Source organism: Streptomyces sp. NPDC017676, from assembly GCF_044329325.1.
Lineage (GTDB): Bacteria > Actinomycetota > Actinomycetes > Streptomycetales > Streptomycetaceae > Streptomyces.
Genome location: NZ_JBIRJA010000016.1, coordinates 56,608 through 111,795, shown reverse-complemented (window position 1 = coordinate 111,795; position 55,188 = coordinate 56,608). Strand labels below are relative to the sequence as shown.

Below are 55,188 nucleotides of genomic sequence, written 5' to 3'. Positions count from 1 at the left end.
ACCCGCTTCAGGACCCGGCAGGCTGCGAGTGGCTGCCGTAGGGGCGGGTGATGATCTCCATGCCGTGTCCGGCCGGATCCAGGAAGTACACGCCCCGGCCGCCGTGGTGGTGGTTGATCTCGCCCGGCTGCCTTCCGTGCGGATCGGCGTAGTAGGCGATCCCGGCCTGCCGGATGCGGGCGAAGGCCGCGTCGAACTCCTCGTCGGAGACGAGGAAGGCGTAGTGCTGCATGACGATCGACTCCGCCGGGATGGTGGCGAAGTCCAGGGTCACCCCGTTGCTCGTGGCGACCGGAATGAACGGGCCCCACTCGGGCCCGGCCTCCAGCCCCAGGACGTGGGCCAGGAACGCGGCGGACTCCCGGTTGTCCCGGGCGTGGACGATGGTGTGGTTCAACTCGACTGACATGAGTGGAATGCCTCCGAGGGCAATCTCACGGGCACCTCCATGCCTCACCCGGCCGGTGACCGACACGCGATGCCGTACGACGATCTTACCGACCCGGCGCCGACGGGCCCCGGTCCACCACCTGGCCACCCGCCACGGTCGGCACCACCGGCATGTCGACGGCCCGTGTCGGTGGTCCGACGGCTCGCGCACGGCACGCCGGGCTGGGCGTGGCCGTGCTGCCCGCCGGGATGAAAGACCGCGAGTTTCCCAGTACCGCCAGTAACATGATCACCTGGTTCCGGGTGTACCAGTCAGTCAACTCGGCGTCGTCCCGGCGACGCGCCCTGCCCGGAGAAGTCCATGTCTTCTGTCAACGACGCGTTGGACAACGCGCGCTTCACCTACGAGCAGCACATGCGGACGTGCCGCCAGTGCCACGCCGACGCCGCCCCCTGCGCCGTGGCGAAGCACCTCCTGCGGATCTACAACCTCGCCCGCAGGGACCGGATGCGGACCGGCGGCCCGGACACGTCCACCGCCTGACCTGCGCGGCGCTTTTCACCCGTCGCGAGGAGGGAACCCGGTGGTCTGTCCCGTTCCCCCAGACACAGGAGGCCACCGTGACGGACCAGCAGGGTGATCGTCCGAACCCGGTCACACAGCACGCCCGCCCCGACTTCCCCTCCCAGGACCAGCCGCACCCGGGCTGGACCGGTCCGATGGACCCGCCGCCCGATCACGGCGAGGAGTCCTACCGCGGCACCGGCCGTCTCGACGGCCGCAAGACCGTGATCACGGGAGGGGACTCCGGCATCGGCCGGGCGGTCGCGATCGCCTTCGCCCGCGAGGGCGCCGACGTGCTGTTCACGTATCTCGCCGGTGAGGAGGAGGACGCCCGCGAGACGTCCCGGCTGGTGGAGGACGCGGGACGCAAGGCGGTGGCCGTGAGCTGCGACATCCGCGACGAGGACAACTGCCGGTCGCTGATCGACCGGGCGGTCGCCGAGTTCGGCCGTATCGACGTCCTCGTGAACAACGCCGCCTACCAGATGTCCCAGCCGGAGGGCATCGAGTCGATCAGCACCGAGCAGTTCGACCGGGTGATGCGGACCAACCTCTACGGGATGTTCTGGCTGACCAAGTTCGCCCTGCCGCACATCCCGGCGGGCGGCTGCGTCATCAACTCCACCTCGGTACAGGCGTACAAGCCCAGCCCGCACCTGCTGGACTACGCGATGACCAAGGGCGCGATCGTCACCTTCACCCAGGGGCTGGCCCAGATGCTCGCCGAACGCGGCATCCGCGTCAACGCCGTCGCGCCGGGACCCGTCTGGACCCCGCTCATCCCGTCGACCATGCCCGACACGGCGGAGTTCGGCAAGCAGAGCCCGCTCGGCCGGCCGGCCCAGCCCGCCGAACTTGCCCCCGCCTACGTGTACCTCGCCTCGCCCCAGGCGAGCTTCATCACCGCCGAGATCCTCAACGCGACCGGCGGCACCCCGCTGCCCTGACCCCCGCCCGTCGCGGGGAGCGGTCAGCCGGCCCGGAACGGCGGCTCGGCCAGGAGTTCCAGCAGCCACGCGGCGCTCTCCGCGGCCCCCGGCCGGGGACCGCCGGCGGTGCCGGGGAACATCCGGCCCCAGGAGGCGGCCCGGCCCAGCGCGCTCAGCCGCCAGGCGAGTTCCGCCGCCCGCCGCAGCTCCGCCGTCGTGCGGCCGCCGTCCGTCCACGGCTCCAGATAGGCGTCGAGCAGCCGGGGCAGCACCTGCGGCCCGTACCGGTCGCAGGCCCGCTCGACGGGGACGCGCAGGCTGCAGAACGGGTGGGAGACGGCGGCGTCGCCCCAGTCGAAGAAGGTGAACCGGCCCGGTGCCGGCCGGAACAGCTGGCCGTCGTGCAGGTCGGCGTGGTCGAGCGTGTCCGCGACACCGGCGGAGGCGAGTTCGGCACACCAGTCCGCGACCCGGGGCCGCAGGCGCTCCAGCCGGGCCCGCTCGTCCGGAGCCAGCGCGGAGTTCCCGGCCAGCAGTCCGTCGAACACCTCGGGCAGGTCGGGGGTCCGGGCGGCGGGCACGCCGAGCCGCTCGATCGCGGGCGCGTACGGGACCAGATCGTGCTGCATGCGCGCGTACTGGCCGAGCAGGGCTTCCCAGTCGCGCGCCCCGACCGGCTCCCGGTCCAGCACGGTCCGGAACAGCTCGCCGCCGTCGGGGAGCAGCGCCCAGCCGCGCTCGGGGTCGACGGCCAGCGGGCGCAGCACATGCTCCGGCACCCAGCGGGCCAGCGCGGCGGCCAGCGGCCCCTCGAACGCGCTGGCCGGCGGGTTCGCCTTGAACCAGACGGCAGCCTGCCCGGTGAGGGTCGCCGGCTCCCCGATGTCCCCCGGCCGACCGATCGGCACCCGGATCAGCACCGACCACGGACGCAGCCGTACTCCCAGGGCGCCCTCCTCCGCGCGCAGGCCGTGCGCGGCGAGATGACCGGCCACCCAGTCGAGGGCCGCCGCCCGCCAGGACCGGCGCTCCCACGGCGTCACCGCGTCCGGGTAGCGCCCCCGGTCAACCACCGTAGTGTCGTCCACTCGCATCGCCCCATCCCAGCACCGAGCCGGACGGCCCGGCCAGCGGTTTTCCCCGCCCCGCCCGGCCGGCGTGGTCCGCGAGGGTCCGACCCGCCACCTGTGCCGGCCGTATGCTGACGTGCTCACGAACACGCGTGCGGGACGTCGTACGGCGACGCAGGAGAGCCGCCGCCGTCACCACCGGCTTTCCGCCGCCACCCCACACGTAGCCGCAGGCCGGGCCCGCGAGGCGTGTCCGCGTGGTACCGCCTTCAGCACGAGCGACCACGACAACCGGGCCGGCGCCTCAGTACTCCCGCGTCCGGTGCACCTCGCCCGTCCCCAGCGTGATCACGGCCCGGGGGCGCATGGGGCCGTCGTCGCGCCGGGAGAGCAGGACCACCTCCCCGACCACCACCGACACCGTGCCGAGTCGCGCGGCACACTCGGCGGCAAGGCGGTTCGGGTCCCGGGTGCGGCCGAGGGACAGATGCGGGGTGAAACCCTCACCGCGTCCCTGACACAGCGGGAACCGCAGCCGCAGCTCCCGGTGCAGACGGGCCCAGGGTGCCGGGTCGACCGCGGCCGGGTCGAGCCACACCGTGGCGTAGTGCCGGTGCCGGAAGGAGCGCACCCCGGCCAGGCGCGCCCTGAACGCAGCGCTCCGAGCCGCCCCGGCGGAGAGCAGCGGTACGGCCCGCTCGAACTCCTCCTCCGGTACGAAGCCGAACAGCAGGTTCACGTGCGGCGGCCACCGGCGCACCTGCGGATCGTGCTCCCAGCGGATCTCCTGGATCGCCGGCCAGAGCTCCGGCGGCGGCAGCCACGCCACCGCGGTCCGCGGCGTCGGCGCCACCCTGAGCGCGTCCGCCGGCTCGGCCCCGCCGGAAGCCGCGTACCCGTTCACCCGGCCGTGGTCCCGGACAGGGCGGTGCCGCAGTGACGCGGGCGCCCGAGGGCGAGGAGGGCCGTGTCGTCGTCGAGTCCGTCGCCGAAGCTGACCAGCAGGCGGATGAGGGCGTCGATCACGGTGCGGGGGTCCGCGGGGGCGAGCTCGCCGGCGAACGACAGCAGCGCGTCGTAGCCGTACAGGTCGCTCTTCTCTCCGGTGCGGGCCTCGGTGAGGCCGTCGGTGTAGAACAACAGCGTGTCGCCGTGGTGGAGAGCGGTGCGGATCGTCGTGAAGGAGGCGTCGGGGAAGGCGCCGACCAGCAGTCCGCCGGGCGTCGGCAGGTACTCGGCCCGGCCGTCCGCCCGCAGCAGCAGCGCGGGCGGGTGGCCGCCGGAGGCCAGGAGGACGCGGACGCTCTGCCCTTCGGATTCCAGGGTGCCGAAGACGGTGGTGCAGTAACGGGGGTCCCCGCCGCCGTAGCGTTCGAGGAGTGCCGAGTTGAGGGCGGACAGGACGGCCTCGGGGCCGAGCCCGTGCAAGGCCGCGCTGCGCAGGGTGTAGCGGACGAGGGAGGTCGCCGCCGCGGCCTTCGGGCCCTTTCCGCAGATGTCCCCGAGGAAGAACGCGAAGCGGTCGTCGCCGAGGGGGAACAGGTCGTAGAAGTCGCCGCCCAGCTGTATCGGGGAGGCCGTGTGGTAGTAGGCGGCGGTCTGCACGCCGGGCACCGCCGGAAGACCGGCCGGGAGCAGGCTCTGCTGCAGTACGGTCAGTGCCTCGCGCAGCTGCTCGCGGTCGGCCTCCGCCTGGCGGCGGGCCTCCTCGGCCGCGCGGCGGGCGCGCAGCAGCTCGGTCTCGTAGGCACGCCGGTCGGTGGCGTCGAAGACGGTCGTGCGGATCAGCAGGGGACGTCCGTCGGCGCCGCGCTTCACGGCCGAGGTGATCAGCACCGGAAGCCGGGACCCGTCCGCGACCTTCATGTCGAGCGCTATGCCACCCACATGCCCCTGCATGCGCAGCAGCGGCGCGTAGTGGGTCTCGTGGTACAGCTTGCCGCCCACGGTCAGCAGGTCGGCGAAGTGCCGGCGGTGCACGACCTCTTCCCGGGAGAGGCCGAGCCAGCCCAGCAGCGTGTTGTTGACCTTGACGATGGTCCCGTCCATCAGGGTGGACAGGTAACCGCAGGGGGCGGACTCGTACAGCTCCTCCGTACTGTCCTCCAGCAGGGCGGTCACGTCCGTACCGATGCGTGGCCGCGCCTCCCCGGGGGGCCTGGGAGCCGGGGAGGAGCCGGACATCAGCCCAGCTCTTCCACGAACGTGGTGATCGCCCGGGCGGTGGCCTCGGGAGCGCTCAGCTGCGGGCAGTGGCCGGTGGCGGCCAAGGTGATCAGGCGGCTGCCGGGGACGGCGGCGTGGACGTACGCCCCGACCTCCCGGGGCGCGATGACGTCGTGCGCGCATTCGAGGACCAGGGTGGGCACGGTCACCGTCTTCAGGTCCTGACGGCTGTCGGACAGGAACGTGGTGCGCGCGAAGACGCGCGCGATGTCCGGGTCGGTGGCGCAGAAGCTGTTGGTCAGCTCCGCGCCCAGTTCCGGCCGGTGGGGGTTGCCGATGATGACCCGGGCCATGGTCGCGGACCATCCGAGGTAATTGGCCTCCAGCGAGTCCAGCAGCTCGTGGATGTCCGCCGCGGTGAAGCCGCCGCGATAGTCCTCGTCGTCGGTGTAGGAGGGTGAGGGGCACACCATGACCATGGAGCCGATCCCGCCCGGTACCGCCGCGGCGGCCAGGACGCCGACCATGGCGCTGACCGAGTGGCCCACGAACACGGCGTCCCGCAGGTCCAGCTCCTCGCACACGTCCACCACGTCCTGGGCGTAGCCGTCCAGGGTCGCGTAGCGCTTCTCCCGCCACGCCGCCAGGTCGGAGCGGCCGGAGCCGACGTAGTCGAACAGCACCACGCGGAAGCGCCGCGCCAGGCCGGGAGTCACGAGGCGCCACAGGTTCTGGTCACAGCCGAAGCCGTGCGCGAGGATCAAGGTCCGGCCGGACTCCTGCCCGATGACCCGGACGTTGTTCCTGCGGAGGATGCCCATCTCCCCATCGTCCCACGTCAGGGTCGGACCCGACGGTTTCGTCGCGCCGGCGGTCCCGGCCGTCGAGTGATCGCACGGGGACAGCGCCGCCCGCTGTGGCGGCGCTGTCGTCGACGCGTTCAGCCGGCCTTCTGCCGTTCGCGGAGCTCGTGCACGTTGCTCGCGGTGAGGGTGCCGTCCTGCTGCTCGTAGTGGGACAGGGCGAGACCCAGGCCGAAGAAGGTGGGGGCCCATTCGCCGACGAAGATGCCCCAGCGGTCGGCGCGGTCCAGGCCGGTGCCGGGTTCCATCTTCAGGGAGCCTATCCACGCGGCCACCGTGAGGCCGATGGAAGCCATGCCGGCCAGGTAGGCGTGCTCGCTGCGGATGCCCATCTCGTGCATTTTCTTGATGATCATGGTGTGCTCCAGGTCCATGCCGGTGGTCCGGATGGTTGCGGTCGCTTCGACACCAACCCGGTTGCCCGATTTGCCGAGAGGCATGTCTATTTCGTGATGGTTTGTGGCGTTTCTTGATTGCCGTTTCAACATGCCATCGAGGAAGGGCCCGGAGCAGGTCAGTCCTTCACCGCTCCGCCCAGCCCGGAGACCAGCCGTCGCTGCACGAGGACGAAGAACACCAGCACCGGAACGGTCATCACCGTGGACGCCGCCATGACCCCGCCCCAGTCCGGCTCGTCGGGCTTGTAGAAGACCAGCAGGGCCATCGGCAGGGTCGACTGCGAGGTGTCGCTGATGATGAACGACTTGGCGAACAGGAAGTCGTTCCAGGCGGAGATGAAGGAGAACACGCTCGTGGCCACCAGCCCCGGCAGGACCAGCGGGAGGAGGATCCGCCACAGGAAGCGCGCGCGGCTCGCCCCGTCCAGGTACGCGGCCTCCTCCAGGGACTCCGGAACGGCCCGCACGAACCCGCGCAGCATCCAGATCGCGAACGGCAGCGAGAAGGCGATGTGCGGCAGGATCAGGGAGCCCAGCGTGTTCAGTTGACCGAGGTCCCGCATGAGGAAGAACAGGGGGATGGTGAGCGCCTCCACCGGCACCATCTGGGCCACCAGGAACATGATGAGCAGGGTGGTCCGGAACCGGAACCGGAAGCGCGTCACCGCGGTCGCGGCGAGGAAGGCGATCAGCGCGGAGGCGATCACGACACTCACCGCGACGGCAAGGCTGTTGACGAAGTACCGGCCGAACTCCTGCTGTCCGAACACGCGTCGGAAGGAGTCCAGCGAAGGCGAAGCCGTCCAGGGTCTCGGCTCGGTGGACTCGATCTCCCCGGCCGGTCTGAACGCGCCGAGCAGCATCCAGTACAGGGGGAAGGCGACGACCGCGGCGACCAGCAGCGCGGTCGCCTCGGCGGCGAGCCGCCAGGGCCGCCGTACCGCCCGACCGTGTACGAGGCTCACAGCTCCTCCCCCTGGCGGCGCAGCAGCCGCAGGTATCCCAGCGTGATCGCGAGCAGGATCAGCAGCGTGACGACGCCGATCGCGGACCCGAGGCTGTACTGCGAGGAGGCGAAGGCCTTCTGGTAGGCGTAGACGTTCAGGACCAGGTTCTGCCCGGCGATGCCGCCGCCGCCCGTCATCACGTAGATCTGGGTGAAGACCTTGAAGTCCCAGATCACCGACTGGACGGTGACGATGACGAGGATCGGTCTGAGGACCGGCGCCAGCACCGAGCGCCAGATCCGCCACTGCGAGGCGCCGTCCAGGGCGGCGGCCTCCAGGATCTCGGCCGGCACCGCGCGGATGCCGGCGTAGACGGTGACCATCACGAACGGGAAGGAGCACCAGACGACTTCGAGCAGGACCAGGAGGAACGCGCTGTAACGGCCGTAGGTCCAGGAGAAGTCGCCGATGCCCAGGAGGCGGTTGACCGGGCCGAAGTCGGGGTCGAAGAGGAACAGCCAGACCGTCGAACCGGTGATCGTCGGTGTGGCCCACGCCCCCAGCGCGGCCAGCAGGAGGGCGAGCCGCGGGACCGCGCGGACCCGGGTGAGCAGGACGGCGAGCGCGCAGCCCACGGCCAGTGTGCAGACCACACAGGCCGCCGCGAAGCCGACCGTCGCCAGCAGCACCTGCCGGAACTGGTCGTCGGCGAAGAGCTCGGTGTAGTTGGCCAGGCCCCGGAAGCGGGTGGGCTCCCCGCCGCTGACCTGGGCCTGGGTGTACTCCAGGAACGAGATGAGGCCGAGCTGGTAGACGGGGTAGACCAGCAGGCCGCCCAGAACGAGCAGTGCGGGCGCGAGACAGAGCCAGGGCGTCCATCCGCCCGAGGTGCGCGGGGCCGCGTTCGAGGTGCGGCTGCCGCCGCGTGGGCGCGACGGGCCACGCACCACCCGCACCCGCCGAGGCTCTGCGAGTTCCGCCCCGGAAGCCGCCGTCAGCCGGCTCACCTGGCGGTTCCGAACGCCTCGTCCATCTTCTTCGCCGCGTCGGCGGAAGCCGCCGCGACGTCCTTCTTGCCGCTGACGATCTCCTGGAACATCGTCGGCAGCACCAGCGAGGAGTCGATCCGGGCCCAGGCGGGCGAGACGGGCACGAACCTGGTGCCGGCGGCGAGGGTCCGGACGAACGGCCTCACGTACGGCTTCTCGGCCGCGGCCCGCTGCCGTACGTCCGTGAAGGTCGGCAGGAAGCCCATCGCGTCGAAGAGTTCCCCTTGCGTCTTCTTCGAGGCGAGCCGTTTCATCAGGTCCACGGCGAGCGTGCGGTGCGACGTGCTCTTCAGGACGCCGATGTTGTTGCCGCCCGCGAACGCCGGCGCGATCGAGCCGGGCTTCACCCCCGGCAGCGGCACCACCGCGTACTTCCCCCTGACCTTCCCGGCCTCCACGGCGGCGTGGCTGAAGTCGCCGCCGATCGCCATGGCCGCCTTCCCGGAGGCGAACGCGGTCACGGTGTCGTTGCCGCCCATGCCCGCGCACTTGGCGGCGGGACAGTTGTCGTCGCCGAAGAGGGAGGTGTACGCCTCGATGCCCTTCCGGGCGGCCGGACTGTCGATGGCGGAGGTGTACGCCCCCTCCTTGTCCGTGGCCAGATCGCCGCCGTCGGCCCAGATGAACGGCATCGCGCCGTAGGTGTAGGCGCCGCCGACGGCGAGGCCGTACAGGCCGGGTCTCGCGGCCCGGATCTTCTTCGCGGTGGAGATCAGCTCGGCCTGCGACTCGGGCGCGCGCAGGCCGAGTTCGCGGAAGACGTCGGTGCGGTAGTACAGCGCGCGGACGCCGACGAAGTACGGCGCCCCGTAGACCCTCCCGTCCACGGTGACCGACCGCCGGGCGGTCGGATCGGTGTCCTTCGCCTCGCTCCAGGCGTCGAACTCCCGGGTGACGTCCGCGAGTCCGCCGTCCCGCACATAGCCGGCGGTGTCGGTGTTGCCGTACTCGATCACGTCGGGCGCGGACTTCGGGTCGTTGAAGGCGGCCTTGACGCGCTGGGCGCGGGTCTCCACCGGGATGTACTCGACGGTGACGTCGGTGCCGCTGTGCGCCTTCTCGAAGCCGGCGATCACCGCGTCGACGACGCGCTGCTTCGGCTGGTTGTCGACCTCCTGGAAGAGCCAGAGGCGCACGGTGCCGGTCTTCTCGTCCTTGTCGGAGGCGGAGGTGCCGGAGGTCTGGGGCGCGCAGGCGGAGACGAGGGCGGTGGCGAGCGCGGTGAGCCCAACGAAACGGACGGACAGCTTCATGCAGTGCTCCTCCGATGAGGCGTTGCAACATGCGCAATGGTGATTTCGCTGTGCACAACACATCGGAGGCTAGGCACTGCATGAACACGCCACAAGAGGGCGCCACCACTCTGTGACAGCGGCACGCACTCCGCGCAACGCCCGCCGCCCGCCGAGCGGTCCGCGGGCGGCGGACCGGGAAGCCGGTCACTGGACCGCGAAGGCTGTCACCGGACCGGGAAGGCGTTCAGCGCACCGGGAAGGCGGTCACCGGACCGGGAAGCCGAACTCGTACCCCTGCTGCTTCAGCCACGGCAGCACGGTGCGCAGGGCCGTCACCGTCTGGGAGCGGTCGCCGCCCGCGTCGTGGAAGAGGATCGTGGGCCCGTTCGGCACCTCCCGCTCGACGGTCGCGATGATCGCGTCGCTGCCCGGCCGCTCGAAGTCCTTGGAGTCGACGTTCCAGCCCAGCGGCCGCATCCCGTGCGAGGCCGCCAACTTCCGGCTGTACGGGGTGAACGCGCCGCCCGGGGCCCGGTAGTACGTCGGCCGTACCCCGCCCGACGCCTTGGTGATCTGCCGCTCGGCGTCCTCGATCTGCTGCGCCTGGTAGGCCTGGGACTTGGTGTCCATGGTGGTGTCGTGCGACACCGTGTGGTCGCACAGCCGGTGCCCGGCGGCCACCACCTGCCGGACCAGCTCGGGGTGTGCCTCGGCCTGGGTGCCGACCATGCAGAACGTCGCCTTCACACCGTTGTCGCGCAGCACTTGGAGCACCTGCGGGGTCCAGACCGGGTCCGGGCCGTCGTCGATGGTGATGTTCACCGCGTGCTCGCCCTGGTCGGAGGCGTGGACGATGGTGGCGGACACGGGATGGGCCCGGGGCGCGGCGGCCCGGGCGGACGCGTGCGGCGCGGCCGGCCCACCGCCGGTCTGGCCGGCCTGCGCCGTCCACACCGACGTGGCGGCTGCCACCGCCGTGACCCCGACCGCCGCCGCGATCACCCGGCCGTACCATCCCCGTCCACCGTGCCGCGCCATGTCCGTCCGCCCCCTGCCGTGCCGATGCCTGTGCCGTGCTGATGAGGTGCAGTGCCCAAGCACCGCGCACCCCTTGCACCTGGCAGGACGGCCGGGGTTGGGGGAAGGATCCGTCTGTTACGGATCACGGACAGTTCCGGGGCGCGTCCGGGACAGTTGCCTGCCGGGGCCGGATCACCCTGCTCGACCAGAGCGGCAGCGGCCTGTCCGCGAACGGTGGCTGGTGTGGCGTGTCCCGGGGCTCCGTCCTCGCGCCGCGCCAGGAACCGCTGACCCGGGGGCTGAGCACACTGTTCCCGGCGGCCTTCGCCCGCAGCATTGTCCGCTCCTGGGGCAACGGCCACTTCATCGGTGACGGGGCAACGGCTGCGACGGCGGCGATGGCTGCGATGGCGAGAGCGCGGAGGAGTGCGACGCGCCACACCCTCGGTACCTCCGGCACGGAAGCAGTGGTCGCGGCGGAAGCGGTGGTCGCGGCGACGGACGCGTACGCGCCCCGCAGGATGTCACGGACCGCTCATGACGGGTTGTCACAGCCTGCGGAGCGAAGTCGAGTTCCGCGGACCCGGTCGCCCCGGGCACCGAGGAGCGCACGCGCCGCCCGGCGGGCGCTCAGCCGCGCCCGCCGGAGGGTTCATTGGTGGCCGCTCATCCGGAGCGGCCGCTCACCAGTAGTGACGGCGGCCGGCGACCGCGTGTCCCATGGACCCCATGATCCACAGGATGGCTCCCACCACCAGCAGGATGACGCCGATGGTCCACAGGATCGAGATGCCGGTGATGAAGCCGATGATGAGCAGGATGATGCCGAGGGCGATCATGACGTGCCTCCAGCCGATGACGGGGCTCCTGTCCTCCGAGTGCCCCCGAAACGCCCGCCCTATCAGTGCGCTCCGACTTTCAAGAAGTTCTGTCGACAATGTTGACTCGGCGATGCGGCGGCCTCACATTACCTAGCGGTAGCACCCTGCGGTAACCCCGCCGCCACCCTACGGCCCGCAGCTCGCGGTCGCCCCCGCACGCCCTTCGCGTCGTCCCGCACCCCCAGCCCATCGCGTCGCCCCCGCACGCCCTCGGTTCGATCGAGCCGCCCGTTCCCGTGCTCCACCATGCCCTGCACCGCACGCCACCGGGCGGAAGCCACGGCACCGCCATCCCACGGCACCGCCATGCCCGTCCGTCCTGTGTCCTGTCCCGAGAGGGGAGAGCACCGCATGCCCATACCCACCGCACGCCGCGTCCTCACGGCGGCCTGCGCGGCCGTCGGCGCACTGGTCCTCGGCCTCGGCACGGCCCCCGCCCACGCCACCACGCCCCTGAACTACGCCGCCCTCGGCGACAGTTACAGTGCCGCCTCCGGTGTCCTCCCCGTCGACCTCACCAGTCCGCTCTGCCTGCGCTCCACGGCCAACTACCCCCACGTCATCGCCGCCCGGACCGCGGCCCGGCTGACGGACGTGACCTGTGGCGCCGCCCAGACCAAGGACGTCACCGAGGCCCAGTACCCCGGTGTCGCCCCCCAGGCCGACGCGGTCACCGCCGACACCGACCTGGTGACCCTCACCATCGGCGGCAACGACAACGGCACCTTCATCAACGCCATCACGGCCTGCGGCACCGCCGGCGTCCTCAGCGGCGGCAAGGGCAGTCCCTGCGCGGACCGGTACGGCACGTCCTTCGACGACGAGATCGACGCCCACACCTATCCCGCGCTGAAGTCCGCCCTGCGCAGCGTCCGGGCCAAGGCTCCCCAGGCCCGGGTGGCGGTGCTCGGCTACCCGTGGATCACGCCCGCCACCGCCGACCCGTCCTGCTTCGTCAGGCTGCCGCTCGCCACCGGCGACGTGCCCTACCTGCACGCCCTCCAGGCGCACCTCAACGCCGTGGTCCGGCGCGCCGCCGAGGAGACGGGGGCCACCTACGTCGACTTCTCCGAGGTCTCGGCCGGACATGACGCCTGCCGGGCCGTCGGCACCCGGTGGATCGAGCCGCTGCTGTTCGGGCAGAGCGTCGTCCCGGTCCACCCGAACGCCCTCGGCGAGCGGCGCATGGCCGAACACACCCTGAGCACCCTCGGCCTCGGCTGACGGACGCCGCCGCACCGGGCCGCCGGTCAGGCGTCGGCGAGCAGCGGGTCGTACGGCGTGGAACGCTCCCGGCCCGACATGAAGGCCAGGAAGTCCCGCACGAAGGCGCCCCGCGCGTACGTGCCGTCCGCGCCGGCCACGTCCCGCCGGAACCCGGTGCGGAACAGCGCCCGGTACTCGGCCGCGTCGACACGTCGGTCGCCGTCCGCGTCGGTGACGTCGAAGAGGACCTCGGCGACCCTGATCAGGGCGGGCCCGGCCAGCGACGGCACGGCCGCCGCGTACTCCCGGGCGCTGACGCGGCCGTCGCCGTCGGTGTCGAGGGCCGCCTGGAGCTCGCGCCACCAGCCGGCGAAGGCGTCGTAGAGCCGCGTCTCCTCCGGCTCGTCCAGGTCGAGGCGGCCGGCGAGTTCCCGGGCCATGGCGGCGAGGTCGGGCCAGTCCAGATAGCCGTCCCCGGTCTGGTCCAGCACCGCCGCGAAGAACTCCTCCGCGCCCCGCCGCGACGCGCTCCCCGGGTCGGGGTCCGGCTCCTCCGGCGGCAGGGGTGTGATCAGCCGGACCAGGGCCCCGGCCCGCCTCATCCGGTCCCGCAGCGCGCTGATCGTCCGGGCCCGGGGGTCGTCGCTGTCGGGGGAGAGGAAGAGCAGGTCGACCACGCCGTCGGTCCGGAGCAGGCCGTCGGGCAGGAACCGCGCGAGGCCGGCGGCCAGGTAGGCGCTCTGCATCAGGGTCTGGGCGCCGGGCAGCTCGGGCAGCCCGGCCCGCCGTCGGAAGGGCTCCGGCAGGGACGCCACGGTGATGACACCGATCAGCGGGCCGACGAGCGCGCGGCCGGCCGCCCACAGCGTGGGCAGACCGTGCAGCAGCGGCGGCACGGGCAGATGGTCGAAGAGCCGGTAGAGGATGACGCGCATCGCCTCCGTGTTCTCCAGCCGTTCCTCGACCACCCGGTCGTAGTACGGCCAGAACTCCTGGACGGTGGGCGGAAGATGCCGGGCATCACCGTCCAGCAGGGCGAGGTAGGCCCGGAATTCGGCGTACAGCCGCTCGATGGCGTCCTGCTCCAGGGGCTGCCCGCTGAGGCGGCACATCGTGACGCTGCTCTCGAAGAGCGTCGCGACCACCCAGGCCCGCACCTCGGGGTCCAGCGCGTCGTACGGCCGGTCGTGCGCGTCGGTGCCGCGCAGCCGGGCGTGCAGCCGGTTGAGCCGGGCCGCCTCCCTGCGCCGTACCGCGTCGTCGGGCCCGAACATGCGCTGCAGACTGACGATCGTGTTGCGCAGCCGTCGCCACGGGTGCGTCACGAACGTGGAATTGTCGATCAGGGCCCCGCCGACCTGAGGGTGCGCCGCCTCCAGCACGGTCGCCCGGACGATGGCCAGCGCCCAGCGCGGATCATTGAAGAACGCGTGGAACTGACTGCCTTCGCCGAAGAGTTGGCCGACACCGGCCTCGGTGCCGGTGTTCCTGGGCTCGTTGCCGCGCGTGTCCGTCACGGTCGTCGTTCTCCGTTCGCGTCGGGCGCCACGCCGCCGAAGCGGCGGTCGCGCTGCTGGTAGGCGTGCAGGCACTCCACGAAGTGCGGCGCGCGGAAGTCGGGCCAGAGCACCGGCGGGAACATCCATTCCGCGTAGGCGACCTGCCAGAGCATGAAGTTGGAGATGCGCTGTTCCCCGGAGGTCCGGATGACGAGGTCCACATCGGGGGTGTCGGGGAACGGCAGATGAGCGGCGAAGCTCCGCTCGTCCACCGCCTCGGCCGGCACCCCGCTGCGGATCAGGGACCGTGCCGCCGCCACGATGTCCCGGCGCCCGCCGTGATCGAAGGCGACGGTCAGCGTCATACCCCGGTTCTCACCGGTGAGCGTCATCAGATCGGCGAAGTCCCCGGCCAGTGCCGGGGGGATACGGGGATCCGCCACCCCGAGGAACCGGCAGCGGATCCCGCGCGCGTGCAGCAGCGCGGCGTGTTTGCGCACCACGCGGCGGACCAGCCGCATCAGGAAGTCGACCTCGGCGCTCGGGCGCTGCCAGTTCTCGGTGGAGAACGCGTACAGGCTCAGCCACTCCACGCCGGCCGTCCGCGCCGCCTCGATGACGTCGATCACCGTCGTCTCCGCCGCGCGGTGACCCGAGGTGCGCGGCAGTGAACGCCGCGCCGCCCAGCGGCCGTTGCCGTCCATCACGCAGGCCACGTGCCGCGGCGTCCGCCGGACCGAGCCGCTGCCCCCAACCGTCACGCCTGCCCCCCCCAGCGATGAGCGGACCCCTCGTCCCGTCCAGAGTGGCAGCCCCGGGTTCCGGACACGGCACAACGCCCGCCGTTCACCCTTGGTACGGCTGTCCGAGGGGTGTGAGGCGCGTGCGGGGGCTCGCCTCCGGGCGCGCGCTGGTGCTGCCCCCCGCCCCGAACCGCCTGCCCGCCGGAGTGAACGCGGCCCGGGCGGTGCCTAGCGTCAGGGGACATGGCGATCTCCTTACCGAGTCCCGCGTCCCGTGCACCGAGTCCCACGTCCCGTGCGCCGGGTTCCGCGTCCCGCCGTCCACGGGGTTCCGCCTCCCGTCCGCCCGGTTCCGCATGGCGCCCGCGTACCGGCCTCGCGGCCCTGGCCACGGCCTGCCTGGTGGCCGTCACCCCGGCCGTCACCCCGGCCGCCGCCGCGCCGCAGTCCCGGGACGCCTCCCGCGTCTGCGGCCCGCACCCGGCGCTGAGCCGGTCCGTGGGGCCCCCCCGGGGGCCGCGCCCCGACGCCCGGGGCCCCGGGGGGGTGGACCCCCGCCCCCCCCCCCCCCCCCCCCCCCCCCCGGCGGGGCCCCCCCCCGGGGGCCCGGCGCGCGCCCCCCCCCCCCCCACCCCCCCCCCCCCCCCCCCCCCCCCCCCCCCGCCCCCCCCGCCCCCCCCCCGGGCCCCCCCCCCCCCCGGGGCCCGGCCCCCCCCCCCCCCCCCCCCCCCCCCCCACGACCGGATCGCCGGTGCCGCGGTCCTGGTCACCGGCGCCGACCCGGACGCCCCCTGCGCGCGCTGGACGGCGACCGACGGCGTGGCCGAGCTGCGCACCGGCCGCCCCATGAACACCACCGACCGGCTGCGCGTCGGCAGCGTCACCAAGACGTTCACCGCGACGGTCGTCCTGCAACTGGCCGCCGAGCGGCGGCTGTCCCTGGACGCCCCCGTCGAGCGCTACCTGCCCGGCCTGATCCGCGGCGGCGCGTACGACGGCCGCCGGATCACCGTACGGCAGCTCCTGCGGCACACCAGCGGACTGCCCGACTACCTCGACGCCCCCGAGTGGCAGCACATCGAACGACTGCGCCACCGCCACTTCGAGCCGCACCTGCTCATCGCCCGGGCCCTGCGGCTGCCGCGCCCTCAGCGGACCTGGCACTACGCGACCACGAACTACCTCGTCGCCGGGCTGATCGTGCGCGAGGTCACCGGCCACAGCCCGGAGACCGAGATCAGCCGCCGGATCATCGCGCCCCTGGGGTTGCGCGACACGTACTGGCCCGGTGACGAGACCCGCATCCGGGGCCCGCACTCGCACAGCTACTTCACCGCGGAAGACGGCCGCCGGGTGGACGGCACCGCCTGGAACACCACCTTCGGCGGGGTCGGCGGGGCCCTGGTGTCCACGCCGGCGGACCTGACCCGGTTCGCCCGCGCGCTGCTCACCGGACGGCTGCTGCCCGCGCCGCAACGCGCCGAGATGCGGCGCACGGTGGCCGCCGACCCCGACCGGCTCTGGCCCGGCGCCCGCTACGGGCTCGGCCTGATCTCCTCACCGCTGTCCTGCGGCGGCCTCTGGTGGGGGCATGCCGGGACCGTGCCCGGCGGCCACCGGGCGCTGGTCGCGACCGGCCCGGACGGCCGCGCCGTCGCCGTCGCCCTGAACGAGGTGCCCGCCACGCTCCAGGCCGAACAGGACTTCCTCGACGTCGTCGACAAGGCCCTCTGCGAGGCCCCGTCCGCCGAAAGGACCCCCGCATGACCCCCGCCACCTTCCCACGCCGCCTCCTCTCCCGGGCCCCGGCGGCCGTCACGCTGTCCCTCGCGGGCGCGCTGGCCCTGGGCACCGCGCCCGCGTCGGCCGCCCCGGCCCGCCCGGCCGCCGACCCCCTCGCCCGCTACCACCACCAGCACCTCCACTGGAAGAGCTGCCGGCTCGGCCCCGACGACGCCACCGGCGAGGAACTCGAACAGGCCGGTGCCCAATGCGCCGACGTCACGGTGCCGTTGGACTACGCCCGCCCCGACGGCCGTGCGATCACCGTCGCGATCTCCCGGATCCGGGGCACCGACACCGCCCACCGCGTCGGCGCGCTGCTGCTCAACAGCGGTGGTCCCGGCGGGCAGACGCTCGGCGATCCGCCGTGGGTGCGCACGGCCATGAAGGACGTCGCCGAACGCTACGACGTGGTCGGGGTGGACCCCCGCTTCGTCGGCCGGAGCACCACCCTGGACTGCCACTGGCCCACCGGCAGCATGATCCGCGGCGCCGGCACCGGCCGCGCCGCCTTCGACCGCGTGGTCGCCCTCTCCAAGGACCTCGCCCGCCGCTGCCGTACCCACGCCGGGGACCTGCTGCCGTACGCCACCACCCGGAACACCGCGCGCGACATGGACGTCATCCGGGCGGCGCTGGGCGAGCGCAGGATCTCCTACCTGGGCTACTCCTACGGCACCTACCTCGGCCAGGTCTACGCGACGATGTTCCCCGGGCACACCGACCGGGTCGTCCTGGACGGCGTGGCCGACCCCGCCCGTTACGGTCCGCGGCTGCTGCGGGGCACGGAGGAGGCCAACCGGCACGCCCTGCGCGACTGGGCCGACTGGACCGCCGCCCACCACGAGATCTACGGGCTGGGGCGCACCGGGAGCGCCGTACTGGCCACCGTGGAGGCGGTCAGGTCGGCTTCCGCCCGCACGCCCCTGCGCGTCGGCGGGTACCGGGTGGACGACCACGTCCTGCCCGTCCTCGTCTTCAACGGTCTCTCGCAGGACAACCCCACGGCGTACGGCGACTTCGCCCAGGGCGTGCGGGAGCTGCGGCGGGCCGCCGGGGGCCGGCCGGTCACCCCTTCGCCGTGGCTGGCCTCGGCGCTGGAGTTCGTGCTGACCGGGCACGAGTCCCCCTACGGCAGCGCGCAGACCGCCATCCTGTGCGGGGACGTGGCAGCGCCGCGTGACCCGGAGACGTACTGGCGCGATCTGCGGCGTGCCGACCGCCGGGACACGCTGTTCGCGCCCGTCACGAACGACATCAACGCGTGCGCGTTCTGGGAGCCGCCGCGCGAACGCCCGACGACGGTCCGCGACGACCTGCCGGCCCTGCTCGTCAACGCCACCGGCGATCCGCGCACCGTCTACCCCATGGCGGAGGCGGTGCGCCGCGACTGGCCCAGCTCCCGCCTGGTGACCCTGCGCGGAGCGGACCAGCACGCGGTGTACGGCGTCTTCGGCAGCCGGTGCGTGGACGGCGCGGTCAACCGCTACCTCGCGACCGGCCACCTCCCGCCCGGTGACCTCGCCTGCCCCACTCGCTGACCACCGGATGCGCGTCTGCCCGCGGCCGACGCCCGTGAGTGCTGCCGGCCCGCGCACCTCCGGACCGGCCATGATAGTTTCAACTTCAACAAAACTGCCACGCGGAGGAGCCCAGGTTGACCAGCCCCGTCCAGGCCGGCGCCGACCGGCGGATCTACATCGACAAGCAGAGCCCCAAGGCGTACCACGCGCTGGTGCAGACGTCCGAGGCGGTGCGCGCGGTCACCGCCGACGCCGGCCTGGACCGCGTGCTGGTGGAACTGGTCAACCTCCGCGTGTCCCAGCTGAACGGCTGCGCCTACTGCCTGCACCTGCACACCCGGGCGGCGCTGCGGGCGGGGGACAGCCCGCAGCGCCTCGGCGTGCTCGCCGCCTGGCGCGACACCGACCTCTTCACGCCCGCCGAGCGAGCAGCCCTGGCCCTCGCCGAGGCGACCACGGCCGTGGCCGACACCGCCGCGCAGGACGCCGCCTACGCGACGGCGCGGGACGTCCTCACCGACGACCAGATCTCCGCCGTGATCTGGGTGGCCGTGACCATCAACGCGTTCAACCGGGTCTCCGCCATGAGCCGGCACCGGGTGCGGGCCGAGCAGTGAGGCGGCGCGGGCGTACGGGCTGTCGGACGTGACCGGGACGGTCGCTCGGCGTTCGGCCCATGACGGAACGGCGCGCGATCCCCGTCGCATCCACCTGCGCGGAACGGATCGGTGACGCCCGTGCCGTGATCGGCGAGGACCTGGTGCACGTCTCCGGGACCACCGGGTCCGGCCACCGGACCGCGCCGGCTCCCTCCGGGTGACCGGAGGACCGTGCCGGGTGACGGCCGACGGTTGGCCACAGGCTCAATGTCAGGTAGCCTGACATTGACGCGTGGAGAACCGGAGGTTCCGCATGACCATCGAGTACGCCACCCGGCATCGCGCCCGCTCCTTCATCCCCCCGGAGCCCGGCAGGCCCTACTTCATCGAGAAGGGCCTGGGCGACCGGGCCCATCTGTTCGGTGACCTGGTGACGATCTACGCGGGCGGCGAACAGACCGAGAACGCGTTCAACTTCTTCACCTGCGAAGGGCCGAAGGGGGAGGTGATCCCCGCCCACTCGCACGCGGACACCTACGAGGTCTTCTACATCACCCAGGGCGCGGTGCGGCTCTTCGTGGAGGACCTGGCCGGCGAGCAGTACGAGAAGCTGCTCACGCCCGGGGACTTCGGCTTCGTCCCGAAGAACTGCCCGCACGCCTACCGCATGGAACGCCACCACTCGCAGGTCGTCGGCGTCGCCGCCGGTCCGAACGGCACCTTCGAGCGGTTCTTCGAGGCCCTCGGCACCCCGGCGGACGAACTCGGCCTGCCCGCCCGGCCGTTCGTGCCCGCGCCGGAGAAGTTCACGACCGTGCCCCAGCGGTACGACGTCCGGTTCCTGCCCGACCACCAGTGGCGCACCGGGAGTTGACACGCGTGCCGTACGTCCAGGCCCTGTGCGCGGGTGCCCTGGTCGGCGCCCTGTACGGGCTGCTGCGGGTCAGGTCGCCCGCCCCACCGCCGGTCGCCCTGTTCGGCCTGCTCGGCATGCTGCTCGGGCAGAGCCTGCTGGAGCTGCGGTGAGGCCCGGGGAGGGCTCACGGCGCTCCGCCGCGGCCGACGCCGTGCGGGCCGCTGGGTGCCGCCGGACCGTTCGGTGCCGCCTGGCTGCCCGCGTCCGCCGTTCCGCCGGGTTCCTGCGGGCCGCCGGCATCGCCTTCGTCGCCGGGGGGCTGATGGGTGCCGTCTACTGGCTGCTCGGCCTCCGCTCACCCGCCCCGCCTCTGCCGGGGCTGACGGGGTTGCTGGGCATCGTGATCGGCGAACGCGCGGTGTCGGCGGTACGGCAGCGGGCCCGCGCGGCCCGGACGACCCCGGCGTCGGCTCCGGCCGGCCCCGGCCCCGGCCCCGGTCCGGCGTCCGAGGCCCCGGATTCCCCGCACACCGCGCCCGCTCCCACCCCGTCCGACTCCCCTCCCACCCACGAGGATCCCGCCGATGAACGTGCCCGCTGACCGCCCCGGACTCGTCGACGTCCACGCCCACTTCGTCACCGACTCCTACGTCCGCCAGGCCAGGGCGGCCGGGCACGAGCGGCCCGACGGGGTGCCCGCCTGGCCGGTGTGGTCCGCCCGCGCGCATCTGGAGCTGATGGACCGCAGCGGCATCGACACCGCCGTGCTGTCGGTGTCGTCCCCGGGCGTGTCCTTCGGCGATCCGGCCGCCGCGCGTGCGCTGGCCCGCGAGGTCAACGAGGACGGCGCCGGGATCGTACGGGACCACCCCGGGCGCTTCGGGCTGTTCGCCTCGCTGCCGTTGCCCGACGTCGACGGCGCGCTCGCCGAGATCGCGTACGCCTTCGACCAGCTGCACGCCGACGGTGTCGTGCTGGAGACCCACAGCCACGGTGTCTACCTCGGCGACCCCCGCCTGGAACCGGTGTTCGCCGAACTGAACCGGCGCCGGGCCGTCGTCTTCGTCCACCCCACGTCACCGGTGTGCTGGGAGCGCTCCGCGCTCGGCCGGCCGCGCCCCATGGTGGAGTTCGTCTTCGACACCGCCCGCTCCGTCACCGACCTGCTCTTCGCCGGGACACTCGAACGCCATCGGGACCTCAGGGTCGTCGTACCGCACTGCGGGGGCGCCCTCCCGGTCCTGGCCGACCGCATCGACGGCTTCCTGCGACTGTTCATGCGGGGCGAGGGGCAGGCACCGGACGCCGTCGCCCAGCTGCGCCGCCTGTACTACGACCTCGCCGGCCCGGCCTTCCCGCGCCAGGTGCCGGCCCTGCTCGGCCTGGCCGACCCGGCGCGGCTGCTGTACGGAAGCGACTACTGCTGGACGCCACAGGACGCGGCCCGGGCGCACGCCGCCTCCTTCGACAGCGCACCCGCCCCGGTACCGGGCACCAGCTGGCGCTCCCTGACCACCACCAACGCGCTGACCTTGTTCCCGCGCCTCGCCCGCTGAACGACACGGTGCGTGAGGACGCCATGCGTGAGGACGCCATGCGTGAGGAGGCTGTTGTCGAGGTCACCGTGCCCGAGGACACCGTCCCCGACGAGGCCGTAGTCAAGGACCCCCTACCCGAAGAGCCCGTACCCGAGGACACCGTGCATCAGGATTCCCCGCCCGAGGGCACCCCGCCCGCCCCCGGCTTCCCGTTGGAGCTCCTCGACCCGCCGGACCCCCTGCGGCTGCCCCTCCCGTCGGCCGCGCGGCCCGTCCCGGGTGTGCGGCTGGTGCGTGGTGCCGTCTACGCCGTGCCGGACGGCGGTCGGCCGCTGGAGGCAGATCTGTGGCTGCCGGAGGAGTCGCGGGGGCCCGTACCGGTCGTCGTCTTCGTGCACGGAGGCGGCTGGCGGACAGGACTGCGTGACGACCTCGGACCGCGGTTCCGGCACTGGCGGCCCGGGCCGTTCGCCCGGCTCGCGCTCTCCGGTGTGGCCGTGGCCTGCCCGGACTACCGGCTCAGCGGCGAAGCCCGTCACCCGGCCCAGGTCACCGACCTGCGCGCGCTGCTGGTCTGGCTGCGGAACCGGGCCGCTGACCTCGGTCTGGACGCGGACCAGGTGGTCCTGTGGGGTGAGTCCGCCGGAGGGCACCTGGCGGCACTCACGGCGCTCACCACCACCGACGGTCGTGCCGGCACGGCGACCGTGCGCGGCTGCGTCACCTGGTACGCGCCCACCGACCTCACCCGCCTCCCCGAGGACCAGCCACCGGGCCGCTTCGACCCGTGCGACCCGGCCACCCCGGAGGCGCTGCTGCTCGGCACCGCCCCCGTCGACGCACCCGACCTGGCCCGGGACGCCAGCCCCGCGCTGCGGGTGACGCCCCAGGCGCCGCCCTTCCTGGTACTGCACGGCACCCGCGACGAACTGGTGCCCTGCGCGCAGAGCGAGCGGCTCGCGGCCGCACTGCGGGCCGCGCGGGTCCCGGTCGACCATGTGCGGGTGCCCGGCGCGAACCACCTGTGGGTGGGGGCCGCGGAGGACGAGGTCGAGGGGTGCTTCACCAGGACGGCCGCCTTCATCGCACGACACTGCTCCGGAGGATAATCCCCTGGGTAACCGATCTTCCGAGGAGCCATGAGTCATCGCGCCGCAAACCTGCCCCAGCTCCTGTCCGAGGCCCGCCGCTGGTTCGAGGACGCCCTGTTCGCCAGCATGGAGGCGGCGGGTGAGCAGCCGGTGACGACGGCGCAGGCGTCCGTCTTCGCGATGCTGGAAGCCGAGGGCACCACCGTCTCGGAACTCGCCCGGCGGATCGGCGTCACCCGGCAGACGGCCCACCAGGCGGTGCACGGACTGATCGGCCTGGGGCTGCTGGAGCAGGTGCCCGACCCCGAGTCCGCGCGCCGGCGCCTGATCCGTACGACCGCCGAGGGGCAGCGGGTGCACGAGCGGGCGCAGGCCACGATCAAGGTGATCGAGTCGGTGCTGGTGGAGCGCATCGGGCCGGCCCCGGCCCGCGCCCTGCGGGAGGCGCTGACGTCCGACTGGGGAGAACCGCCGCTCGTCGCCGCTCCCTGAGCCGCCTCACGTGGCGGGATGCCGCTCCTCGGCGGGGACCGGCAGAATGACGATCCGTTGGACGGCCCGGCTGAGGACCAGCACGCCCGCCACGATCAGCAGGGCCCCGCACGCCTCCGGTACGAGCCACCAGCCCGTCCGGATCCGCTCGCCGAACAGGAAGACGCCCAGAGCCAGGCTCACCACCGCGTCTCCGATGGTCAGCGCGGGCTGTGCGGCGGCCAGCGGACCGGCCTGGAGCGCGTTCTCCAGCAGGATCACGGAGGCCGCCCCGGCCAGCGCGAAGCCGTACGTCTGCCACGACCGCAGGAACGCCGCGAAGCCGTGGTCGGCGAACGTGCCGGAGGCCGACTTCAGCAGGGCGGCGGTCAGGGCGTTGCCGGTCGCGGACGCGGCCGCCAGCAGCGCGGCGCGCCGGGCCGGCGGGCGCCCCCGGCCGGCCAGCAGGACGGCCGCGGCCATCGCGCCGAGACACAGACACAGGGCCGGGATCCAGCGGACCAGCCGCGCCTGGTCGGTGGCGCCGTGCGGGGCGGCGGCCACGAGCAGGAGGGCGAGCCCGGCCACGCAGCCGCCCACCCCCCACCAGCCCCAGGGCGGCAGCCGCCGGTGCATCAGCGGGGCGGCGACGAGAAGCGCGAAGGGCAACTCCAGGATGAAGAGCGGCTGGACCAGTGCGAGCGGGCCGTTGACCAGGGCGAGGCTCTGGAACAGCGCGGCGCAGACCACTCCGGCCATGCCGATCAGCCAGGCCGGCCGGCGTGCCAGCTCCGCGACCAGCCGGATCCCGCTGCCCCGCGAGACGGACGCCACCTTGCGCTGGAAGGCGGTGCCCACGGCGTTGCTCGCCGCTCCCGCGACGGCGAACGCCGCGGCCAGTTCGATCACGACCGTCTCCTGCCTGCGGGTCGGTCTCCCGGAGGAGCTTCCGGCCTTCCCAGCCTACGGATCCGCACGGCCCCCCGCGGTCCGGCCGGAGCCTCCTCGCGCCGGGTCCCACCGGGGCCTGCCGGCGGGCGCCCCGGTGCGCGGGTCACTTGGCGGGGGGTGTGCGGGTCGCTTCGCGGGGTGTTCCGGTTGGGGCTCGGGATGTCCCGGTCGTGCCACGGGCGTGTGCCGGTCGGGGTTTCGGGGTGTGCTGGTCGGGGCTCAGGATGTGCGGTCGTGCCGCGGGGGTGCGCCGGTCGGGCCTGGGGTCTTCGGCCGGGGCTCGGGGTGTGCCCCGGCCGGTGCCGGGGGTCCGCGGTTCGGTGGGGTGCCGGTCGGTGCCGGAGCCCGCCGGTCGGTGTTCGGGGACGCTGGGCGGGGCCCTGAGGCACACCGTGGCCGGGACGTCACGCCGTGGCCGGGCCGGTCGCGCGCAGGGCCGTGTCCACCTGGCGCACACGCCACTCCTCCACGGTGTCCTGCTGGCGCCGGGCCCGTTCCAGGAGGGTGTCGAGCCGGCCGGGGTCCAGGCGCTTGTCCGTCGTGGCGAGCCGGCGCAGGGTGAGCCACCCCGCGGCCTTGCCCTCGACCGCCAGCCGCATCGCCTCCAGCTCCAGGACCGTGCTGAGCGGAGAACGCCGTACCAGACGGCCGTTCAGCTTCATGCGTCCCACCTTCTCGGCCGTCCAGCCCGCGTAGACCTTCGCCCGCCGCACCGGCACGTCCAGGTCGCGCATGATGTCCAGCAGTGCCGCGCGGTCCTCGGCGATCTCCACGGCGACCGGCCGGAGGGCTCTGCCGAGCGCGGAGCCCCGGGCGGACCGCACCAGGTGGCCGATCCGCTGGGTGCCCGCCGTGGCACCGGCGAGGTGGTCGTTGAGGTAGATGCCGAGCAGCTTCATGTCGGCGCCGCCCGTGGTCTGGGGGCCGGCGGTGGCGGGACGGTTCATCGGGCGCCTCCTTCGTGGGTGCCATGGGGTCGTGGCCGCGGTGCGGCCGGCGGGCCGTCGCCCGTACCCCGGCCCTGAGCCGGCCGTACGGGATGCGAGATGCCCAGGCGTACCTTGTGCAGGCCGTCCGAGTAGTGCACGAGCGGTGCGGTCGTGGGCCGCGGCAACCCCGCCGCTCGGGTGAGGCTCTCCTCGACGGTGTCGAGCCGCGCCTCGCGCACCGGCCAGGGCGCGTGCTCGACGGGCGTCTCCCAGAGCGCGCCGAGCCGCCGGGTGAAGGCCCGCCACCGCGAGGTCAGCCATACGTCCAGAGGGCCGGGCCGGACCGGCTCGCCCGGGCGGACGGTCACCTCGTACGAGGGCCCGCCGCGCCGCCGGACGCCGGTGTAGAGCACGGTGTCCCCTCGGCGTGCCACCTCCAGGCGGCCGACGTGGTACGGCACCCCGACCGCGCGGGCGGCGAGCATGACCGGGGAGGACACCTCGATGGACAGGAACCAGAGCCCGTCCCGGCCGTTCCGGTCGCGCACATAGGTCCGCAGATTGGTCTCGGGGAACGAGGGCAGCACGAGCGGGGCCCCGGGCGGGCGCACGTCGGCCATGACGAACGGGGTGAGGCTCACCCACGCGGCGCCGTCGAACGTGTCCACCACCAGACCGTCGGGCAGCAGGCGCTGGACCTGGTCGGGGGCGTACGCCCAGTGCACGAAGGTCTGGGTCAGCCAGCCGGCACACAGGGCGGGCAGGTACACGCGCTCCTCCGCTCCGTACGAGACCACGCGCACCGACTCCCCCGGGGGCCCGTGCCGAAACCCGGGGAGCGGACCGGCCTGCCCGGGGCGCGCCGGCTCAGGTGGCCCGGGTGCCGCCCCCGCGGCGGATCCGGCCGAGCAGGTCCCGGTGGTAGGCCGCGAGCTGGCCGGCGGGCACGGGCGCGGGGCTGCCGGCGAGCGTGTACCAGGTGTCGCCGCCGGAGTGCTGGACGACGACCCGCACGCTGTGGCCGTCGGCGCTCAGGATGGTCGCGACGGTGAGGTCGCCGGTGATGACGCCGACCTCGTCGGTCATCGCGCCGCCCGGGCCGGCGGTGACCCGGTCGACGTAACGGGTGATGGCGGGAGGGATCTTCATGGGCGCAGGCTTCCATCAACACCGCCGTCCGCGCCCGCACCGCGCAGGTGTCGCCGTGCGTGTCCCCGTGTTGGGTGTGCCCGGCCGGGTCTCAGCCGAAGAGCGGGAACCGGTCCGCCGCTGTGCCCAGCGCGGCCCGGTCGGCGTCGGTGAGCGGGGCCCGGCCGGTGCCCACGCGCGCGTAGTGCTCGTCGGTCCAGTCCGGCGGCGCGGGCCGGCCGAGCAGCCCGTCCAGGGTGGCCCGCACCGCGGCCAGGCCCTCGGGCGCCGGCTTCGGTGCGCGCGGGAGCCGGACGGTCAGGTCGAGGTGGTGCACGGTCGCCTCCACGGCCAGGGTGGTCAGCAGGTCCCCGGCCGTGAGCACGTGACCCTGGGTGCCGACGCGCTGCGCGGGATCGGCCGCCTCCGCCGCGTGCACGGTCGCTGCCAGCGTCTCCAGGTACAGGCCGCGCAGCTGGCCGAAGTCCAGGAACATGCTGCCGTTCACCCGTACCCAGCGCCGGCCGTTCGCCGCCCCGGTGGTGCCCGGCTGCCAGTCCTGCCAGTAGGTCACCGCGTCCCGGTCCGCCGGTTCCCGCACCGGTGTGTGCAGGGCCACCAGGGCGCGCTGGGCGTCCTGGACGCAGTGGAAGACGAGATCGCGGACCGCCCAGCCGGTACAGCCGGTCGGCAGCCAGGACTCCTCGTCGTCCAGGTCCGCGACGGCCGCCGAGGCGGTCTCGTAGGAGGCGCGCAGGGCCCGCGCCGGGCCGGCGGGATCAGTGGTGTTCATGCGTTGCCTTGTTCCTTGAGTTCCCCGGCACACTCATACCCGGCTGGACGTCGCCGTGTCCGCCGACAGCCGCTGGGCCAGGTAGATCGGGATCACCGACAGCAGGACGAGGACGGCGGCCACGACGTTCACCACGGGAGCCTGCTGCGGCCGGGTCATGTTGTCGAAGATCCAGATGGGCAGGGTCTCGATGCCCGGCCCCGCGGTGAACGTGGTGACCACGATCTCGTCGAAGGACAGGGCGAAGGCGAGCAGGCCGCCCGCCAGCAGCGCGGAGCGGACCAGCGGGAAGGTGATGTCCACGAAGGCGCGGAAGGTGGTCGCGCCGAGGTCCATGGCCGCCTCCTCGTACGAGCCGGACGTACGGCGCAGCCGGGCCACCACGTTGTTGAAGACCACGACGATGCAGAAGGTGGCGTGCCCGACGATCACGGTGAACAGCCCGAGTCCCACGCCGAGCGGCTCCAGCACCGTGCTGAAGGCCGAGTTGAGGGCGATGCCCGTGACGATGCCGGGCAGCGCGATCGGCAGCACCACGACGAAGGACACCGTGGCCCGGCCGAAGAAGCGGTGCCGGGCCACGGCGAACGCGATCAGCGTGCCGAGGACCAGCGCGACGGCGGTCGCCCCCAGCCCCGCCTTCACCGACACCCACAGGGCTTCGCGGGCACCGGAGTTGTGCGCGGCCACCGACCACCAGCGCACGGTGAGGCCCGGTGGTGGCCAGCTCGCGCTGCGGTCCGGGTTGAGGGAGTTGACCAGGACGAGCAGCAGCGGGACGTAGATCACCGCGAAGCCGAGCCCGGCGCCGATGCGCAGGGCGATGCGCGCGGTGCGGCTGAGGTGCATGGCGCTCTTCTCCTCCAGCTTCTGGTGGGTGTGCGGACGGGCTACAGGCTGTTCAGGGCGCCCGTACGGCGGATCGCCAGCAGGTACAGGACGATCACCGCCACGGGCACGGTGCCGAGGGCGGCGGCCATGGGCAGGTTGAGCTCGATGTTCGAGTAGACGAGGTTGCCGATCAGCTGGGTCTTGCCGCCGACGATCTGCACGGTGATGTAGTCGCCGAGGCTGAGCGAGAAGGTGAACACCGAGCCGGCGGCGACCGAGGGCAGCACCATGGGCAGGACGACCGAGCGGAAGGTCCGCCCCGGCCGCGCCCCGAGGTCGGCGGAGGCGTCCAGCAGGTTGGCCGGGAGCTGTTCCAGCGCCGTGTGGATCGGCAGGATCATGTACGGCAGCCAGAGGTAGGTCAGGGTGAGGACCGTGGCGGGCAGTCCGTAGCCGGGGCCGTTCAGTCCGAACGGCGCGAGCATCCAGTCGGCGAGGCCGCCCTCGGAGAGGATCAGCCGCCATGCGTACACCTTGACCAGGTAACTCGCCCACAGCGGGGTGAGGATGGCCACGACGAGCAGCGGACGCCACTTCGGCCGCGCCACGCGCGCGGTGTAGAAGGCGACCGGGAAGGCGATCACCGCGCACAGCGCGGTCACCGCGAGGGCCACCCCGACGCTGCGCAGGATGACCTGACGGAAGACCGGTGTCGTGAACAGCGCGTGGAAGTTGTCCGTCGACCAGACCTTCACCACCTGGGAGGTGAAGGAGTCCGTCGTCCAGAAGGCGGAGACGAACAGCACCGCGAGGGAGCCGAGGTAGAGGACGGCGAGCCACAGCAGCGGGGCGGTGAGCAGGAGGGCCAGCCGCAGCCGGGGTCTGCGGTGCAGGGCTCCGGCGAGCCGCCGGACGGTGCTCCGTCCGGCGGCGGCCGGCAGATCGGTCGTCACGGCTCAGCCCTTGATCTCGGTCCAGGCCTGCACCCACTTGGCGTACGGGACGCATTTGACGTCCGTGCGGCCGTCGAGGCACTGCTCGATGGGCGTGTTCCAGAAGGCGATCTTCTTCCAGTAGTTCTCGTCGGCGGCGTGGTAGACCGTGCAGAAGTTCTTGTCGCTGGTCTCGGCGCACGCCTTGGAGTTGGCGGGGGCCTCGCCGAAGTACTCGGCGACCTGGGCGTTGACCTTGGGGGAGACGATCCAGTCCAGCCATTTGTAGGCGCAGTTGGGGTGCTTGGCCTTGGCGGAGACCATCCAGGTGTCCGACCAGCCGGTCGAGCCCTCCTTCGGGACCAGCGCCTTGACCTTCGCGCCTTCGGAGGCGGCGAGGTTGGCGATGACCTGCCAGGTCGTGCCGACGACCGAGTCCCCGCTCTTGAAGGCGGAGACCTCCTTCAAGTAGTCGCTCCAGTACTCACCGACGTTTGCGTTCTGCTGCTTCAGCAGCGCCACGGCCGCGTCGAACTGCTTCTGGTCGAGCGCGTACGGGTCCTTGATCTTCAATTCCGGCTTGGTGGCCTTGAGATACAGGGCGGCGTCGGCGATGTAGATCGGCGAGTCGTACGCGGTGACGTGCCCCTTGTACCGGGCGGCGTCGTCGAAGACGGCGGACCAGGAGGCGGGCGCCGGCTTGACCTTCGCGGTGTTGTACATCAGCAGGTTGGCGCCCCGGCCGTGCGGGATGCCGTACATCTTGCCCTTCACCGAGTTCCAGGCACCGTTCTTCAACCCGCTGAAGATGTCCTTGTAGTGGGGGACCAGATCGGTGTTGACGGGGGCCGCGTCACCGGAGGCGATCAGGCGCAGCGAGGCGTCGCCGGAGGCGGAGACGGCGTCGTACTCGCCGGTCTTCATCAGCTTGACCATCTCGTCCGAGCTGGCGGCGACCTTCGAGTGGACCTGGCACCCCGTCTGCTTCTCGAAGCCGGAGACCCAGTCCGCCTTGGGGTCGTTGGAGCCGTCCTCCACGTAGCCGGCCCAGGCGATCAGGTTGACCTGGCCTTCGGTCTTTCCGAGCTTCGTGGGGGCCTTGAGGTCGGGCGGGTTGAGGCCCGTGGCGGACGTGCCGCCGGAGCCGGAGGAGTCGCAGGCGGCGGCGAGCAGCAGCGTGGCGGCGCAGACGGCTGAGGCGTGCAGGGTACGGGCGAGACGCACGGCGTTCTCCAGGGGGACGGTGTCAGGAGGGTGGGGGACGGGGTCAGGAGGGGAGCCGGACGGCGTGCCGGCGGTGCCACTGGAGGCGGACCCGGGTGCCGCGGTAGGCGGCGACGTCCGCGGAGGAGGTCTCCAGGTTCTGCTGGAGCGCGGTGAGCCGGCCGCCGCCGTCCAGGTCGACCAGGAAGCGGGTGGCGTCGCCGAGGTAGACGACCTCGGCGACGGTGCCGGTGGCCGTGGCGTGCCCGGGCTCGTCGGCCTCGGCGGACTCCTTCAGGACACGGATCTTCTCCGGGCGGATGTTGTACGTGCCGGCGGAGCCGGTGATCCGGTGGGCCGCCTCGCCCTCCAGCAGGTTGGAGGTGCCGACGAAGGAGGCGACGAAGGGGGTCGCGGGGCGTTCGTAGATCTCCGCGGGGGTGCCGACCTGGGCGATGCGGCCCTGGTCGAAGACAGCGATCCGGTCGCTCATCGTCAGGGCCTCCTCCTGGTCGTGGGTGACGAAGACGAAGGTGATGCCCACCTCCCGCTGGATGGCCTTCAGTTCCACCTGCATCTGCTCGCGCAGCTTCAGGTCGAGCGCGCCGAGCGGCTCGTCCAGGAGCAGCACGCGGGGGCGGCCGACGAGCGCGCGGGCGAGGGCGACGCGCTGGCGCTGCCCGCCGGAGAGCTGGGCGGGCCGCCGCTGGCCGTAGCCTTCGAGGCGCACCTCGGCCAGCGCCTTGCGGGCGCGGACCAGGCGTTCCGCCTTGGGTGTCCGGCGGACCCGCAACCCGTAGGCGACGTTCTGTTCGACCGTCATGTGCGGGAACAGCGCGTAGTCCTGGAAGACGGTGTGCACGTCCCGTTCGAACGGGGCGAGGCCGGTGACCTCCTGTCCGGCGAGTTCGATCCGGCCCTGCTCGGGGGTCTCGAACCCGGCGACGAGCCGCAGCACCGTCGTCTTCCCGGAGCCGGACGGGCCGAGCATCGAGAAGAACTCGCCGTCCCGGACCTCCAGGTCGACCCCGTCGACGGCGGTGGTCCCGCCGAACGACTTCCGCAGACCCTGGAGCCGGATCGCCATCCCCTCCATAAGGGAACCTTTCTGGCGCGCTGAACGTTGACCGTAAACATATGAAGTCATAGGTCATAGCTCAAGGTCCCCTTAAGGTAAAGCTTGAGTCAACGCACGAGGTGATGACCGTGAGGCAGCACGAGATCGACGGAGGCGCCCGCGAGGCGGTCTTCAGTCCGGTGGACAGCCGGGCCCGTGTCGACGCCGTGGTCCGCCGCCTCGGCGACGCCATCGAGCTGGGTCTCCTCGCCGACGGCGAGCAGCTCCCCGGCGAGAGCGAACTGGCCGGCCGGCTCGGCGTCTCGACGGTCACCCTGCGCGAGGCGCTCATGGCGCTGCGACAGCAGGGCCTGGTCACCACCCGCCGGGGCCGCGGCGGGGGCAGCTTCGTCTCCCTGCCCGAGGTCCCCGCCGACGACCGGCTCAGGGCACGCCTGCGCGGCTGGAGCACCGAGGAGCTGCGCGACCTCGGCGACCACTGGGCCGCCCTGTCCGGCGCCGCCGCCCGGCTCGCCGCCCAGCGCACCGAGCCCGCGGACCTCCGGCCCCTGCGCCGTACGGCCGAGGAGCTGGCGCACGCCGGGGACACGGCGGCGCGCAGCCGGCTGTACGGCCGCTTCCACGTCGAACTCGCCGCCGCCGCGCAGTCCGCCCGGCTCACCCGTGAACAGGTCGCCCTGCAGACCGAGGTGGGCGCCCTGCTCTGTCTGGTCCTGGCCGACGACGCATATCGTGAAGAAGTTGCGGACCGTCATCGCGCTGTCATCCGCGCCGTGCAAGATGGGGCCCACGAAACGGCCGGCACGCTGGCCGAGCGGTGCGTCAGGGAGTCGACGGCGCGGCTCGTCGCCGTACGTCTCACCCTCTGACCGCGCCGCGTCCGGTTCTTCGTCCGCTGGAGGACACCATGGGCGTCAGCGCCGGGCTCGCCACTGTCGCGACGGACCAGGAGGCGTGGGTGGCCGCGCGGGTGTGCGGCACGCTGGAGGCCGTCTTCGCGTCGGTCGCCGCCACCCGTGCCGACACCGCGGCCCTGCTGGAGCGGGTGGCCGCCGAGGGGCGCCGGCCCGCCAGCCGCGACCTCGCCGCGCTGCGCCCCGGCCTCCATCTGCGGCTGCGCCACGAGGAACTGGTCTCCGGCGCCGGTTTCGTCGCGGCCCCCGGACTGCTGGCCGACGTGCCGGCCTGGCTGGAGTGGTGGCAGGCGGGCGCCGACGACGCCGTGCGCCCGCTGCTCCTCGACCTCGACCCCGGACGGTCGGCCTACTCCGACTACACGCACTGGGACTGGTTCGCGCTGCCCCGCGACACCGGGCGCCGGGCCGTCGCCGGACCGTACGTGGACTACCTCTGCTCCGACGAGTACAGCCTCACCCTGTCCGAACCGGTGCGGATCCATGGGCGGTTCGCCGGAGTGGCCGCGGCCGACGTCTATCTGCGGCACTTCGAGGCGGCCGTGCTCCCGCTGCTGCGGCGCCTGCCCCGGCCGGCCCACCTGGTGAACGCCCGCGGCCGGGTCGCCGCCTCCGCCGACCCGGCCCACCTGGCCGGTTCCCTCACCAAGGGCCCGGACTTCGGTGAGCTCCTCACCGCCCAACGGCCCGGTGGGTACGACGGTCTGCGGCTGGTGCCGTGTCCGGGGGTGCCGCTGGTGCTGGTCCTGGCCTGAGCGCACCGGCCGACCGCGCGCACGCGCGTGACCCCGGGCCGGCCGTGCCCGGGGTCTGTCGTGCGGTACGGGACGTCAGGCCGCGAGGCGCTCCGCGAGCTGCTTGGCCTTGCTGGCCGCGGCTTCGAGGGCCTGGTCCCGGGAGGCCTCGTACAGCGGGATCAGCTCGGCCATCGCCGGGTTCTGCGGGGCCATGGTCAGCTCCGGGACGATGAAGTCCAGGTCCATGCCCAGGGCGTCGGCGAGGACGGCCGTGAGGTAGTTCTGGACGTACTCGTACCCCTCGCGCGGGGTGCCCGGCGCGTAGGAGCCGCCGCGGCTGGCGACGACGGTCACCGGGGTGCCCTTGGCGGACGGGGTCTCGCCCGCGGTGCGGCCGAACAGGATCACGTTGTCCAGCCAGGCCTTGAGGGTCGACGGGATCGTGTAGTTGTACATCGGCGCGCCGATCAGCACCGCGTCGGCCCGCTCCAGCTCCTCGATCAGCTTGACGCGCTCCGCGAAGACGGCGGCCTGCTCGGGCGAGTGCGCGGACGGGGGGACGAAGCCGGCGACGTGCGCCTCCGCCGAGAGGTGCGGCACGGGTTCCGCGGCCAGGTCCCGGTAGATGACCGTGCCGTCGGGGTGCTGCTCCTCCCAGTGCTTGCGGAAGGTCTCCGTCACGGCGCGGGAAGCCGACGCCTCGGTCGAGAACACGGACGAGTCGATGTGCAGCAGGGTGGGCATGGGGGTTCTCCAGAAATGGGACGGGGCGGCCGGACGCCCGAGGCGTCGGCTCACGTTTCGTTCAGAACTATGTTTAACACACCGACTTACTTTTCTTCAGCCCCCTACGGTGGGGTAGTAAGCTGGGGGCATGGCGGCGGAGCAGAACCACGACAGCGCGGCGTGCAAGCGGGTGGACGATGGCATCACCCGTGTCTTCCAGTTGCTCGGGAAACGCTGGAGCGGCCCGATCGTGGCCGTCCTCGTCGAACAGCCCGCGTACTTCGCCGACCTGCGCCGGGCCATCCCCGGCATCAGCGAGCGCATGCTCTCCGACCGGCTCGCCGAGCTCGGCGCGGCCGGCCTCGTCCTGCGCGAGGTCGACGAGGGTCCCCCGCTGCGCGTGTCCTACCGGCTGACCGAGTCCGGCGCCGCCCTGGAACCCGCCCTGCGCAAACTGGGGGAGTGGGCCAAGACCTATCTGCCGGAGGTCTCGGGGTGTCCCGAGACCGAGCTGGAACGGACGGCCGGGGCGCGGAGCTAAGAGCGGGCGCCCCGGGGGCCGGCGCCGGTGACCGCCCTTCGGAGTGGTCCCCCATGACCGTCCAGTTGTCTGTTTCCCTGTGATCGCCCGGTGACCCGGCGCCTGAATCCGCGTCAGTCGACCGGCCAGGTGTGCACCGGCGCGTTGAGGTGCATGTAGTCGATGTAGATCTGGGTCATCCGGCGCAGCGCCTCGTGCCGGCCGGTGTGCGTGGTGCCGGCGAGGTGATGGAACATCTCCTTCTGCCACACCGCTCCGTTGCGTGCCGTGACACAGCGCTGCTCGATGACGCCGAGCAGCGGCTCCCGCCACGCCGCGTCCATGCCCGAGTGCTCCAGCCCGCGGTGCGCGAGCGGGAGCAGCCGCCGCAGCACCAGCTCCGGCACCGGCACCTCGCCCATCCCGGGCCAGTACAGCAGCGCGTCGATGCCGTGCCGGGCGGCGGCGTGCAGGTTGTCCCGGGCGGCCGAGAAGGACATCCGCGACCACACCGGCCGGTCCTCCTCCACCAGGGCCCGGGTGAGGCCGTAGTAGAAGGCGCCGTTGGCGAGGGTGTCGGCCACGGTGGGTCCGGCGGGCAGCACCCGGTTCTCCACCCGGATGTGCGGCAGGTCGTTCGCGACGGCGTAGACCGGCCGGTTCCAGCGGTAGATCGTGCCGTTGTGCAAGGTCAGCTCGGGCAGCTCGGGAATGTCGCCGCGGTCCAGCGTCTCCGCCGGGTCCTGCTCGTCGCACAGGGGCAGGAGGGCCGGGAAGTACCGCAGGTTCTCCTCGAACAGATCGAAGACACTGTTGATCCACCGCTCCCCGAACCACACCCGGGGCCGTACCCCCTGCACCTTGATCTCCTCCGGGCGGGTGTCGGTGGCCTGTTCGAACAGCGGGATCCGCGTCTCGTGCCACAGCTCCTTGCCGAACAGGAACGGGGAGTTGGCCGCGAGGGCCACCTGCACCCCGGCGATCGCCTGCGCCGCGTTCCAGTAGCCGGCGAACTCCTCGGGGGACACCTGGAGGTGGAACTGCGTGCTCGTGCACGCGGCCTCCGGGGTGATCGTGTCCGCGTAGGTGCGCAACCGGTCCGCTCCGTCGATCTCGATGCGCAGGTCCTCCCCGCGGGCCGCGAAGACCTGGTCGTTGAGCAGGCGGTAGCGGGGATTCTCCGACAGCGTGTCCTCGCCGATGTCCTCCTGCCGCAGCGTGGGCAGGATGCCGATCATGAGCAGACGGGTGCCGACGGAGCGGGCCCGCTGGTCGGCGTGGTTCAGCGCGGCCCGGATCTCCGACTCCCAGGCGTCCGGACCGCCCGCCGTCAGCCGCCGGGGCGGGACGTTGATCTCCAGATTGAACCGGCCCAGCTCGGTGGACCAAGCCGGATCGGAGATCGCCTCCAGCACATCGCTGTTCCGCATCGCCGGCTCGGCGTCGTCGTCGACCAGGTTGAGTTCGATCTCCAGCCCGACCTGCGGCCGCTCCGACTCGAACCGTGCCTCGCGCAGCATCTGCGCGAAGGCGTCCAGGCACTCCTGCATCTTGATCCGGTACCGGCGGCGGTCCTCGCGGGTGAACACGAGCGCCGGGACATCGCGCCCCATCGACCCTCCAGCGTCCCTCGTCGGACACCTCTCCCCCCAGCGTGGCACCAGCGACGGATGGCCACCAAGCGGACGGCGGCGGGGGCCGGGGGCCGCCGTACGGGAGCGTGCGGGACGGGCGGCCGTGCCCGCCGGCCGGTTCGCCCGCGAGGAGGCCGAGGACGGCGATCACGTCACGGGACGGCGAGAGGCGGCCCCGTGACGCGGCGTACGGCGTGGCGGGCGTGCGCGCCCGGTGAGATTCGGCCGCGTGGAGGCCCGGACGAGCGGGCGGGCCGAGAGGGCCGTCGGTGACCTGGGCGAGAAGTCCGTCGGTGACCTGGCTGAGCAGGCCGTCGGTGACCCGGGTGAGGCCACCGGACCGGCCCGCCCGCTCAGCAACCGCCCCGCGCCCACGGCGAGGCCATGGAGTCGGCCGCTGCCGTGCCGTCGGCCCGCGCGACGCGAGGTTCGTGCGCGGGCCGGACCCGTCGGTCAGGCGGTCTTGCGGGCCACGCCGCCGTAGAAGCCGATCTCGGCCGAGTGTGGCGGCGGCGGGGTGTCCGGGCGCCAGAAGGGCACCTGCGCCAGGCCCGGTTCGACGAGGTCGAAGCCCTCGAAGAACCGCTCCACCTCCGCGTGGGTGCGCAGGTTCAGGGAGGCGGTCGCGTTGGAGTACACGGCCTGTGCGGCACTGCGGTCGGCGAAGTCGCCGGTGGCGTGCGAGAGCACCAGGAAACTGCCCGCGGGCAACGCGTCGCGCAGCGTGGCGACGATCTCGGCGGGCCGGTCCGCCTCGGTGAGGAAGTGCAGGATGGCGACGAGGAGCAGGGCGACCGGCTGGTCGAAGTCGATGAGCTGGCGGACGTCGGGGTGGTCCAGGACGGACCGCGGGTCCCGCAGGTCGCCCAGGATGATGCGGGTCGTACCGGACCGGCTGAGCAGGGCGTTGCCGTGCGCGGCCACGATCGGGTCGTTGTCGACGTAGGCCACGCGGACGTCCGGGGCCACCGACTGCGCGACCTCGTGCACGTTCGGCGAGGTGGGCAGCCCGGTGCCGATGTCCAGGATCTGGCGGACCCCGCTGCCGACGACGTACCGGACGGCGCGCTGCAGGAAGGCCCGGTTGGCCCGCACACCGATCCGCGCCTCGGGTGCCGCGGCGGCGAGCTGGTCGCCGGCCCGCTGGTCCACCTCGTAGTTGTCCTTGCCGCCCAGCAGGTAGTCGTAGATCCGCGCGGGGTGCGGTTTGCTGGTGTCGATGTCCACGGCCTCGAAGCCGTCCTGTATCACGCTGAGCTCCTCTCGACGACCGTCACGGCCTCGGTCCGCACACGGCCGGGCACAGCTTCCCACATCACCACTCAACTTCCGTCCTCACGGTGGGAGTTCCCGCAGGCTGCCGACGTGATGCGACGAGGGTGGCCGCCGGCGCTGACCCCACGCCGCCCGCGCCGAGGCCGTGCCGCCGGGGCCGCGCCGTCCGTGCCGAGCCCGCGCCGCCTGGGCCGAGCTGGGCCGCCTGTGCGTCGCCTCACCCGGCCGGGCCCTTCCGGCTGGCCCGCACGGGCCCAGCGCCGCAGGGTCGGAACAGGATCGGGATCTGGACACGTCCGACGGAGGCGTACCCCACGGACCGGCACGTCGCTGGCCGCATGGCGGTGGCGGGCCGACCGGCGGGAGCGGGGAACGGTGAATCCATGCGCTCGGGCCGTTCCCCGCCCCGCCGGACCGCGCCCGCGCACGCCGCTTGGTGAGGCGCCCGCTCGCGCCGCCCTGCCGGGCCCCGCCCGCTCGCGCCGCCCTGCCGGGCCCCGCCCGCTCGCGCCGCCCTGCCGGGCCCCGCCCGCTCGCGCCGCCCTGCCGGGCCCCGCCCGCTCACGCCGCCCTGCCGGGCCCCGCCCGCTCACGCCACCCCGCCGGGCCCCGCCCGCTCACGCCACCCCGCCGGACCCGTCCGCTCGCGCCGCCCCGCCGGACCGCGCCCGCGCACGCCGCTTGGTGAGGCGCCCGCTCACGCCACCTCGCCGGGCCCGTCCGCTCATGCCGCCCTCCGGGCCCCGCCCGCTCGCGCCGTACCAGCAGAGGCATCTCCGTCCGCCCACCCTTGGCGATCGCGCTCACACGCACCCTGGCGGGCTTGCCATGCGAAACCGATCGGTTTACGGTGATGGAAACAGATCGGTTTCCGATTCTCTGGAGCTGGACATGACGTCGATCAAGAACTCTGTCGCGCTGGTCACCGGCGGCAGCCGCGGTCTGGGCAAGGCGCTGGTGGAGGAGCTGTACGCCCGGGGCGCCGCCAAGGTGTACGCCACGGCTCGTGACCCGCGCAGCGTCACGCACCCCGACGCCGTACCCCTCGCACTGGAAGTCACCGACCCCGCGTCCGTCGCGGCCGCGGCGGCGCAGGCCCAGGACGTCACCGTCCTGGTCAACAACGCCGGCATCTCGGTCGGCGCGCACTCGTTCCTGGACGCCGCGGTGGAGGACGTACGCCGGGAGTTCGAGACCAACTTCTACGGACCGCTGCTGGTCACCCGTGCCCTCGCGCCGGTCATCGAGCGCAACGGCGGCGGCCACCTCCTCAACGTCCACTCCGTCCTCTCCTGGATCGGTATCGCCGGCTCGTACAGCGCCACCAAGGCGGCCCTGTGGTCGCAGACCAACTCGCTCCGCCTGGAGCTGGCTCCCCGGGGCATCGGAGTCACCGGCCTGCACGTCGGCTACGTCGACACCGACATGGCGGCACACGTGGACGGGCCCAAGTCCGCCCCTCGGGACGTCGCGGCCCTCGCTCTCGACGGCGTGGAGGCCGGGGCGTACGAGGTGCTGGCGGACGACATCAGCCGGCAGGTCAAGGCGGGCCTCTCCGGAGACCTGGCCGCGATGTACCCGCAGCTGTCGGCCTAGCCGTACTGCCCCGAGCGGTCGGCCCCGCGCTGCCGTGGCGGCCTGTCCACGCCCCGAATCCCCTGGCCGAGGATCCGCTTTCCCATCAGCAACGGGGACTGCGCGACCTCGTCGCGCGCTCGCCTGACCGTCACCCTCGCTCCCGCGCCTGACCGTCACCCTCGCTCCCGGCCCCGGGCCGGCCCCGGGGCCCGGGTGATTGTCAGTGGGTGCCCTTACGGTGAGGAGCAGTTCAGGACCTGCCGGAACGGCCGCGGGTCCGTCTGGGGAGGGGTGTGCCATGTCCACGGCGTCCGCGGTCTCGACGACGTACCTGGAGCTGTCGCAGGAGGGCGACGGCGCCCACAAGTTCTACGAAGTCACCGTCGACGGACAGGTGGTGACGGTGCGGTACGGCAGGATCGGCGCGGCCGGACAGACGCAGACGACGACGTTCCCGACCGCGGAGAAGGCCCGGGCCGCCGCCGCGAGGAAGGTGGGGGAGAAGGTCCGCAAGGGATACGCCCCGGCGGTCCTGGGACAGCGGGCGCCCCGCGCGGTGACCCGCCGCCAGGTGAGCTCCGCGCCGTCCACCGCCCGTGCCGTGGCCCCGGTGCTCTGGCGCTTCCGCACCGGCTCCGCCGCGTTCGGCATCCACGTCGACGACGACCGCTGCTGGGTGGGCAACCAGGCCGGTGACGTCTACACCCTGGACCACCAGGGCGCCGTCCTGGCCCGGTTCAGCCTGCCCGACGGGGTGAAGTGCCTGGTCGCGGACGACTTCTGGATCTACGCCGGCTGCGACGACGGCAAGGTCTACGACCTGTCCTCCAAACTCCCCTTCGCCGCCTACGACATCGCCGCCGACGTCGACATCTTCTGGCTGGACATCCACGAGGGCGTCCTCGACGTCTCCGACCGGGACGGCCGGCTCACCGTCATCGACCACGAGGACGAACACCAGTGGTCCCGCCGCAGCCAGGGTGAGCACGCCTGGATGGTGCGCGCCGACGACCGGGCCGTCTACCACGGCCACCACCGGGGCGTCACCGCCTACGCCCCGGACGGCGGCGGCGAGCTGTGGCACACGCCCACGAAGGGCGGCGTGCTCTTCGGCTGGCAGGAACGGGACGCGGTGTACGCGGGCACCGCGCACCGCGTGGTCCAGCGGCTGTCGAAGGACACCGGCGCCATCGAGGCGACGTACGCGTGCGACAGCGCGGTGTACTCGTGCGCCACCTCGCCCGGCGGCCGGTTCGTGTTCGCCGGGGACGCGGCCTCGTCCGTCTACTGCTTCGACCGGGACGGCACCCGCCTGTGGAAGCTCGGCACGGGCAGCGGCTCGGCGCTGTCGATGCAGTACCGCGACGAACGGCTGTACCTGGTCACCACCGACGGTTCGCTGGTGTGCGTCGACGCGAGCGAGGCAGCCGTCTCGGCGGCCCAGCAGGGCACGGTGCCGGTGGTGCGGGACGTCAAACTAGCCGCCGCCACCCCGACGTACGCCCCGGCCACGGCGGTCGCCGCGGTGGCCACGGTGACCCAGGCACCCGCGGGCTCGGTGGTGGTCGAGTGCGTCCAGGACAGCGGCCGACTGCGGGTGCACGTCGTCTCCGACGGCTACGACTCCTCCTGGAACGTCCAGTTCCCGCGGGCGATACGCGAACCCGGCGCACGGTACGTCGTGGACGCCCTGCATCCGGCGGCGGGTGGCTTCTACCGTGTCCGCGGCGACATCCGCCGCCTGCTCTGACACCGGGTCACGCCAGCGCACCGAGGGGGAGGCAGGGCACCGGGCGCTCGTCGACGCCCCCGGGCTCACCCGGCGCCCCCGGCCTCCCCGGCGCCCCTGGTCGCGCCGGCTCACCCGGCGCCGCCGGCTCCACCCGGTACAGCCGTGCCCCCGGCCTCCGTGTCACCGCCTCCGTCAGGCGTCCGTCCGTGAACAGGGCTCCGACGCCGTCCTCCAGCGCCCAGCCGGCGGGCAGCGCACCCTCGGCGACGGCTTGCCGGTAGGCGGGGCGGCGGCCCGGTTCGCTGTCGTAGTGCGGACACACGGAACCCGGCAGCAGGCCCAGCCCGTCCCGCAGGGAGGCGAGCGGACCGAAGGAGTCGGTGTGCGAGGCGTCGGCCCAGCAGTTGGCGCCGGCGCTGATCCCGCAGAGCAGCGTCCCCCGGTCGCAGGCCTCCCGCAGCAGCCGGTCCACCCCGTGCACGCGCCAGACGGCCAGCATGTTCGCGGTGTTGCCGCCGCCGACGTAGACCACGTCCTGGGCGAGCAGGAAAGCGCGCAGCGCGTCGTCGTCCAGCTCGCGCCGGAACAGCGACAGCACGGCGGGCGCGCAGTCACGGGGGCGGAACGCGCTGAGGAACTGGTCGACGTAACCGGGCGCGTCGCCGCTCGCCGTGGGCACGAAGCACACCCGGGGGCGGGGGTTCCTCGCACGGGTGAGCAGCCAGTCGTCCAGCAGCCCGTCCTCCTCCATGGAGAAGCCCCCGCCCAGAAGCACGACACGACGACCGGGAACGAGCGTCACGGGACGACCCCCTTCGAAGGCTGGCGGAACGGGACGTGCCGAACGATGCCCGGGCGGGGGCCCCGGCGCAATCGAATACCGGGCGGGCCCGTGTCCGCCGGCGCCCGCGTCATGGGTGCACCGGTGCCGCCCTGCCGAGGATGTCCCGGGCCGTGGGGAGCGCCTGGACGCGGTCCTGAGGAACCACGCCGATGCGGGTGCGGCGGTCCAGGAGGTCGGACTCGTCCAGGGCGCCCTCGTGCCGTACCGCCCAGAGCAGTTCGGCGCGGGTGACGGGGTGGCCGGGGAGCACCGGCTCGGCCAGGGCGGGGTCCTGGGCGGCGAGGGCGTGGACCGCCACGGCCTCGGTGCCGTAGCGGCTCACCAGGCGGCGCGGTGCCGGCAGAGCGCGCAGGCGTTCGGGTGCGGCGGCGCCGGTCAGGGGCAGGGCCGCCGTGGGGGAGGGGGCGGCGCGCAGGCCCCGGGCCGCGGCCGCGGCGTCCACGGCGTCCTGCGCCATCCGCCGGTAGGTGGTGAGCTTGCCTCCGACGATCGTGGTGACGCCGTCGGGCGAGGTCAGCACCGCGTGCCGGCGGGAGATGTCGGACGTACGGGGCGCACCCTCGGGGTCCTCGTGGGCGGAGGTGTCCAGCAGCGGGCGCAGTCCGGCGAAGGCGCCGACGACCTCGTCCCGGGAGACGGGGGTGTCGAGGGCCGAGCCGAGCACGTCCAGGAGGAAGCCGATGTCGGTCTCGGGGACCTCCGGCACGTCCGGGATCCCGCCGTCGACCGGTTCGTCGGTGAGGCCGACGTAGACCCGGCCGTCCCCTTGGGGCAGGACCAGTACAAAGCGGTTGGTCTCCCCGGGGATCGGGATGTGCAGTCCGGCCGGCAGCGCGCCGAGCCGTTCCGAGCGCAGGACGAGGTGGGTGCCGCGGGAGGGCCGGATCCGGATGCCGTCGGTGAGGGAGCCCGCCCACACCCCGGTGGCGTTGATCACGGCGCGGGCCCTGATCTCGCCCTCCTCGCCGGTGAGTTCGTCGCGGATGCGGGCGCCCGACCCGGTCAGCCCCAGGGCCCGCACCCGGGTCAGCACCCGGGCGCCGTGGGCGGCGGCCGTCCGGGCCAGGGCGGTCACCAGACGGGCGTCGTCGGTCACCTTGCCGTCCCAGGACAGCAGCCCGCCGCGCAGCCCGGCCGCGCGGACGGAGGGGGCGAGGTGCCGGGCCTCCGTCGCCGAGAGCCGGCGGGGCGCGGGCAGCACCTGGCGCGGGGTCCGGGCGGCCAGCCGCAGCATGTCCCCGGCCCGGAGTCCGGCCCAGGCCAGCGAGGCCTGGGCCCGGGACACCAGCGGGGTCAGCGGCAGCACGAACGGCTGGGCCGTCACCAGGTGCGGGGCCGTACGGGTCATCAGCACCCCGCGCTCGACCGCGCTCTCGTGCGCGACGTCGAACTGCGCGGAGGCCAGGTAGCGCAACCCGCCGTGGATGAGCTTGGAACTCCAGCGGGAGGTGCCGAAGGCCAGGTCATGGGCGTCCACCGCCACGACGTCCAGCCCGCGGGCCGCCGCGTCCAGCGCGGCTCCGGCGCCCGTGGCGCCCAGCCCGACGACCAGGACGTCGGCGGTCCGGCCGTCCGCGGCCTCGGCCAGTTCCCGGCCGCGCCGGTGTGCGCTCAGGGACGAGCCGGGCGCGGCCTCGGTGTGGCTCATGGCGTCAGGGTCCTCTCCAGAAGGGTGCGCAGCTCGCCGAGGAGCGCCGCGGAGTCCAGCTCCGGATCGTCCTCGTCGGTCATCGTGCGCAGGGACAGGGCGAAGGACTGCACGGTCAACAGCAGCACGCGCGCCTGCCGTTCGGTGTGGCCGGGCCGTACGGACCCGTCCGCGTGGCCCTCGCGCAGCGCGTCGGTCAGCAGCGCCAGCAGCGCCTCCTGGCTCGCGCCGCGCCGGTCGAGCACATAGGGCAGGAGCAGTTCGGGATCGACGTCGACGATCTTGCGGAACAGGGGGTGCGCGCGGAACGCCTCGACCCCGGCGACCAGTCCGTCCACGATCCGGGTGCGCGTGGCCGTGCCGGTCGCGGGCTCCGGTATGGCCCGGGTGGCCACGTCGATCCACTCCCGGGTCATCAGATCGCCCACCAGGCTGCGCAGGTCAGGCCAGCGCCGGTACAGCGTCATCCGGGAGACGCCGGCGCGGCGGGCCACGTCGGCGAGCGTGGTGCGCCGTACGCCGACGGCCAGCACACAGTCGCGTACCGCGTCGAGCACGTGATCGTTGTCCGAGCCGCTGCCCGAACCGTTGTGACGAATGGGCGTCATGTGTCACAGTGTAACGCCCCGGGGCCCGGGCGGAAGCGGCCAGGCCCCGCAGGCGGCGCCGAGCCGCGCGGACCGAGCGCCCCGACCAGCACACCCACCTGTGAGGACGACCGTTCAATGGACATGCTGTGGAACGGCTGGGGCGACCCGGCCAAGGCGGCGCCGCTGCCCGACTCGGTGACCGGGCTGCTGCGCGACCTGCTCGGCGTCAAGCCGCGCAGCACGCCCGCGCTCGCCCTGGGGGACATCCGCCTGCCCGCCCCCACCGCGGGCCCCGCAGCCCTGAAGGCGCTCGCCGCGGCCGTCGGCGGAGAGGAGCACGTCCGCACGGACTCGGAGTGCCGCGTCCGGCACACCCGCGGCAAGTCCACCCCGGACCTGCTGCGCATCCGCGCGGGCGACCTCGCCGACGTCCCGCAGGCCGTCGTCCTGCCCGCCGGCCACGACCAGGTGCTCGCGGTCCTGCGCGCCTGCGCCGCGCACGGCCTGGCCGTCGTACCCTTCGGCGGCGGCACCTCGGTGGTGGGCGGTCTCGCCCCGCAGCGCAGCGCGTTCGTCGCCCTGGACCTGCGCCGCATGAACGGCCTGCTCGACCTGGACCCCGTCTCGCGCACCGCCGTCCTCCAGCCCGGCCTGCGCGCACCCGAGGCCGAGGCCCTGCTCGCCGGGCACGGCTTCACCCTCGGCCACTTCCCGCAGTCCTTCGAATGGGCCACCATCGGCGGTTTCGCGGCGGCCCGCTCCAGCGGACAGGCGTCCGCCGGATACGGCCGCTTCGACGAGATGGTGCTCGGCCTCACCCTGGCCACCCCCGAGGGCACCATCGAGACCGGCCGCGCCCCCCGCTCCGCCGCCGGCCCCGACCTGCGTCAGCTCATCCTCGGCTCCGAGGGCGCCTTCGGCGTCATCACCTCCGTCACCGTAAGGATCCGCCCCCTGCCCGAGACGCGGGTGTACGAGGGCTGGCGGTTCGGCTCCTTCGAGGAGGGCACCACCGCACTGCGCCGGCTGGCCCAGGACGGACCCCGGCCGACCGTGCTGCGCCTGTCCGACGAGACCGAGACGCTCGTCGGCCTCGCCCAGCCCGAGGCGATCGGCGCCGACCTGGCGCGGGGCGACGCCGGGTGCCTGGCGATCACGGGATACGAGGGGACGGCCGAGGACACCGCGCACCGCCGCGAACGGGCGGCGGCCGTCCTGACGGACTGCGGCGGCACCCCGGCCGGCGCCGGACCCGGCGAACGCTGGGCGCACGGCCGCTACTCCGCGCCCTATCTGCGCGACGCCCTGCTCGACGTCGGCGCCTTCGCCGAGACGCTGGAGACCGCGGCCTTCTGGTCCCGCGTCCCCGGCCTCCACACGGCCGTCCGTACGGCGCTCACCGACACCCTCACCCGGGCCGGCACCCCGCCCCTGGTGATGTGTCACATCTCCCACGTCTACGAGAACGGCGCCTCGCTGTACTTCACCGTCGTCAGCGCCCAGGGCGAGGACCCGGTGGCCCACTGGGCGCCCGCCAAGCACGCGGCCAACGAGGCCGTGCTCGCCGCCGGCGGCACCATCTCCCACCACCACGGGGTCGGCACCGACCACCGCGACTGGTACGTCCGCGAGGCCGGCCCGCTCGGCGTCTCGGCCCTGCGCGCCGTCAAACGCCGCCTGGACCCCGAGGGGCTCCTCAACCCCGGCGTCCTGCTGCCCACCGACTGACCCACCCGATCCGACCGCCTGCTCCGGAGGCCCACCGATGCGCCAGTTCACCGCCGTCGTCAACCCCACCGCGGGCGGCTCCACCGGGGCGGCGCCCCTGCTCCGGCTGGCCCGGCTGCTCCGCGAGGCCGGGGCGGAACTGGAGACGGAGTACAGCCACAGCCTCGCCCACGCCCAGGACATCGCCCGCGCGGCCGGTGAGCGCGGCCGGATCGTCCTGGCCGTGGGCGGTGACGGCATGGCGGGCGGCATCGGCGGCGCGCTCAGCGGCACCGGTTCCGTCCTGGGTCTCGTACCGGCCGGACGCGGGAACGACTTCGCCCGCGCGCTCGACCTGCCCGCCGACCCGGCCGCGCTCGCCGGCATCCTGCTGCACTCCGAGCCCCGGCCCGTCGACACGATCGAGGTGGAGTCCGCCGTCCATCCGCGCACGGTGGTGCTGGGCAGCGTGTACGCCGGCGTCGACGCGGAGGCCAACCGGCACGCCAACAACGCCCGGCTGCTGCGCGGCGCAGCCTCCTACTACGCGGGCGGCCTGCGCGCCGTCACCACATGGCGACCGGCCGAGTACCGCCTCACCGTCGACGGTGAGGAACACACCCACCGCGGCTACACCGTCGTCGCGGCCAACTCCCCCTACTACGGCTCCGGCCGGCTCATCGCGCCCGGTGCGCGCGTCGACGACGGCCTGCTGGACGTCGTGCTGATCCGCGAGGCCCCGCGCCGGCTGTTCTTCGCCCTGATGAACGAGCTCAGGTCGGGCGCCCACGTCCACCGCCCGCAGGTGCGCGTCCTGCGGGGCAGGGAACTGCGCATCGAGGCCACCCGGCCCGTCCCCTACGGGGCCGACGGCGAGGTGGAGGCCACCCTGCCGGTCACGCTGCGGGTACGGCCCGGGGACCTGCCGGTGCTGTACTGACGCCCACGATGCATCAGCCGCGCACCCCTGGGTAGGCAAGGAGTGCCTGGGGAGGGGAGCCGTATGTCGCTGGAGCAGGCCGAGGGTGTGGTGCGGGCGGTCGTCGTGTACGACGGGCGGCTGCTGCTGGTGCCGGACGCGGACGGCTGGACACTGCCCTCGGGCAGCCCGGAACCGGCCGAGACCGCGCAGGCCACGGCGGCGCGGATCGTCTACGAGCTCACCGGTTACCTGGTCGACGGCACCGAGCCGCTGGAGCCCCGGGATACGGCGGGGGAGACGGCCGTGGTCTGCCAGTTGCTGAGCGAGTCACCGTCGGACGGGGGCCGCTTCTCGTCGGAGCAGGTGCGCTGGGCTCCGATGGAGGAGACCGCCGGCACACCGTTGCCGGAGAGCGTGCGCACGTACCTGCGGGGGCACACACCCGTGTGAGCCCCCGCGATCACTCAGGGTGTCGCGGGCCCGTCACGCGGTGTGCCCCCGGCTCCGGGTACGTACGGGCAAGCCGATTTCCCTCCGTTCCTTTGCGGTTGCGGGGCCATCCCCGGAGGGGTTCAGTGAGTAGGGGCCATTTGGGCCCTTTTTCCGGTTGCTGCTTCCCTTCCGTACCAGGAGCTGCCATGTCGATGTCGTTCGGTGCGCCGTTCGGTTCGTCGGATGCGTTCAATGAGTTGCTGAATCGTTTCTTCGGAATGTCGCCGACGACATCGCCGCCCGCGGTCCAGCGCGTACCCATCGGACGGCTGCTGACCGAATCGTCGCAGCAACTGCTGAACCTGGCCGCGCAGCGGGCCGCCGACGACGGCACCTCCGACCTGGACACCGAACACCTGCTCTGGGCGGCCACCCAGGTCGACCCCGCGCGCCGGCTGCTCTCCCAGGTGGGCGTGGACCCCGACGCGGTCGCCGCCGAGCTGGCCAAGGTCCTGCCGCGCGAGTCCGCCGAACCCTCCGCGCAGCCGGGCCTCACCCCGGCGGCCAAACGCACCCTCGGCGCCGCCTACGCCCGGTCCCAGGCGGCCGGCGTCTCCTACATCGGTCCCGAGCACATCCTCGGCGCCCTGCTCGGCGACAGCGACACGGGCGCGGCCCGGATGCTGCGCGCCGAGGGCCTGGACACCCGGCGTGTCGCGGGCCTGACCGAGCAGCCGGCGGCACGCGCCGAGGCAGCCCCCGCCGAACGGAAGAAGCCGGCCACGACCCTGGACGAGTACGGCCGCGACCTGACGGAGGAGGCCAAGGCCGGCAAGCTCGACCCGGTGGTCGGGCGGGCCGGGGAGATCGAGCAGACCGTCGAGATCCTCTCCCGGCGCTCCAAGAACAACCCGGTGCTCATCGGCGAACCCGGAGTCGGCAAGACCGCCATCGTGGAGGGCCTCGCCCAGCGCATCGTGGCGGGCGAGGTCCCCGACGTCCTGAAGGACAAGCGCGTCGTCTCGCTGGACCTGTCGGGCATGGTGGCGGGCGCGCAGTACCGGGGGCAGTTCGAGGAACGGCTCAAGAAGGTCATCGAGGACGTCCAGGCGGCGAGCGGCGACATCATCCTCTTCATCGACGAACTGCACACGGTCGTCGGCGCCGGTGCCACCGGCGAGGGCTCCATGGACGCGGGCAACATGCTCAAGCCCGCTCTCGCGCGCGGTGAACTCCATGTCGTGGGCGCCACGACCATCGACGAGTACCGCAAGTACGTCGAGAAGGACGCCGCCCTGGAGCGCCGGTTCCAGCCGGTGATGGTGCCCGAGCCCACGGTCGAGGAGACGGTGCAGATCCTCGAAGGACTCCGCGACTCCTACGAGGCCCACCACCAGGTCCGCTTCGACGACGAAGCCCTGGCTGCCGCCGCCGAACTGTCCGACCGGTACATCAGCGACCGCTTCCTGCCGGACAAGGCGATCGACGTGATGGACCAGGCCGGTGCCCGGGTGCGGTTGCGCAGTGCCGGACGCTCCACCGAGATCGTCAGCCGCGAGGACCGCATCGCCAAGCTGCGCCGTGAACTCGAACAGGCCATATCCGCCGAGGACTTCGAGAGGGCCTCCGAGCTCAAGCGGGACATCGCCGAGGCGGAGGGGGAACTCGCCGGCATCGAGGAGCGCCGCGAGGGCGTCGTCTCCGTCACGGCCTCCGACATCGCCGACGTCGTCTCCCGCCGCACCGGCATCCCGGTCTCGCAGCTCACCGCCAGCGAGAAGGAGAAGCTGCTCCGGCTTGAGGAGGAGATGCACGCGCGGATCGTCGGCCAGGACGAGGCGGTCACCGCGGTCTCCCAGGCCGTACGCCGCAACCGCGCCGGCATGGGCGACCCCCGCCGCCCCGTCGGCTCGTTCCTCTTCCTCGGCCCGACCGGTGTCGGCAAGACCGAACTCGCCAAGACCCTCGCCGCCCTGCTGTTCGGCGAGGAGGACCGGATGATCCGGTTCGACATGAGCGAGTTCCAGGAGAAGCACACCGTCGCCCGGCTGGTCGGCGCGCCTCCCGGATACGTCGGCTACGAGGAAGCGGGCCAGCTCACCGAGAAGGTCCGCCGACAGCCCTACAGCGTGGTGCTCTTCGACGAGGTGGAGAAGGCCCACCCCGACGTCTTCAACACCCTGTTGCAGATCCTGGACGACGGACGGCTGACCGACGCGCAGGGCCGCACCGTCGACTTCCGGCACTGCGTCGTCATCATGACGTCCAACATCGGCGCGCGCCGCATCCTGGACCACAAGGGCGATGTCTCCGGCCTCAAGGACGAGTTGATGGAGGAGCTGCGCACCCGGTTCCTGCCGGAGTTCCTCAACCGGATCGACGACATCATCGTCTTCCACGCCCTGACCGAGGACGACCTCGGGCAGATCGTGGACCACCTGCTGGAGCAGAGCAGGCGCAAGGTCCAGGCGCAGGGGCTGCGCCTGGAGGTCACGGAGGCGGCCAAGAAACTCCTCATCGCCCACGGCCACCAGCCGGAGTTCGGCGCGCGTCCGCTGCGCCGCACGATCCAGGCGGAACTCGACAACCGCATCGCCACCCTGCTGCTCAGTGGCGAGGCCGATCCCGGCGACACGATCGTCGCCGAGGTCCGCGACGACTCGCTGCACTGCACGGTACGCAGGAGCGAACCCGGCGAACCGCCGGCGTCCGGGGAAAGCTGAGAGGAGGAGTCCGCGGCGCGGCTCCTCAGCGCCGCGGAGTCGGCGGTGCGGCCCCTCAGCCCCGCAGGGCGTCCCGCACGCTGGGGTAGCAGGCCAGGAGGGGGGTGAGGCCGACGATCTCCAGGGTGCGCAGGACGGGCCGCCGTACGCCTGCCAGCCGCAGCCAGCCCCCCGGAGCGTGGGTCTGATGGGCGGCGATGAGGACGTTGATGCCGCTGGAGTCCATGAACGGCACGCCGCTGAGGTCCGCGACGGTGCGCGCGCCGTCGGGGTCCGCGGGGGCGAGGGCCCGGCGGAGGGCGCCGGAGGTGTGGTGGTCGACCTCGCCGGTCACCGTGACGACGGTGACACCGTCCACGTCGGCGCGGGTGACCGACAGCGGCTCCGGCCCCGCCTGCTCGTTCGTGCCTGCCGTGTCTGCCACGCGTCCCTCGTCCACGTTCACCCGATCCTTGCCCAGAGCTTCCGTCTCCGTCAGGCTGCCCAGGATCGCCCGGAGGATGCAGACCGACCGCCGAGCGCTCCGGCGCACGCCTGGTGACCGCCGGCCGGAACGGGATCGACGCACCCGGCCGTCTTGTCCCGCACCGCCCGGCGCACTTCAATGCTCTCCACCCCCGCAGGAGAACACCTGTCCCGCATCACCCAGTGAAGGGGTTCTTCTTGAGAGCCGTACGCGTGACAACCGTCACCGCCGCCGCCTGCGCCACCGTGCTCGCCGCAGCGCTGCCCTCCTGCGCGATCAACTCGTACAACGCCACGCCCGCGCCCGAGCGCACCGAGGTCGGGGCACTCGTGGCCACCTGGGACGACGACGGCGACCCGGCCACTGCGGACCGCGTCGACTGGGTGTGCTCCGGCACGATGGTCGACGCCGACACCTTCCTGACCGCCGCCCACTGCACCAGCGACTGGCCGGCCGGGGTCCGCTTCTCCGTCTCGCTGGACCAGGACGTCCAGGCCGGACTCGACGCCGCCGCGAAGAAGTACCCGGGAGACCCGGCGGCCCAGGCGAACGCCGTCGCCGTCCAGGGCACCGCGCACACCCACCCGGACTACCCGGGCCCCGCCTCCGACCCGCACGACATCGCGGTCGTCGAACTGCCCGCCGCGAAGGTCGCAGCCCGCTGGTCCTTCACGCCGGCCGCCCTGCCGACCGCGAACCAGCTCGGCGCCCTCGGCCCGCGGGAGCTGAACCACACCGACTGGTTCGTCGCCGGTTACGGCACGCAGGAGGCCGCCAACGGACCGGGTGGCCAGAACCACCCCGGCGGTGGCGTCCGGATGAAGGCCCCGGTCACGTTCAACGCCCTGAACGACTCCTGGGCCCGGCTGGGCATGACGGCACCGCAGGGCAACGGCGGAGCCTGCTACGGCGACTCCGGCGGGCCCGACTTCGCCGTCATCGGAGGGAGGAACGTCCTCGCCGCCACGACCATCACCGGCGACACGCCCTGCTACGCCACGAACGTCGCCCACCGCCTGGACACGCCCGGAGCCCGCGCCTTCCTGGCACCGTTCGTGAAGCTGCCGTAGGCCGGCCGGCACCGTTCGTGAAGCTGCCGTAGGCCCAGGGGCCGGTGCCCGCCCGCGCGCGAGGACCGCCGGACCGTGCGCCGCGCGGCCGGGAGGGCGTGGCGCCGGTGGCGGACATACGCTGATGTGGCGAGGGGTGTCGCGGGGGCCGGCCGGGCCCTGAGCCTTTGCCGATGCGACGGCCCGGGCCGGCCGACGCGAAGGAGGTACCGGGATGGACCAGGAGAGGATCAACGAGTTCCTGGACCGCTTCGTCACCGACCTCGCGTCGACCGAGGCCGCCGGCACCATCGCCCTGGGTCACCGGCTCGGCCTGTACCGGGCACTCGCCGAGGGCCCGGCGACGCCCGAGGAGTTCGCCGCACGCACGCACTGCCATCCGCGCTACCTCACCGAGTGGCTGCGCGCGCAGGCCGCCGGGGGATACGCCGAGTACGACGCGGCGACCGGACGGTTCTCACTCACCGAGGAGCAGGCGTTCTGCCTGGCCGACCCGAACGGTCCCCACGTCGCGGCTGCCTTCCGCTTCGTTCTGGGGATGCTGCGCGCCGAGCCCCGCATCGCCGAGGCGTTCCGCACCGGCGAGGGCGTTGCCTGGCACGAGCACGACGCAGAGGTGTTCGTCGGGGTCGATGCCTTCTTCCGCCCCAACTACGAGGCCGAGCTGGTCCCGAACTGGATCCCGGCGCTGGACGGCGTGGAGGCGAAGCTGAGCGCCGGGGCGCGGGTCGCCGACGTGGGGTGCGGTCTCGGCTCGTCGTCGATCCTGCTGGCCCAGGCGTATCCGCGGACGGAGGTCGTCGGTTCCGACTACCACGGCGAGTCGATCGCGCTGGCGCGCGCGAGGGCTGCCGAGGCCGGGGTCGCCGGGCGCGTCACCTTCCAGGTGGCCACCGCGCAGACCTTCGAGGGAGCCGACTACGACCTGGTGGCCATGTTCGACTGCCTGCACGACATGGGCGACCCGCTGGGGGCCGCCCGACGGGTGCGCGAGGCGCTCGCCGCGGACGGCACGTGGCTTCTCGTGGAACCTCTCGCGTCCGACCGGACCGAGGAGAACTTCCATCCGGTGGGCCGGCTGTACTACAGCGGCTCCACGTTCCTGTGCGTGCCCAACGCCCTGTCCCAGCAGGGCGGTTACGCCCTGGGCGCGCAGGCCGGCGAGGCGCCGGTCCGCGACATGGCCACCGAGGCGGGCTTCACCCGCTTCCGCCGGGCCGCGCAGACTCCCTTCAACGCGGTCTATGAGATCCGGCCGTAGGCCGCGTAGGCCGCGTAGGCCGTGGGGCGCCGGGGGCCTGGCGGGCCCCGGCCGCCGCGAGAACGCGCCCCGACGGCCGGACCGGGTACCTACACTGGGTCGGCGGGTGAGCGTCGACCGTGACGAGGGCGGGGCGGGGGCGACTGTGACGGAGAAGGCCGGGGGCTTCGAGGACCCGCCCGCCGAGGCGCTCGCCGCGGCCGCCGCCGCGTTCGGGCTGCTCGCCGCCCCGGCCCGGCTGCGTCTGATGTGGGTCCTGTCGCAGGGCGAGAGCGATGTCACGCACCTCGCCGACCGCGTGGGCGGTGCGCTGCCCGCCGTCAGTCAGCACCTGGCGAAACTGAAGCTCGCCGGACTGGTCCGCTCCCGCCGTGACGGCCGGCGGCAGATCTACCGCATCGACGACCCGGACGTCATGGCCCTGATCCATGCCGTGGTCGGCAGGCTGACCGCGCGCTCGTGCCCCTCCTCTCTCCCGGCTCAGGATTCACGCCGGACGCTTACCAAGGGCACGTAGACTCCGGCTGCCGTGCCGCCGCGGACGCGGACGGCCCCGCCATGAGATGCCTCGCCTGTGCATCGGCTGTGGATCAGCGCTGTTCCGGCAACGTGTTTGCTAGATTGCGCAATCACGCAACCGACATGCCGCAGGCCCGACCGTTCAGGGGAGTGGGAGATGAGCGACCCGTGGGACGGGCCTGCCGGCCAGGGCACGCGCAGCCGTGGCGCGCGGGTGCCCCGGCAGCGCGGGGCCGAGCCGGACGACGCGCGTCCGCCGGGCGGACGGGCCGCGGCCCGGGCGGCCTCGCGGGCGCGCGGCGGCAGGCGGTCCCGCCGGGCCCGGCCGGTGCGGCGCGGCAGGCGGCTGCTGAAGATCCTCGGGATCAGCCTGTCCGTCCTGATCGTGGTCACCGCCGGCGCGGGCTGGTGGTTCTACGAGCACCTGAACGGCAACATCCACAGCGTCTCCCTGGACGGCAAGGGCGGTACGGAGAAGGCCGACGCCTTCGGCCGTACCCCCATCAACATCCTGGTCATGGGCTCCGACGGCCGGACCAGCGCGACGGACTGCAAGCTCGGCGGCGGCTGCTCGAAGACCGGGGTGCAGACCGGCAGCAACGCCGACGTGGAGATGGTGCTGCACATATCCGCCGACCGCTCGAACGCCACCGTGATGAGCATCCCCCGCGACACCATGACCCAGGTCCCGGCGTGCAAGGACAGTGAGTCGGGGCAGTCCACGAACGGCTACTACGGCCAGATCAACAGCGCGCTGCAGTACGGGCCGGCCTGCCAGGTGGCCACCGTCCACCAGCTCACCGGCATACCCATCGACCACTTCGTCAAGCTCGACTTCTCCGGCGTCGTGAAGATGTCCGACGCGGTCGGCGGCGTCTCCGTGTGCGTCAGCGACGACGTCTACGACACCTACTCCCACCTGAAGCTGTCCAAGGGCACCCACACCCTCAAGGGCGTCGCCGCCCTGGAGTTCGTCCGCTCCCGGCACGGCTTCGGCGACGGCAGCGACCTCGGCCGTACGGTCTCGCAGCACATCTTCCTCAGCGCGATGATCCGCAAGTTCAAGAGCGCGGGCACGCTCACCGACCCCACCGCGGTCTACCACCTCGCCGACGCCGCCACCAGGGCGCTCACCGTGGACGACGGCCTCGGCACCGTGAAGAAGCTGATCTCGCTCGCCGACGACGTGAACAAGGTGCCCACCAAGCGGATCACCTTCGCCACCATGCAGACGGCCGCCGATCCGGGCGACAGCGACCGGGTGGTGGTGGGTCCGGGGGCGAAGAGCCTGTTCGCCACCATCGCGAACGACCAGGCCCTGACCACCGGCTCCGGCAAGAAGTCCGCGGCGGCCTCCGCGACCGCCAAGGCGAAGCCCGGGGCCACCCCTTCCGCCGTGCCCGCGGCCGGGATCGCGGTGACGGTGGAGAACGGCACCGGCATCACCGGCCGCGCCTCCGCCCTCGCGACCGCCCTCACCGGCCAGGGCTTCAGCTCTGCCACCACCACGGCCAACGCCCCCAGCCCCGCCGACAGCACCTCCCTCACCTACGGCACCGGCGACAAGGCCGCGGCGCAGACGGTCGCCAAGGCGCTCGGCCTGCCCGCGTCCCACCTGAGGCAGGGCACCGGCAGCGGCCTGACCCTGGTGATCGGCAGCGACTGGCCCAGCGGCACCAGCTACCCGGGTGGCTCGTCCTCGCCCGCACCCGCCGACACCAAGGCCGCCGTCGGAGGCGCCCACGCCTCCACCGCGGACCAGGCCAAGACCTGCGCCAAAGTGAGTCCCTACAAGACGGTCACGTACGACGGCGTCCCCATGACACCGTCCCAGGCCTACGCCGCGGCGCGGAACAAACCCGACTCCGACGCCTGAGCGGGTACCGGGGCCCGTCGGCTCAGAGCTTGCGCCAGCGCGCGTTGCACCAGGAGAAGACACCGAACGCGGCCAGGCCGAGTGCGACCAGGGCGAGCAGCCAGGGCCCGGCCGGCAGGTCCCGGAACGCGCGCAGGGTGTCGTCCATGCCCTTGGCCTTCCCCGGCTGGTGCTGGACGGCCGCGACGAGCGCGAACACACCGGCCGCCGCGAAGACGACGCCACGGGCCGTGCCGCCCGTCACCCCGAGGCCCTCCACGACCGGCCGGACCCGGGCCGACATGGCACCGGTCCGCAGCTTGTCGCGGAACTTGCGCCGCACGGCCCGCACCGCGATCCACCCTCCGGCGATCACCACGGCGGCCCCCGCGGCCCCGAGGAGCCACTGGCCGCCGGGCCAGTCCAGCACCCGTGCGGTGACGTCGTCGGTGTGCCGGTCGGAGGAACCGCTGCCGCTGCCCCGGTCCCCGGCCGCGTAGGAGAGCACCGAGTAGGACACGAAGCAGTAGAAGACGAAACGGAACAGGGCCGCCGCGCGCCGGGAGAGCTTGGACCCGTCGGGGCCGTAGCCGCCGAACACCGCCTCCGTCAGCCGCCACAGCGCCATCCCGGCGAGGGCGACGCCCACGATCCACAGCATCGCCGAACCGAACGGCTTTCCGGCCAGCTCACCGAGGGCACCGCCCCGGTCGGCCTGCTGCCCGCCGCTGTCACCGCCGAAGGCGATCTGCACCGCGATGACGCCCACCAGTACGTAGATCAGCCCACGCGCCGCGAAGCCCGCCCGGGCCGCCGCGTCCACGGCCGGGCTGTCCGCCACCCGCCGCGCCCGGGACCGTCCCAGCGGTGTCCATGTCCGTGCATCCATACACCGCCGGATGCCCCCGGGCACGGGTCCGACACCTGCCCGCGGCCAGGGTCACCGGGACCAGGACGGGCAGGACGGGGACGGAGGGTTCTGCTCAGCGCGCCCCCGCGTCCGCTTCCACGCCCCGCGACGGGCCTCCGCCGACCAGCAGTACCGCGCAGGCCCCTGCCGTCAGCAGTCCACCGGCTAGGAAGGCCCCCCGCGCACCGGCGAGCGGCAGGATCAGACCTCCGAGCGCGGCGCCCGCCGCGATACCGGCGTTGTAGGCACCCGAGTTCGCCGCCAGGGCGAGGTCGGTGCGGCCCGGCGCCCAGTGCAGCATCGCGTTCTGGGCGGTCATGAACACCGGTCCGAGCGCACCGCCCATCAGCACCAGGCACACCACCGCCATGACCTGACGGCCGCCCGCCGCGTACAGACCGAGCATGCCGAGCGCCTGGGTGGCCACGGCCGTGGGCAGCGCGGCGTGCGGGAAGCGGT

57 protein-coding genes (1 of these 57 only partly in view) are annotated in these 55,188 nt (G+C 73.2%); 26 read left to right on the top strand and 31 right to left on the bottom strand.

Annotated elements, in window-relative coordinates:
- Positions 1 to 7 precede the first annotated feature (7 nt).
- Positions 8 to 409: a VOC family protein gene (locus ACH4LD_RS31040; protein WP_398057467.1), complete on the bottom strand. Its 402-nt coding sequence runs from the start codon at positions 407 to 409 to the stop codon at positions 8 to 10.
- Positions 410 to 751: 342 nt separating this feature from the next.
- On the opposite strand from ACH4LD_RS31040, the gene ACH4LD_RS31035 reads away from it, so the two are divergent.
- Together ACH4LD_RS31035 and ACH4LD_RS31030 are read left to right on the top strand one after the other, a co-directional pair.
- Entirely contained in the window at positions 752 to 934 is a 183-nt protein-coding gene (locus tag ACH4LD_RS31035; RefSeq protein ID WP_103813201.1) for a hypothetical protein, read from the top strand.
- 77 nt (positions 935 to 1,011) lie between these two features.
- Positions 1,012 to 1,902, top strand: coding sequence for an SDR family oxidoreductase (locus ACH4LD_RS31030; protein ID WP_398057468.1), 891 nt, complete (start codon positions 1,012 to 1,014; stop codon positions 1,900 to 1,902).
- 23 nt (positions 1,903 to 1,925) lie between these two features.
- On the opposite strand, the gene ACH4LD_RS31025 is transcribed toward ACH4LD_RS31030, so the two are convergent.
- From ACH4LD_RS31025 to ACH4LD_RS30980, 10 genes are all read right to left on the bottom strand, one after another.
- Entirely contained in the window at positions 1,926 to 2,978 is a 1,053-nt protein-coding gene (locus tag ACH4LD_RS31025) for an aminoglycoside phosphotransferase family protein (RefSeq protein WP_398057469.1), read from the bottom strand.
- Between the two features lie 280 nt (positions 2,979 to 3,258).
- On the bottom strand, positions 3,259 to 3,858 hold the full coding sequence (locus ACH4LD_RS31020; protein ID WP_398057470.1) for a 2'-5' RNA ligase family protein: 600 nt from the start codon (positions 3,856 to 3,858) through the stop codon (positions 3,259 to 3,261).
- Positions 3,855 to 5,141, bottom strand: coding sequence for a PP2C family protein-serine/threonine phosphatase (locus ACH4LD_RS31015; RefSeq protein WP_398057568.1), 1,287 nt, complete (start codon positions 5,139 to 5,141; stop codon positions 3,855 to 3,857). The genes ACH4LD_RS31020 and ACH4LD_RS31015 overlap by 4 nt, the downstream gene beginning before the upstream one ends.
- Complete coding sequence (locus ACH4LD_RS31010; protein ID WP_398057471.1) at positions 5,138 to 5,941, bottom strand: alpha/beta fold hydrolase; 804 nt, start codon at positions 5,939 to 5,941, stop codon at positions 5,138 to 5,140. Before ACH4LD_RS31010 ends, ACH4LD_RS31015 begins: the two co-directional genes overlap by 4 nt.
- Before the next feature lie 119 nt (positions 5,942 to 6,060).
- A complete protein-coding gene (locus tag ACH4LD_RS31005; protein ID WP_103813205.1) occupies positions 6,061 to 6,339 on the bottom strand; it encodes a hypothetical protein in 279 nt (92 codons plus the stop codon).
- Positions 6,340 to 6,497: 158 nt separating this feature from the next.
- Positions 6,498 to 7,346, bottom strand: a complete 849-nt coding sequence (locus ACH4LD_RS31000) for a carbohydrate ABC transporter permease (protein WP_398057472.1) — start codon at positions 7,344 to 7,346, stop codon at positions 6,498 to 6,500.
- On the bottom strand, positions 7,343 to 8,284 hold the full coding sequence (locus ACH4LD_RS30995) for a carbohydrate ABC transporter permease (RefSeq protein ID WP_398057473.1): 942 nt from the start codon (positions 8,282 to 8,284) through the stop codon (positions 7,343 to 7,345). The genes ACH4LD_RS31000 and ACH4LD_RS30995 overlap by 4 nt, the downstream gene beginning before the upstream one ends.
- Positions 8,285 to 8,331: 47 nt before the next feature.
- Positions 8,332 to 9,630 carry an extracellular solute-binding protein gene (locus ACH4LD_RS30990; protein WP_398057474.1) on the bottom strand — a complete coding sequence of 433 codons (1,299 nt, stop codon included), beginning with the start codon at positions 9,628 to 9,630 and terminating at the stop codon, positions 8,332 to 8,334.
- A 246-nt stretch (positions 9,631 to 9,876) separates the two neighbouring features.
- Positions 9,877 to 10,650, bottom strand: coding sequence for a polysaccharide deacetylase family protein (locus ACH4LD_RS30985; protein ID WP_398057475.1), 774 nt, complete (start codon positions 10,648 to 10,650; stop codon positions 9,877 to 9,879).
- Positions 10,651 to 11,315: 665 nt separating this feature from the next.
- Positions 11,316 to 11,471, bottom strand: a complete 156-nt coding sequence (locus tag ACH4LD_RS30980) for a DUF6131 family protein (RefSeq protein ID WP_014676832.1) — start codon at positions 11,469 to 11,471, stop codon at positions 11,316 to 11,318.
- Between the two features lie 393 nt (positions 11,472 to 11,864).
- Here ACH4LD_RS30980 and ACH4LD_RS30975 point away from each other — a divergent pair, with 393 nt between their 5' ends.
- Positions 11,865 to 12,737 carry an SGNH/GDSL hydrolase family protein gene (locus tag ACH4LD_RS30975; protein WP_398057476.1) on the top strand — a complete coding sequence of 291 codons (873 nt, stop codon included), beginning with the start codon at positions 11,865 to 11,867 and terminating at the stop codon, positions 12,735 to 12,737.
- 26 nt (positions 12,738 to 12,763) lie between these two features.
- On the opposite strand, the gene ACH4LD_RS30970 is transcribed toward ACH4LD_RS30975, so the two are convergent.
- Both ACH4LD_RS30970 and uppS read right to left on the bottom strand, forming a co-directional pair.
- Positions 12,764 to 14,236, bottom strand: a complete 1,473-nt coding sequence (locus tag ACH4LD_RS30970; RefSeq protein ID WP_398057477.1) for an oxygenase MpaB family protein — start codon at positions 14,234 to 14,236, stop codon at positions 12,764 to 12,766.
- Positions 14,233 to 14,979 (bottom strand): polyprenyl diphosphate synthase, encoded by a 747-nt coding sequence (gene uppS, locus ACH4LD_RS30965; RefSeq protein WP_398057478.1) that lies wholly within the window; start codon positions 14,977 to 14,979, stop codon positions 14,233 to 14,235. The genes ACH4LD_RS30970 and uppS overlap by 4 nt, the downstream gene beginning before the upstream one ends.
- Before the next feature lie 726 nt (positions 14,980 to 15,705).
- Here uppS and ACH4LD_RS30960 point away from each other — a divergent pair.
- From ACH4LD_RS30960 to ACH4LD_RS30915, 10 genes are all read left to right on the top strand, one after another.
- Complete coding sequence (locus ACH4LD_RS30960; RefSeq protein ID WP_398106200.1) at positions 15,706 to 16,728, top strand: serine hydrolase domain-containing protein; 1,023 nt, start codon at positions 15,706 to 15,708, stop codon at positions 16,726 to 16,728.
- The gene (locus ACH4LD_RS30955; RefSeq protein WP_398057480.1) at positions 16,725 to 18,284 is read left to right on the top strand and encodes an alpha/beta fold hydrolase; all 1,560 of its coding nucleotides are present in this window, start codon (positions 16,725 to 16,727) and stop codon (positions 18,282 to 18,284) included. The genes ACH4LD_RS30960 and ACH4LD_RS30955 overlap by 4 nt, the downstream gene beginning before the upstream one ends.
- A 116-nt stretch (positions 18,285 to 18,400) precedes the next feature.
- Positions 18,401 to 18,883: a carboxymuconolactone decarboxylase family protein gene (locus ACH4LD_RS30950; RefSeq protein ID WP_398057481.1), complete on the top strand. Its 483-nt coding sequence runs from the start codon at positions 18,401 to 18,403 to the stop codon at positions 18,881 to 18,883.
- Positions 18,884 to 18,942: 59 nt separating this feature from the next.
- Positions 18,943 to 19,086, top strand: a complete 144-nt coding sequence (locus ACH4LD_RS30945; RefSeq protein ID WP_398057482.1) for a hypothetical protein — start codon at positions 18,943 to 18,945, stop codon at positions 19,084 to 19,086.
- A gap of 92 nt (positions 19,087 to 19,178) precedes the next feature.
- Positions 19,179 to 19,739, top strand: a complete 561-nt coding sequence (locus ACH4LD_RS30940; protein WP_398057483.1) for a quercetin 2,3-dioxygenase — start codon at positions 19,179 to 19,181, stop codon at positions 19,737 to 19,739.
- 5 nt (positions 19,740 to 19,744) lie between these two features.
- Positions 19,745 to 19,891 carry a DUF1427 family protein gene (locus ACH4LD_RS30935; protein WP_398057484.1) on the top strand — a complete coding sequence of 49 codons (147 nt, stop codon included), beginning with the start codon at positions 19,745 to 19,747 and terminating at the stop codon, positions 19,889 to 19,891.
- Positions 19,888 to 20,322, top strand: a complete 435-nt coding sequence (locus ACH4LD_RS30930; protein WP_398057485.1) for a XapX domain-containing protein — start codon at positions 19,888 to 19,890, stop codon at positions 20,320 to 20,322. The genes ACH4LD_RS30935 and ACH4LD_RS30930 overlap by 4 nt, the downstream gene beginning before the upstream one ends.
- Positions 20,306 to 21,277 (top strand): amidohydrolase family protein, encoded by a 972-nt coding sequence (locus tag ACH4LD_RS30925; protein WP_398057486.1) that lies wholly within the window; start codon positions 20,306 to 20,308, stop codon positions 21,275 to 21,277. The genes ACH4LD_RS30930 and ACH4LD_RS30925 overlap by 17 nt, the downstream gene beginning before the upstream one ends.
- A 23-nt stretch (positions 21,278 to 21,300) precedes the next feature.
- Complete coding sequence (locus ACH4LD_RS30920; protein WP_398057487.1) at positions 21,301 to 22,368, top strand: alpha/beta hydrolase fold domain-containing protein; 1,068 nt, start codon at positions 21,301 to 21,303, stop codon at positions 22,366 to 22,368.
- Positions 22,369 to 22,398: 30 nt separating this feature from the next.
- Complete coding sequence (locus tag ACH4LD_RS30915; RefSeq protein ID WP_398057488.1) at positions 22,399 to 22,842, top strand: MarR family winged helix-turn-helix transcriptional regulator; 444 nt, start codon at positions 22,399 to 22,401, stop codon at positions 22,840 to 22,842.
- A 6-nt stretch (positions 22,843 to 22,848) separates the two neighbouring features.
- On the opposite strand, the gene ACH4LD_RS30910 is transcribed toward ACH4LD_RS30915, so the two are convergent.
- The 9 genes from ACH4LD_RS30910 to ACH4LD_RS30870 form a co-directional block, all read right to left on the bottom strand.
- Positions 22,849 to 23,730, bottom strand: a complete 882-nt coding sequence (locus ACH4LD_RS30910; RefSeq protein ID WP_398057490.1) for a DMT family transporter — start codon at positions 23,728 to 23,730, stop codon at positions 22,849 to 22,851.
- A gap of 446 nt (positions 23,731 to 24,176) precedes the next feature.
- The gene (locus tag ACH4LD_RS30905) at positions 24,177 to 24,719 is read right to left on the bottom strand and encodes a hypothetical protein (protein ID WP_398057491.1); all 543 of its coding nucleotides are present in this window, start codon (positions 24,717 to 24,719) and stop codon (positions 24,177 to 24,179) included.
- Positions 24,716 to 25,471: a DUF2071 domain-containing protein gene (locus ACH4LD_RS30900; protein WP_132785940.1), complete on the bottom strand. Its 756-nt coding sequence runs from the start codon at positions 25,469 to 25,471 to the stop codon at positions 24,716 to 24,718. The genes ACH4LD_RS30905 and ACH4LD_RS30900 overlap by 4 nt, the downstream gene beginning before the upstream one ends.
- Before the next feature lie 97 nt (positions 25,472 to 25,568).
- Positions 25,569 to 25,850: a hypothetical protein gene (locus ACH4LD_RS30895; protein ID WP_132785834.1), complete on the bottom strand. Its 282-nt coding sequence runs from the start codon at positions 25,848 to 25,850 to the stop codon at positions 25,569 to 25,571.
- A 91-nt stretch (positions 25,851 to 25,941) separates the two neighbouring features.
- Positions 25,942 to 26,622 (bottom strand): maleylpyruvate isomerase N-terminal domain-containing protein, encoded by a 681-nt coding sequence (locus tag ACH4LD_RS30890; protein ID WP_398057493.1) that lies wholly within the window; start codon positions 26,620 to 26,622, stop codon positions 25,942 to 25,944.
- 33 nt (positions 26,623 to 26,655) lie between these two features.
- Positions 26,656 to 27,471: an ABC transporter permease gene (locus ACH4LD_RS30885; protein ID WP_398057494.1), complete on the bottom strand. Its 816-nt coding sequence runs from the start codon at positions 27,469 to 27,471 to the stop codon at positions 26,656 to 26,658.
- Positions 27,472 to 27,512: 41 nt separating this feature from the next.
- Positions 27,513 to 28,406, bottom strand: a complete 894-nt coding sequence (locus tag ACH4LD_RS30880; protein WP_398057495.1) for an ABC transporter permease — start codon at positions 28,404 to 28,406, stop codon at positions 27,513 to 27,515.
- A gap of 3 nt (positions 28,407 to 28,409) precedes the next feature.
- Complete coding sequence (locus tag ACH4LD_RS30875; RefSeq protein WP_398057496.1) at positions 28,410 to 29,609, bottom strand: ABC transporter substrate-binding protein; 1,200 nt, start codon at positions 29,607 to 29,609, stop codon at positions 28,410 to 28,412.
- A gap of 43 nt (positions 29,610 to 29,652) precedes the next feature.
- Complete coding sequence (locus ACH4LD_RS30870) at positions 29,653 to 30,684, bottom strand: ABC transporter ATP-binding protein (RefSeq protein ID WP_398057497.1); 1,032 nt, start codon at positions 30,682 to 30,684, stop codon at positions 29,653 to 29,655.
- A 110-nt stretch (positions 30,685 to 30,794) separates the two neighbouring features.
- Between ACH4LD_RS30870 and ACH4LD_RS30865 the strand changes: the two genes are divergently transcribed.
- The gene (locus ACH4LD_RS30865; RefSeq protein WP_398106198.1) at positions 30,795 to 31,535 is read left to right on the top strand and encodes a FadR/GntR family transcriptional regulator; all 741 of its coding nucleotides are present in this window, start codon (positions 30,795 to 30,797) and stop codon (positions 31,533 to 31,535) included.
- Between the two features lie 38 nt (positions 31,536 to 31,573).
- Positions 31,574 to 32,335: a hypothetical protein gene (locus ACH4LD_RS30860; protein WP_398057499.1), complete on the top strand. Its 762-nt coding sequence runs from the start codon at positions 31,574 to 31,576 to the stop codon at positions 32,333 to 32,335.
- A gap of 75 nt (positions 32,336 to 32,410) precedes the next feature.
- Here ACH4LD_RS30860 and ACH4LD_RS30855 read toward each other — a convergent pair whose 3' ends face one another.
- On the bottom strand, positions 32,411 to 33,061 hold the full coding sequence (locus ACH4LD_RS30855) for an FMN-dependent NADH-azoreductase (protein WP_398057500.1): 651 nt from the start codon (positions 33,059 to 33,061) through the stop codon (positions 32,411 to 32,413).
- A 130-nt stretch (positions 33,062 to 33,191) separates the two neighbouring features.
- Here ACH4LD_RS30855 and ACH4LD_RS30850 point away from each other — a divergent pair, with 130 nt between their 5' ends.
- Complete coding sequence (locus ACH4LD_RS30850) at positions 33,192 to 33,584, top strand: winged helix-turn-helix transcriptional regulator (RefSeq protein ID WP_398057501.1); 393 nt, start codon at positions 33,192 to 33,194, stop codon at positions 33,582 to 33,584.
- A gap of 113 nt (positions 33,585 to 33,697) precedes the next feature.
- On the opposite strand, the gene ACH4LD_RS30845 is transcribed toward ACH4LD_RS30850, so the two are convergent.
- Complete coding sequence (locus tag ACH4LD_RS30845) at positions 33,698 to 35,176, bottom strand: glutamate-cysteine ligase family protein (RefSeq protein ID WP_398057502.1); 1,479 nt, start codon at positions 35,174 to 35,176, stop codon at positions 33,698 to 33,700.
- Positions 35,177 to 35,650: 474 nt separating this feature from the next.
- Positions 35,651 to 36,448 carry an SAM-dependent methyltransferase gene (locus ACH4LD_RS30840; RefSeq protein WP_132785845.1) on the bottom strand — a complete coding sequence of 266 codons (798 nt, stop codon included), beginning with the start codon at positions 36,446 to 36,448 and terminating at the stop codon, positions 35,651 to 35,653.
- Positions 36,449 to 37,363: 915 nt separating this feature from the next.
- Between ACH4LD_RS30840 and ACH4LD_RS30835 the strand changes: the two genes are divergently transcribed.
- Together ACH4LD_RS30835 and ACH4LD_RS30830 are read left to right on the top strand one after the other, a co-directional pair.
- Positions 37,364 to 38,068, top strand: coding sequence for an SDR family oxidoreductase (locus ACH4LD_RS30835; RefSeq protein ID WP_132785846.1), 705 nt, complete (start codon positions 37,364 to 37,366; stop codon positions 38,066 to 38,068).
- A 280-nt stretch (positions 38,069 to 38,348) separates the two neighbouring features.
- Positions 38,349 to 39,800, top strand: a complete 1,452-nt coding sequence (locus tag ACH4LD_RS30830) for a WGR domain-containing protein (RefSeq protein ID WP_398057504.1) — start codon at positions 38,349 to 38,351, stop codon at positions 39,798 to 39,800.
- Positions 39,801 to 39,807: 7 nt separating this feature from the next.
- Here the strand turns inward: ACH4LD_RS30830 and ACH4LD_RS30825 are convergent, their stop codons facing one another.
- The 3 genes from ACH4LD_RS30825 to ACH4LD_RS30815 all read right to left on the bottom strand — a co-directional run bounded on the left by ACH4LD_RS30825 (position 39,808) and on the right by ACH4LD_RS30815 (position 42,882).
- A complete protein-coding gene (locus ACH4LD_RS30825; RefSeq protein WP_398057505.1) occupies positions 39,808 to 40,584 on the bottom strand; it encodes a Type 1 glutamine amidotransferase-like domain-containing protein in 777 nt (258 codons plus the stop codon).
- A 109-nt stretch (positions 40,585 to 40,693) separates the two neighbouring features.
- Positions 40,694 to 42,274 (bottom strand): glycerol-3-phosphate dehydrogenase/oxidase, encoded by a 1,581-nt coding sequence (locus tag ACH4LD_RS30820; protein ID WP_398057506.1) that lies wholly within the window; start codon positions 42,272 to 42,274, stop codon positions 40,694 to 40,696.
- A complete protein-coding gene (locus tag ACH4LD_RS30815) occupies positions 42,271 to 42,882 on the bottom strand; it encodes a TetR/AcrR family transcriptional regulator (RefSeq protein WP_398057507.1) in 612 nt (203 codons plus the stop codon). The genes ACH4LD_RS30820 and ACH4LD_RS30815 overlap by 4 nt, the downstream gene beginning before the upstream one ends.
- A gap of 117 nt (positions 42,883 to 42,999) precedes the next feature.
- On the opposite strand from ACH4LD_RS30815, the gene ACH4LD_RS30810 reads away from it, so the two are divergent.
- The 4 genes from ACH4LD_RS30810 to ACH4LD_RS30795 all read left to right on the top strand — a co-directional run bounded on the left by ACH4LD_RS30810 (position 43,000) and on the right by ACH4LD_RS30795 (position 48,648).
- The gene (locus ACH4LD_RS30810) at positions 43,000 to 44,592 is read left to right on the top strand and encodes an FAD-binding oxidoreductase (protein WP_398057508.1); all 1,593 of its coding nucleotides are present in this window, start codon (positions 43,000 to 43,002) and stop codon (positions 44,590 to 44,592) included.
- A gap of 37 nt (positions 44,593 to 44,629) precedes the next feature.
- The gene (locus ACH4LD_RS30805) at positions 44,630 to 45,511 is read left to right on the top strand and encodes a YegS/Rv2252/BmrU family lipid kinase (protein WP_398057509.1); all 882 of its coding nucleotides are present in this window, start codon (positions 44,630 to 44,632) and stop codon (positions 45,509 to 45,511) included.
- Between the two features lie 63 nt (positions 45,512 to 45,574).
- On the top strand, positions 45,575 to 45,943 hold the full coding sequence (locus ACH4LD_RS30800; RefSeq protein WP_132785852.1) for an NUDIX domain-containing protein: 369 nt from the start codon (positions 45,575 to 45,577) through the stop codon (positions 45,941 to 45,943).
- Positions 45,944 to 46,131: 188 nt separating this feature from the next.
- Entirely contained in the window at positions 46,132 to 48,648 is a 2,517-nt protein-coding gene (locus ACH4LD_RS30795) for an ATP-dependent Clp protease ATP-binding subunit (protein ID WP_398057510.1), read from the top strand.
- Between the two features lie 55 nt (positions 48,649 to 48,703).
- Here the strand turns inward: ACH4LD_RS30795 and ACH4LD_RS30790 are convergent, their stop codons facing one another.
- Positions 48,704 to 49,108, bottom strand: coding sequence for an STAS domain-containing protein (locus tag ACH4LD_RS30790; RefSeq protein WP_398057569.1), 405 nt, complete (start codon positions 49,106 to 49,108; stop codon positions 48,704 to 48,706).
- 218 nt (positions 49,109 to 49,326) lie between these two features.
- On the opposite strand from ACH4LD_RS30790, the gene ACH4LD_RS30785 reads away from it, so the two are divergent.
- The 4 genes from ACH4LD_RS30785 (at position 49,327) to ACH4LD_RS30770 (ending at position 53,840) form a co-directional block, all read left to right on the top strand.
- Complete coding sequence (locus ACH4LD_RS30785; RefSeq protein WP_398057511.1) at positions 49,327 to 50,184, top strand: trypsin-like serine protease; 858 nt, start codon at positions 49,327 to 49,329, stop codon at positions 50,182 to 50,184.
- A 214-nt stretch (positions 50,185 to 50,398) separates the two neighbouring features.
- Entirely contained in the window at positions 50,399 to 51,445 is a 1,047-nt protein-coding gene (locus tag ACH4LD_RS30780; protein WP_398057512.1) for a class I SAM-dependent methyltransferase, read from the top strand.
- A 145-nt stretch (positions 51,446 to 51,590) separates the two neighbouring features.
- The gene (locus ACH4LD_RS30775; protein WP_398057570.1) at positions 51,591 to 51,962 is read left to right on the top strand and encodes an ArsR/SmtB family transcription factor; all 372 of its coding nucleotides are present in this window, start codon (positions 51,591 to 51,593) and stop codon (positions 51,960 to 51,962) included.
- Positions 51,963 to 52,121: 159 nt separating this feature from the next.
- The gene (locus tag ACH4LD_RS30770) at positions 52,122 to 53,840 is read left to right on the top strand and encodes an LCP family protein (protein WP_398057514.1); all 1,719 of its coding nucleotides are present in this window, start codon (positions 52,122 to 52,124) and stop codon (positions 53,838 to 53,840) included.
- Between the two features lie 22 nt (positions 53,841 to 53,862).
- Here ACH4LD_RS30770 and ACH4LD_RS30765 read toward each other — a convergent pair whose 3' ends face one another.
- Together ACH4LD_RS30765 and ACH4LD_RS30760 are read right to left on the bottom strand one after the other, a co-directional pair.
- Complete coding sequence (locus ACH4LD_RS30765; RefSeq protein ID WP_398057515.1) at positions 53,863 to 54,708, bottom strand: DUF1206 domain-containing protein; 846 nt, start codon at positions 54,706 to 54,708, stop codon at positions 53,863 to 53,865.
- Positions 54,709 to 54,802: 94 nt separating this feature from the next.
- On the bottom strand, positions 54,803 to 55,188 hold the 3' portion of the coding sequence (locus ACH4LD_RS30760) for an MFS transporter (RefSeq protein WP_398057572.1). It continues 748 nt past the right edge of the window; only the last 386 of its 1,134 coding nucleotides appear in the window; the start codon falls outside the window, past its right edge; the stop codon is at positions 54,803 to 54,805.

Excerpts from the sequence above, each read along its gene's own strand:
- ACH4LD_RS30975 (WP_398057476.1), top strand. The coding sequence starts at position 11,865 with ATGCCCATACCCACCGCACGCCGCGTCCTCACGGCGGCCTGCGCGGCC.
- ACH4LD_RS30955 (WP_398057480.1), top strand. The coding sequence starts at position 16,725 with ATGACCCCCGCCACCTTCCCACGCCGCCTCCTCTCCCGGGCCCCGGCG.
- ACH4LD_RS30820 (WP_398057506.1), bottom strand. The coding sequence starts at position 42,274 with ATGAGCCACACCGAGGCCGCGCCCGGCTCGTCCCTGAGCGCACACCGG.
- ACH4LD_RS30980 (WP_014676832.1), bottom strand. The coding sequence starts at position 11,471 with ATGATCGCCCTCGGCATCATCCTGCTCATCATCGGCTTCATCACCGGC.
- ACH4LD_RS30895 (WP_132785834.1), bottom strand. The coding sequence starts at position 25,850 with ATGAAGATCCCTCCCGCCATCACCCGTTACGTCGACCGGGTCACCGCC.
- ACH4LD_RS30850 (WP_398057501.1), top strand. The coding sequence starts at position 33,192 with ATGGCGGCGGAGCAGAACCACGACAGCGCGGCGTGCAAGCGGGTGGAC.
- ACH4LD_RS30835 (WP_132785846.1), top strand. The coding sequence starts at position 37,364 with ATGACGTCGATCAAGAACTCTGTCGCGCTGGTCACCGGCGGCAGCCGC.
- ACH4LD_RS30990 (WP_398057474.1), bottom strand. The coding sequence starts at position 9,630 with ATGAAGCTGTCCGTCCGTTTCGTTGGGCTCACCGCGCTCGCCACCGCC.
- ACH4LD_RS30845 (WP_398057502.1), bottom strand. The coding sequence starts at position 35,176 with ATGGGGCGCGATGTCCCGGCGCTCGTGTTCACCCGCGAGGACCGCCGC.
- ACH4LD_RS31025 (WP_398057469.1), bottom strand. The coding sequence starts at position 2,978 with ATGCGAGTGGACGACACTACGGTGGTTGACCGGGGGCGCTACCCGGAC.
- ACH4LD_RS30940 (WP_398057483.1), top strand. The coding sequence starts at position 19,179 with ATGACCATCGAGTACGCCACCCGGCATCGCGCCCGCTCCTTCATCCCC.
- ACH4LD_RS30810 (WP_398057508.1), top strand. The coding sequence starts at position 43,000 with ATGGACATGCTGTGGAACGGCTGGGGCGACCCGGCCAAGGCGGCGCCG.
- ACH4LD_RS30905 (WP_398057491.1), bottom strand. The coding sequence starts at position 24,719 with ATGAACCGTCCCGCCACCGCCGGCCCCCAGACCACGGGCGGCGCCGAC.
- ACH4LD_RS30855 (WP_398057500.1), bottom strand. The coding sequence starts at position 33,061 with ATGCCCACCCTGCTGCACATCGACTCGTCCGTGTTCTCGACCGAGGCG.
- ACH4LD_RS30860 (WP_398057499.1), top strand. The coding sequence starts at position 31,574 with ATGGGCGTCAGCGCCGGGCTCGCCACTGTCGCGACGGACCAGGAGGCG.
- ACH4LD_RS31005 (WP_103813205.1), bottom strand. The coding sequence starts at position 6,339 with ATGATCATCAAGAAAATGCACGAGATGGGCATCCGCAGCGAGCACGCC.
- ACH4LD_RS30885 (WP_398057494.1), bottom strand. The coding sequence starts at position 27,471 with ATGCACCTCAGCCGCACCGCGCGCATCGCCCTGCGCATCGGCGCCGGG.
- ACH4LD_RS30945 (WP_398057482.1), top strand. The coding sequence starts at position 18,943 with ATGACGGAACGGCGCGCGATCCCCGTCGCATCCACCTGCGCGGAACGG.
- ACH4LD_RS30870 (WP_398057497.1), bottom strand. The coding sequence starts at position 30,684 with ATGGAGGGGATGGCGATCCGGCTCCAGGGTCTGCGGAAGTCGTTCGGC.
- ACH4LD_RS31010 (WP_398057471.1), bottom strand. The coding sequence starts at position 5,941 with ATGGGCATCCTCCGCAGGAACAACGTCCGGGTCATCGGGCAGGAGTCC.
- ACH4LD_RS30770 (WP_398057514.1), top strand. The coding sequence starts at position 52,122 with ATGAGCGACCCGTGGGACGGGCCTGCCGGCCAGGGCACGCGCAGCCGT.
- ACH4LD_RS31035 (WP_103813201.1), top strand. The coding sequence starts at position 752 with ATGTCTTCTGTCAACGACGCGTTGGACAACGCGCGCTTCACCTACGAG.
- ACH4LD_RS30780 (WP_398057512.1), top strand. The coding sequence starts at position 50,399 with ATGGACCAGGAGAGGATCAACGAGTTCCTGGACCGCTTCGTCACCGAC.
- ACH4LD_RS30765 (WP_398057515.1), bottom strand. The coding sequence starts at position 54,708 with ATGGATGCACGGACATGGACACCGCTGGGACGGTCCCGGGCGCGGCGG.
- ACH4LD_RS30915 (WP_398057488.1), top strand. The coding sequence starts at position 22,399 with ATGAGTCATCGCGCCGCAAACCTGCCCCAGCTCCTGTCCGAGGCCCGC.
- ACH4LD_RS30890 (WP_398057493.1), bottom strand. The coding sequence starts at position 26,622 with ATGAACACCACTGATCCCGCCGGCCCGGCGCGGGCCCTGCGCGCCTCC.
- ACH4LD_RS30985 (WP_398057475.1), bottom strand. The coding sequence starts at position 10,650 with ATGGCGCGGCACGGTGGACGGGGATGGTACGGCCGGGTGATCGCGGCG.
- ACH4LD_RS30800 (WP_132785852.1), top strand. The coding sequence starts at position 45,575 with ATGTCGCTGGAGCAGGCCGAGGGTGTGGTGCGGGCGGTCGTCGTGTAC.
- ACH4LD_RS30795 (WP_398057510.1), top strand. The coding sequence starts at position 46,132 with ATGTCGATGTCGTTCGGTGCGCCGTTCGGTTCGTCGGATGCGTTCAAT.
- ACH4LD_RS30830 (WP_398057504.1), top strand. The coding sequence starts at position 38,349 with ATGTCCACGGCGTCCGCGGTCTCGACGACGTACCTGGAGCTGTCGCAG.
- ACH4LD_RS30925 (WP_398057486.1), top strand. The coding sequence starts at position 20,306 with ATGAACGTGCCCGCTGACCGCCCCGGACTCGTCGACGTCCACGCCCAC.
- ACH4LD_RS30805 (WP_398057509.1), top strand. The coding sequence starts at position 44,630 with ATGCGCCAGTTCACCGCCGTCGTCAACCCCACCGCGGGCGGCTCCACC.
- ACH4LD_RS30920 (WP_398057487.1), top strand. The coding sequence starts at position 21,301 with ATGCGTGAGGACGCCATGCGTGAGGAGGCTGTTGTCGAGGTCACCGTG.
- ACH4LD_RS31040 (WP_398057467.1), bottom strand. The coding sequence starts at position 409 with ATGTCAGTCGAGTTGAACCACACCATCGTCCACGCCCGGGACAACCGG.
- ACH4LD_RS30815 (WP_398057507.1), bottom strand. The coding sequence starts at position 42,882 with ATGACGCCCATTCGTCACAACGGTTCGGGCAGCGGCTCGGACAACGAT.